This window comes from Roseateles sp. P5_E8 (assembly GCF_054177665.1).
In genome coordinates, this window is record NZ_JBGCUM010000036.1 from 1 (window position 1) to 55389 (window position 55389).

Annotated in this window: 51 protein-coding genes; 26 read left to right on the top strand and 25 right to left on the bottom strand. The window is 68.3% G+C overall.

Going from position 1 to position 55389, the window contains the following annotated elements; translation table 11 throughout:
- Positions 1-134: 134 nt before the first annotated feature.
- The gene (locus tag ACXRVZ_RS18865; protein WP_457427548.1) at positions 135-1985 is read right to left on the bottom strand and encodes an O-linked N-acetylglucosamine transferase, SPINDLY family protein; all 1851 of its coding nucleotides are present in this window, start codon (positions 1983-1985) and stop codon (positions 135-137) included.
- A gap of 125 nt (positions 1986-2110) precedes the next feature.
- Complete coding sequence (locus ACXRVZ_RS18870; RefSeq protein ID WP_457427550.1) at positions 2111-2620, bottom strand: DUF1993 domain-containing protein; 510 nt, start codon at positions 2618-2620, stop codon at positions 2111-2113.
- A gap of 80 nt (positions 2621-2700) precedes the next feature.
- Between ACXRVZ_RS18870 and ACXRVZ_RS18875 the strand changes: the two genes are divergently transcribed.
- Genes ACXRVZ_RS18875 through ACXRVZ_RS18885 form a run of 3 tightly spaced genes read left to right on the top strand, consistent with a single transcriptional unit; the run spans position 2701 to position 4792 of the window.
- Positions 2701-3708 carry a D-2-hydroxyacid dehydrogenase family protein gene (locus tag ACXRVZ_RS18875; protein ID WP_457427551.1) on the top strand — a complete coding sequence of 336 codons (1008 nt, stop codon included), beginning with the start codon at positions 2701-2703 and terminating at the stop codon, positions 3706-3708.
- The gene (locus ACXRVZ_RS18880) at positions 3705-4253 is read left to right on the top strand and encodes a chromate transporter (protein ID WP_457427553.1); all 549 of its coding nucleotides are present in this window, start codon (positions 3705-3707) and stop codon (positions 4251-4253) included. Before ACXRVZ_RS18875 ends, ACXRVZ_RS18880 begins: the two co-directional genes overlap by 4 nt.
- Positions 4250-4792 carry a chromate transporter gene (locus ACXRVZ_RS18885; protein WP_457427555.1) on the top strand — a complete coding sequence of 181 codons (543 nt, stop codon included), beginning with the start codon at positions 4250-4252 and terminating at the stop codon, positions 4790-4792. The genes ACXRVZ_RS18880 and ACXRVZ_RS18885 overlap by 4 nt, the downstream gene beginning before the upstream one ends.
- Here the strand turns inward: ACXRVZ_RS18885 and ACXRVZ_RS18890 are convergent.
- Together ACXRVZ_RS18890 and ACXRVZ_RS18895 are read right to left on the bottom strand one after the other, a co-directional pair.
- Complete coding sequence (locus ACXRVZ_RS18890; protein ID WP_457427557.1) at positions 4789-5253, bottom strand: hypothetical protein; 465 nt, start codon at positions 5251-5253, stop codon at positions 4789-4791. The genes ACXRVZ_RS18885 and ACXRVZ_RS18890 overlap by 4 nt on opposite strands.
- A gap of 102 nt (positions 5254-5355) precedes the next feature.
- The gene (locus ACXRVZ_RS18895; RefSeq protein ID WP_457427559.1) at positions 5356-6333 is read right to left on the bottom strand and encodes a GlxA family transcriptional regulator; all 978 of its coding nucleotides are present in this window, start codon (positions 6331-6333) and stop codon (positions 5356-5358) included.
- An 85-nt stretch (positions 6334-6418) separates the two neighbouring features.
- Here ACXRVZ_RS18895 and ACXRVZ_RS18900 point away from each other — a divergent pair, with 85 nt between their 5' ends.
- Positions 6419-7600 carry an acetylornithine transaminase gene (locus ACXRVZ_RS18900; RefSeq protein WP_457427561.1) on the top strand — a complete coding sequence of 394 codons (1182 nt, stop codon included), beginning with the start codon at positions 6419-6421 and terminating at the stop codon, positions 7598-7600.
- Between the two features lie 5 nt (positions 7601-7605).
- Here ACXRVZ_RS18900 and upp read toward each other — a convergent pair whose 3' ends face one another.
- Genes upp through ACXRVZ_RS18925 form a run of 5 tightly spaced genes read right to left on the bottom strand, consistent with a single transcriptional unit; the run spans position 7606 to position 11168 of the window.
- A complete protein-coding gene (gene upp / locus ACXRVZ_RS18905; protein ID WP_458232684.1) occupies positions 7606-8238 on the bottom strand; it encodes a uracil phosphoribosyltransferase in 633 nt (210 codons plus the stop codon).
- A 34-nt stretch (positions 8239-8272) separates the two neighbouring features.
- Positions 8273-9010 carry a 23S rRNA (guanosine(2251)-2'-O)-methyltransferase RlmB gene (gene rlmB, locus ACXRVZ_RS18910; protein WP_458232685.1) on the bottom strand — a complete coding sequence of 246 codons (738 nt, stop codon included), beginning with the start codon at positions 9008-9010 and terminating at the stop codon, positions 8273-8275.
- Positions 9007-9810, bottom strand: coding sequence for a polysaccharide deacetylase family protein (locus tag ACXRVZ_RS18915; RefSeq protein WP_457427567.1), 804 nt, complete (start codon positions 9808-9810; stop codon positions 9007-9009). The genes rlmB and ACXRVZ_RS18915 overlap by 4 nt, the downstream gene beginning before the upstream one ends.
- A 12-nt stretch (positions 9811-9822) precedes the next feature.
- Positions 9823-10539 carry a DUF1624 domain-containing protein gene (locus ACXRVZ_RS18920; RefSeq protein ID WP_457427569.1) on the bottom strand — a complete coding sequence of 239 codons (717 nt, stop codon included), beginning with the start codon at positions 10537-10539 and terminating at the stop codon, positions 9823-9825.
- Between the two features lie 5 nt (positions 10540-10544).
- A complete protein-coding gene (locus ACXRVZ_RS18925; protein WP_458232686.1) occupies positions 10545-11168 on the bottom strand; it encodes a DUF4124 domain-containing protein in 624 nt (207 codons plus the stop codon).
- Between the two features lie 60 nt (positions 11169-11228).
- Between ACXRVZ_RS18925 and ACXRVZ_RS18930 the strand changes: the two genes are divergently transcribed.
- The 3 genes from ACXRVZ_RS18930 (at position 11229) to ACXRVZ_RS18940 (ending at position 13830) form a co-directional block, all read left to right on the top strand.
- Positions 11229-12308: a S1C family serine protease gene (locus ACXRVZ_RS18930; RefSeq protein ID WP_458232687.1), complete on the top strand. Its 1080-nt coding sequence runs from the start codon at positions 11229-11231 to the stop codon at positions 12306-12308.
- Between the two features lie 96 nt (positions 12309-12404).
- Positions 12405-13022 carry a hypothetical protein gene (locus ACXRVZ_RS18935; protein ID WP_457428060.1) on the top strand — a complete coding sequence of 206 codons (618 nt, stop codon included), beginning with the start codon at positions 12405-12407 and terminating at the stop codon, positions 13020-13022.
- Positions 13023-13116: 94 nt separating this feature from the next.
- Positions 13117-13830 carry a YebC/PmpR family DNA-binding transcriptional regulator gene (locus tag ACXRVZ_RS18940; protein ID WP_457428062.1) on the top strand — a complete coding sequence of 238 codons (714 nt, stop codon included), beginning with the start codon at positions 13117-13119 and terminating at the stop codon, positions 13828-13830.
- Between the two features lies 1 nt (position 13831).
- Here the strand turns inward: ACXRVZ_RS18940 and ACXRVZ_RS18945 are convergent, their stop codons facing one another.
- Positions 13832-14419: a hypothetical protein gene (locus ACXRVZ_RS18945; RefSeq protein WP_457428064.1), complete on the bottom strand. Its 588-nt coding sequence runs from the start codon at positions 14417-14419 to the stop codon at positions 13832-13834.
- A gap of 173 nt (positions 14420-14592) precedes the next feature.
- Between ACXRVZ_RS18945 and ACXRVZ_RS18950 the strand changes: the two genes are divergently transcribed.
- Complete coding sequence (locus ACXRVZ_RS18950; RefSeq protein ID WP_457428066.1) at positions 14593-14982, top strand: hypothetical protein; 390 nt, start codon at positions 14593-14595, stop codon at positions 14980-14982.
- Between the two features lie 25 nt (positions 14983-15007).
- Here the strand turns inward: ACXRVZ_RS18950 and gcvA are convergent, their stop codons facing one another.
- Complete coding sequence (gene gcvA / locus ACXRVZ_RS18955; protein WP_458232688.1) at positions 15008-15937, bottom strand: transcriptional regulator GcvA; 930 nt, start codon at positions 15935-15937, stop codon at positions 15008-15010.
- Positions 15938-16044: 107 nt separating this feature from the next.
- On the opposite strand from gcvA, the gene ACXRVZ_RS18960 reads away from it, so the two are divergent.
- The 5 genes from ACXRVZ_RS18960 (at position 16045) to ACXRVZ_RS18980 (ending at position 20207) form a co-directional block, all read left to right on the top strand.
- The gene (locus ACXRVZ_RS18960) at positions 16045-16293 is read left to right on the top strand and encodes a DUF2917 domain-containing protein (RefSeq protein ID WP_457428070.1); all 249 of its coding nucleotides are present in this window, start codon (positions 16045-16047) and stop codon (positions 16291-16293) included.
- Positions 16290-16853: an N-acetyltransferase family protein gene (locus ACXRVZ_RS18965; RefSeq protein WP_457428072.1), complete on the top strand. Its 564-nt coding sequence runs from the start codon at positions 16290-16292 to the stop codon at positions 16851-16853. The genes ACXRVZ_RS18960 and ACXRVZ_RS18965 overlap by 4 nt, the downstream gene beginning before the upstream one ends.
- Before the next feature lie 107 nt (positions 16854-16960).
- Positions 16961-18319 carry a type II toxin-antitoxin system HipA family toxin YjjJ gene (gene yjjJ / locus ACXRVZ_RS18970; RefSeq protein WP_457428074.1) on the top strand — a complete coding sequence of 453 codons (1359 nt, stop codon included), beginning with the start codon at positions 16961-16963 and terminating at the stop codon, positions 18317-18319.
- The gene (locus tag ACXRVZ_RS18975) at positions 18316-19185 is read left to right on the top strand and encodes an alpha/beta hydrolase (RefSeq protein ID WP_457428076.1); all 870 of its coding nucleotides are present in this window, start codon (positions 18316-18318) and stop codon (positions 19183-19185) included. Before yjjJ ends, ACXRVZ_RS18975 begins: the two co-directional genes overlap by 4 nt.
- A gap of 41 nt (positions 19186-19226) precedes the next feature.
- Positions 19227-20207: an LLM class flavin-dependent oxidoreductase gene (locus ACXRVZ_RS18980; protein WP_458232696.1), complete on the top strand. Its 981-nt coding sequence runs from the start codon at positions 19227-19229 to the stop codon at positions 20205-20207.
- Between the two features lie 25 nt (positions 20208-20232).
- On the opposite strand, the gene ACXRVZ_RS18985 is transcribed toward ACXRVZ_RS18980, so the two are convergent.
- Together ACXRVZ_RS18985 and ACXRVZ_RS18990 are read right to left on the bottom strand one after the other, a co-directional pair.
- On the bottom strand, positions 20233-22923 hold the full coding sequence (locus tag ACXRVZ_RS18985) for a protein kinase domain-containing protein (protein ID WP_457426400.1): 2691 nt from the start codon (positions 22921-22923) through the stop codon (positions 20233-20235).
- A 93-nt stretch (positions 22924-23016) separates the two neighbouring features.
- On the bottom strand, positions 23017-24618 hold the full coding sequence (locus tag ACXRVZ_RS18990; protein WP_458232689.1) for a hypothetical protein: 1602 nt from the start codon (positions 24616-24618) through the stop codon (positions 23017-23019).
- A gap of 128 nt (positions 24619-24746) precedes the next feature.
- Here ACXRVZ_RS18990 and ACXRVZ_RS18995 point away from each other — a divergent pair, with 128 nt between their 5' ends.
- On the top strand, positions 24747-25343 hold the full coding sequence (locus tag ACXRVZ_RS18995) for an ECF-type sigma factor (RefSeq protein ID WP_457426396.1): 597 nt from the start codon (positions 24747-24749) through the stop codon (positions 25341-25343).
- A 15-nt stretch (positions 25344-25358) separates the two neighbouring features.
- Here ACXRVZ_RS18995 and ACXRVZ_RS19000 read toward each other — a convergent pair whose 3' ends face one another.
- The 8 genes from ACXRVZ_RS19000 to cyoA form a co-directional block, all read right to left on the bottom strand.
- A complete protein-coding gene (locus ACXRVZ_RS19000; RefSeq protein WP_458232690.1) occupies positions 25359-26381 on the bottom strand; it encodes a hypothetical protein in 1023 nt (340 codons plus the stop codon).
- Positions 26382-26503: 122 nt separating this feature from the next.
- On the bottom strand, positions 26504-27058 hold the full coding sequence (locus ACXRVZ_RS19005) for a response regulator transcription factor (protein ID WP_457426392.1): 555 nt from the start codon (positions 27056-27058) through the stop codon (positions 26504-26506).
- A complete protein-coding gene (locus ACXRVZ_RS19010; protein WP_457426390.1) occupies positions 27051-28379 on the bottom strand; it encodes an ATP-binding protein in 1329 nt (442 codons plus the stop codon). Before ACXRVZ_RS19010 ends, ACXRVZ_RS19005 begins: the two co-directional genes overlap by 8 nt.
- Positions 28380-28595: 216 nt before the next feature.
- Positions 28596-29321 (bottom strand): SURF1 family protein, encoded by a 726-nt coding sequence (locus tag ACXRVZ_RS19015; RefSeq protein ID WP_457426388.1) that lies wholly within the window; start codon positions 29319-29321, stop codon positions 28596-28598.
- Positions 29318-29683 (bottom strand): cytochrome o ubiquinol oxidase subunit IV, encoded by a 366-nt coding sequence (cyoD, locus tag ACXRVZ_RS19020; protein WP_457426386.1) that lies wholly within the window; start codon positions 29681-29683, stop codon positions 29318-29320. Before cyoD ends, ACXRVZ_RS19015 begins: the two co-directional genes overlap by 4 nt.
- On the bottom strand, positions 29683-30306 hold the full coding sequence (cyoC, locus tag ACXRVZ_RS19025; protein WP_457426384.1) for a cytochrome o ubiquinol oxidase subunit III: 624 nt from the start codon (positions 30304-30306) through the stop codon (positions 29683-29685). The genes cyoD and cyoC overlap by 1 nt, the downstream gene beginning before the upstream one ends.
- Before the next feature lie 16 nt (positions 30307-30322).
- Positions 30323-32347 carry a cytochrome o ubiquinol oxidase subunit I gene (gene cyoB, locus ACXRVZ_RS19030; RefSeq protein WP_457426382.1) on the bottom strand — a complete coding sequence of 675 codons (2025 nt, stop codon included), beginning with the start codon at positions 32345-32347 and terminating at the stop codon, positions 30323-30325.
- A 9-nt stretch (positions 32348-32356) separates the two neighbouring features.
- Positions 32357-33442 (bottom strand): ubiquinol oxidase subunit II, encoded by a 1086-nt coding sequence (cyoA, locus tag ACXRVZ_RS19035; protein WP_457426380.1) that lies wholly within the window; start codon positions 33440-33442, stop codon positions 32357-32359.
- 121 nt (positions 33443-33563) lie between these two features.
- On the opposite strand from cyoA, the gene ACXRVZ_RS19040 reads away from it, so the two are divergent.
- The 4 genes from ACXRVZ_RS19040 to ACXRVZ_RS19055 all read left to right on the top strand — a co-directional run bounded on the left by ACXRVZ_RS19040 (position 33564) and on the right by ACXRVZ_RS19055 (position 36452).
- Positions 33564-34886, top strand: a complete 1323-nt coding sequence (locus ACXRVZ_RS19040) for an MFS transporter (RefSeq protein WP_458232691.1) — start codon at positions 33564-33566, stop codon at positions 34884-34886.
- Between the two features lie 114 nt (positions 34887-35000).
- Complete coding sequence (locus ACXRVZ_RS19045) at positions 35001-35672, top strand: glutathione S-transferase family protein (RefSeq protein ID WP_457426376.1); 672 nt, start codon at positions 35001-35003, stop codon at positions 35670-35672.
- Positions 35644-35994, top strand: a complete 351-nt coding sequence (locus ACXRVZ_RS19050) for an ArsR/SmtB family transcription factor (RefSeq protein WP_458232692.1) — start codon at positions 35644-35646, stop codon at positions 35992-35994. Before ACXRVZ_RS19045 ends, ACXRVZ_RS19050 begins: the two co-directional genes overlap by 29 nt.
- Entirely contained in the window at positions 35991-36452 is a 462-nt protein-coding gene (locus ACXRVZ_RS19055; RefSeq protein ID WP_457426372.1) for an SRPBCC family protein, read from the top strand. The genes ACXRVZ_RS19050 and ACXRVZ_RS19055 overlap by 4 nt, the downstream gene beginning before the upstream one ends.
- A 160-nt stretch (positions 36453-36612) precedes the next feature.
- Here the strand turns inward: ACXRVZ_RS19055 and ACXRVZ_RS19060 are convergent, their stop codons facing one another.
- Together ACXRVZ_RS19060 and purL are read right to left on the bottom strand one after the other, a co-directional pair.
- A complete protein-coding gene (locus tag ACXRVZ_RS19060) occupies positions 36613-36822 on the bottom strand; it encodes a hypothetical protein (RefSeq protein WP_457426370.1) in 210 nt (69 codons plus the stop codon).
- Between the two features lie 7 nt (positions 36823-36829).
- Positions 36830-40783 carry a phosphoribosylformylglycinamidine synthase gene (gene purL, locus ACXRVZ_RS19065; protein WP_458232693.1) on the bottom strand — a complete coding sequence of 1318 codons (3954 nt, stop codon included), beginning with the start codon at positions 40781-40783 and terminating at the stop codon, positions 36830-36832.
- A 347-nt stretch (positions 40784-41130) separates the two neighbouring features.
- On the opposite strand from purL, the gene ACXRVZ_RS19070 reads away from it, so the two are divergent.
- Positions 41131-43056 (top strand): DUF5666 domain-containing protein, encoded by a 1926-nt coding sequence (locus tag ACXRVZ_RS19070; protein ID WP_457426367.1) that lies wholly within the window; start codon positions 41131-41133, stop codon positions 43054-43056.
- A gap of 255 nt (positions 43057-43311) precedes the next feature.
- Here the strand turns inward: ACXRVZ_RS19070 and ACXRVZ_RS19075 are convergent, their stop codons facing one another.
- Positions 43312-43785 carry a DUF3237 domain-containing protein gene (locus tag ACXRVZ_RS19075; RefSeq protein WP_458232694.1) on the bottom strand — a complete coding sequence of 158 codons (474 nt, stop codon included), beginning with the start codon at positions 43783-43785 and terminating at the stop codon, positions 43312-43314.
- Between the two features lie 163 nt (positions 43786-43948).
- Here ACXRVZ_RS19075 and ACXRVZ_RS19080 point away from each other — a divergent pair, with 163 nt between their 5' ends.
- The 6 genes from ACXRVZ_RS19080 (at position 43949) to ACXRVZ_RS19105 (ending at position 51112) form a co-directional block, all read left to right on the top strand.
- Positions 43949-44737, top strand: a complete 789-nt coding sequence (locus tag ACXRVZ_RS19080; RefSeq protein ID WP_457426363.1) for a helix-turn-helix transcriptional regulator — start codon at positions 43949-43951, stop codon at positions 44735-44737.
- A gap of 95 nt (positions 44738-44832) precedes the next feature.
- Positions 44833-45819 (top strand): Bug family tripartite tricarboxylate transporter substrate binding protein, encoded by a 987-nt coding sequence (locus ACXRVZ_RS19085; RefSeq protein WP_457426361.1) that lies wholly within the window; start codon positions 44833-44835, stop codon positions 45817-45819.
- 168 nt (positions 45820-45987) lie between these two features.
- The gene (locus tag ACXRVZ_RS19090; protein ID WP_457426359.1) at positions 45988-46773 is read left to right on the top strand and encodes a sialate O-acetylesterase; all 786 of its coding nucleotides are present in this window, start codon (positions 45988-45990) and stop codon (positions 46771-46773) included.
- Positions 46774-46893: 120 nt separating this feature from the next.
- Positions 46894-47415, top strand: coding sequence for a gluconokinase (locus ACXRVZ_RS19095; protein WP_457426357.1), 522 nt, complete (start codon positions 46894-46896; stop codon positions 47413-47415).
- 4 nt (positions 47416-47419) lie between these two features.
- Entirely contained in the window at positions 47420-48775 is a 1356-nt protein-coding gene (locus ACXRVZ_RS19100) for an MFS transporter (protein WP_457426355.1), read from the top strand.
- Between the two features lie 6 nt (positions 48776-48781).
- Entirely contained in the window at positions 48782-51112 is a 2331-nt protein-coding gene (locus tag ACXRVZ_RS19105; RefSeq protein WP_458232695.1) for a GH36-type glycosyl hydrolase domain-containing protein, read from the top strand.
- Here the strand turns inward: ACXRVZ_RS19105 and gntR are convergent.
- Positions 51104-52150: an HTH-type transcriptional regulator GntR gene (gntR, locus tag ACXRVZ_RS19110; RefSeq protein ID WP_457426351.1), complete on the bottom strand. Its 1047-nt coding sequence runs from the start codon at positions 52148-52150 to the stop codon at positions 51104-51106. The two genes, ACXRVZ_RS19105 and gntR, sit on opposite strands and share 9 nt — an antisense overlap.
- Before the next feature lie 249 nt (positions 52151-52399).
- Between gntR and ACXRVZ_RS19115 the strand changes: the two genes are divergently transcribed.
- The gene (locus ACXRVZ_RS19115; RefSeq protein ID WP_457426349.1) at positions 52400-55354 is read left to right on the top strand and encodes a TonB-dependent receptor plug domain-containing protein; all 2955 of its coding nucleotides are present in this window, start codon (positions 52400-52402) and stop codon (positions 55352-55354) included.
- Positions 55355-55389 lie beyond the last annotated feature (35 nt).

Below are 55389 nucleotides of genomic sequence, written 5' to 3' on the forward strand. Positions count from 1 at the left end.
GCCGTCAGCAGGCTCCCGGCCATGCGCGAGATATAGGTCTTGCCCGAGCGGGTCAGGATGGGTGTGCCCATCCACAGGCAGTCGCTGGCCGTCGAAGAAGGGATCGTGCTGGCGCGTCATCAGGACTTGCTAAATCAGGGCTTGCTGCGGGCGTCGAGCGCCAGGCGCTCGAACTCGCGCTCTATATCGCGCACCGTGGCCGGGATGTCAAACAGCGGCGAGCTGTGGCCGTGCTCGGCGAGGTAACGCTTGTAAGAAGCGGCGCGCGCCGGCTGGTTGCCGATCTGAACGGCGCGCTGCTCGTACTCCTCGATCGTCGTCGTGATCAGGTCCGGCAGGCCCACGGCCGTCAGCAGGCTCCCGGCCATGCGCGAGATATAGGTCTTGCCCGAGCGGGTCAGGATGGGTGTGCCCATCCACAGGCAGTCGCTGGCCGTCGTGCCGGCGTTGTAGGGGAAGGTGTCCAGGAACAGGTCGGCCACCGTGAAGCGGGCCAGATAGTCGGTCGGCTGGGCACGCGGCGCAAAGACGAGGCGCTCCGGGGCCACGCCCTCCTCAGCCGCCACGCGGTTGAGGTTGGCCTTGGCGAACGGGTTGTCCGCCAGCAGCCACAGCACGCTGCCTGGCACCTGGCGCAGCACGCGCATCCAGCAGCGCCAGACCTGCTCGCTCATCTTGTGGTTGTTGTTGAAGGCGCAGAAGACGAAGGCGTCCTGCGGCAACCCTGCCTCGGCGCGGGTCGGCGGCATGCTGGCCACGCGCTTGCGGTCGCTGACCTGGTAGCTGTTGGGCAGGTAGATCGGTTTCTCGGTGTGATACGGCAGCGACTCCGGCGGCATCACGAAGCGGTCGGCCAGGATCCAGTCCACGCCCGGCAGTGCCGACGTGGCGGGCAGGCCCAGATAGCTCACCTGGATGGGCGCGCCGCGGTGGGCCAGGATGCCCGGGCGGGCGCCGCTGGTCAGGCCCTGCAGGTCCACGAGCACGTCAATGCCCGCTTCGGCGATCAGCTCGGCGGCGCGGCGGTCGTTGACGCCGTGCAGCGGCGTGTAGCTGTCCATCGCCGCCTTCAGGCGCGCGCGCAGCGGCGTGCCGTCCTCACGGCTCCAGCTGAAGGCGTGGACTTCAAATCTGGCTCTGTCGTGCAGCTCGTAAAGCTCGGCCGACAGCAGGCCGACCGCATGCATGTGCAGGTCGCCGGACAGGTAGCCGACCTTGATCTTGCCCTCGCGCTTCCTGCCCTTGTGCAGCGGCGCATCGGTGACCTTCGCGACCTTCTCGTAGACGAAACGCTGGGCCGTCAGCAGTTGCAGGGCCGGATCGTCGCTTTCGTCCAGCATGCCCAGCAGCGAGGTGCTCATCAGCAACTGGTTGTGCGTGACATCGCCCACGGTCTTGTAGACCGGCCAGGCGCATTGCTTCTGGCGGATATGCACGTAATGCTGGGCCACGTCGCTCTGGCGCGGGTCAAGCTCCAGCGAGCGCACCATCAACGCCTCGGACTCGTCATAGCGCTTGAGCTGCTCCAGCAACCGGGCGGCGTTGTTGAAACCGTGCAGGCGCAGGCTCAGCGGCTCGGCGCCCAGGCTTTCGGGCGCTTCGTTCTCATACACGGTGCGCCATTCGGCCAGCGCCTCTTCCTCGCGGCCCTGGTGCTCCAGTTGATGGCCCAAGTTGAGGCGCGCCTGCGCGAAATGCGGCGCCACGCTCAAGGCCATGCGGTAAACGCTCTCGGCTTCGACATGACGGCGCTGGTCGCCCAGGATGGCGCCCCAGTTGAAACAGGCCACGTAGCGCAGCGGCGAGGGAGTGGCGGCGACCCAGCTTTGGTAGAGCACGCAGGCCGCGTCGGCGGCGCCCGCCTGCTGCAGGCGCGACGCGGCGTCCATGACCTGCGGCAGCGGCCATTGCCCGCTGCGCGCCAGCTCCAGCCATTGCTCAACGAGCGCAAGGCCTTGAGGCTGGGCGGTAGGAGGTGTCGACATGTCCATGCGGCGGGCGGCGAGAGCGGATCGTCTGCCGATTTTCAAGCCGCAGCGGCCCGGAAGGCGCGGGGAATAGGCTGCGGAATGCGCAGCATTTCCCGCCCGGGCCACCTCAAACTGGGGAATCAACCGCCCAGATAGTCCCCTTTGCCCAGCGGCACGCCGGCATGGCGCAGCAACGCATAGGTCGTGGTGGCGTGGAAGTAGAAGTTGGGCAGTGCGAAATGTCTCAGATAGTTCAGGCCGTCGAACCGGCGCGGGTCGCCGGTGCGGCGGGGGATGACGATCTCGCGGTCCTCGCTGCCTTCAAAAGCCTCGGCCGGCACAGACAGCACGTAGTCGAGGGTCTTCTTGATGCGCACTGTCAGTTCGTCCAGCGTGGCCTCGCTGTCCTCGAACTTGGGCGCCTCCTGGGCTGCGAGCCGCGCCACGCAGCCCTTGGCGGCGTCACTGGCGATCTGGATTTGGTTCTTGAACGGCAGCATGTCGGGCGACAGCCGCAGCGTCAGGTAGACATCGGTCGAGAACTTCTTCGCCTCGGCGTGGGCCTTGGCCGCCTCCAGCCAGTTCAGCATGTTGCCCAGCATCTTGGCAAGGGCGGGCACGCTCGCGGCGTGCATGGAAATCGTCGTCATCGGGTTGTCTCCTTGAGGGAAACCGATGGTAGCCATGCCGCCCAAAGCCCTGCGATGCACGCGGCACAATGAACCAAGCTATGAATGTCATCATCCTCGACGACTACCAGGACGCCGTGCGCAAACTGCGCTGCGCGGCCAAGTTGGAACCGCTGAACGCCAAGGTGTTCACCAACACGGTCAAGGGCATAGGCCAGCTGTCCGTGCGGCTGCGCGACGCCGAGGTGCTGGTGCTCGTGCGCGAGCGCACCGCCTTTCCGCGGCAACTGCTCGAAAAGCTCCCCAAGCTCAAGCTCATTTCGCAGACCGGCCGCGTCGGCAGCCACATCGATGTGGAGGCCTGCACGCGGCTGGGCATCGCCGTCGCCGAGGGCGTGGGCAACCCGGTGGCGCCGGCCGAGCTGACCTGGGCGCTCATCATGGCCTCCATGCGCCGGCTGCCGCAGTACATCGGCAACCTCAAGCACGGTGCCTGGCAGCAGGCTGGGCTGAAGGCGGCGTCCATGCCGGCCAACTTCGGCGTCGGCATGGTGCTGCGCGGCAAGACGCTGGGCATCTGGGGCTACGGCAAGATCGGCCAGCTCGTGGCCGGCTACGGCCGCGCCTTCGGCATGCAGGTGATGGTCTGGGGCAGCGAGGCCTCACGCCTGAAGGCCGAGGCCGACGGCTACCAGGCGGCACCCAGCCGCGAGGCCTTCTTCTCCGAGTCCGACGTGCTGTCCGTGCATCTGCGCCTGTGCGACGCCACGCGCGGCATCGTCACGCCCGAGGACCTGGCGCGCATGAAGCCGACTGCGCTGTTCGTGAACACCTCGCGGGCCGAGCTGGTGGTGGAAGGCGCGCTGGTGTCGGCCCTCAACCGTGGCCGGCCCGGCATGGCGGCCATCGACGTGTTCGAGAGCGAGCCCATCCTGCAAGGCCACCCGCTGCTGCGGCTGGAGAACGCCGTCTGCACGCCGCACATCGGCTATGTGGAGCAGGACAGCTACGAGCTCTACTTCGACGCGGCCTTCGACAACGTGCTGAACTTCATCAAGGCCCAGCCGACCCACCTCGTCAACCCCGAGGCGCTCAAGGTTCACCGGTGAACCGCCCCGAATCCTTGGGTGAGCTCTTCGTCGCCTTCACGCGGCTGGCGCTGCAGGGTTTCGGGGGTGTGCTGGCGGTGGCGCAGCGGGAGCTGGTCGAGCGGCTGAACTGGCTGAGCAAGGAAGAGTTCGTCGAGATGCTGGCCATCGCCCAGGTGCTGCCGGGGCCCAACGTGGTCAACCTGTCGCTGATGGTCGGCGACCGCTTCTTCGGCACCCGGGGCGCTATTGCTGCGCTGGCGGGCATGCTGGCAGTGCCGGCCGTCATCGTGCTGGGCCTCGCCGCCGCCTACGGGGAGTTGTCACAGCACCCCGTGGCCGTCAATGCGCTGCGCGGCATGGGCGCCGTGTCGGCCGGGCTGGTGCTGGCCACCGGCATCAAGCTGCTACCGGCACTCAAGCAGAACCCCATGGGCCGGGCGACGGCGCTGGGCCTGGCGCTGGCCGCCTTCGTGCTTATCGGCCTGCTGCGCTGGCCCCTGGTCACCGTGCTGGCCGTGGTGGGCGGCGGTGGCATGGCCCTGGCCTGGCGGAAGCTCCGATGAGCCTGCCCTTCGATTTCGGCAGCCTGTTCCTGCACTTCCTGGTGCTGTCGCCGATGTCCATCGGCGGCGCGATCACGACGGTGCCGGAGATGCACCGCTACCTCGTCGTCAACACCGGCTGGCTGAGCGAGACCGAGTTCACCACGTCCATCGCGCTGGCCCAGGCCGCGCCGGGGCCCAACATCCTGTTCGTCGCCGTGCTGGGCTGGAACGTCGCCGGCCTGGCCGGCGCCGCCACGGCCATGGCCGGCATCATGCTGCCGTCGACGTTGCTGACGCTGACCGCCACGCGCTGGGCTCGGGCCAACCGCGAGCACATCGCCGTGCGTGCCTTCGCGGTCGGCATGATGCCGCTGACGCTGGGGCTCATCATCGCCACCGGCTGGCTGCTGGCCCTGCCCTTCCTGCGCGCCGACGACCACCGCTGGGGCACGCTGGCGCTGATCGCCGTCACCGTGCTGCTGACGCTGAAGACGAGGCTGGGCCTCGTCTGGATGGTGCTGGGTGGCGGCGTGCTGGGTGCGCTCGGCTTCGTTTAGACGCCGATGCCGGCCTGCACGGTCGCCGAGCGCTTGCTGACGGGCGCCGTACCCAGCGTGACCTGGGCATAGACCTCGTCGGAACGCGGCATGTAGATGGGCGTGTTGATGTCGGCCCAACCGACGATCTCCTTGCCGCTGTCCTCGTCGAGCTTGGCCGTGTCGATGGCCCGCTTCTCGGAATAGCTGACGGCGCCGGCGGCCAGCACGGTGACGGCCTTGTAGGAGCGCAGCAGGATGCCGCCGCTGACCCACATGAAGGTGCTGATGAGGTCGTCGGCGGTGGTGTCGCCTGAAGGCAGGTTGTCGCCGGACAGGTCCTCGCCGTAGAGCTTGATCTCCAGGCGATAGGTGCGGCCGACGTCGCTGGCATCGAAGTTCATCGTGCCGGCGACGGTCACATCGCGCTTGTCGCCGGTGGTGCTACCGAGGGTGACGGTGGGGGTGGAAAGTGTGGCCATGACGGGCTCCTTGAATCAGTAGTGGCTCGCCAGGGATCGGCTTGCCTGCCTGTACTGACGCAAGGGCGTGCCCGCAGGGATCAGCGCATCGTTGGTGAAAGTTCACCCTGCGCCGACGCCGCCCGGCCGAAATGCCGCGGGCGGGCGGCCCAGCAGCCGCAGGAAGGCTCGCCGCATGCGCTCGGTACTGCCGAAGCCGCAGTCCAGCGACACCCGCAGCACCGACGCTGACCCGCCCTCCAACGCCGCGCGCGCCGCTTCCACGCGCAGCCGCTCCACCGCCTGCGCGGGCGTGGCGCCCGTCTCGGCGTGAAAGCAGCGCGCAAAGTGGCGCGGGCTCATGCAGGCCCGGGCGGCCAGGTCCTCCACGCGATGGTCGCGCCGCAGGTCACGCCGTACTTCGTCCAGCAGCGCGCCGAAACGGCCGTCCGGGCGCTGCAGGTCCAGCAGCGGCGAGAACTGCGACTGCCCGCCGGGCCGCCGCCGCTCCACGACGAGATGGCGCGCGGCCTCGCGCGCAACGTCTTCGCCGTGGTCGTGGGCCAGCAATGCCAGGCAGAGGTCGATGCCGGCCGTCATGCCGGCACTCGTCCAGAGTTCCGGCAGGCCAAGCTGGCGAACTGCGGGCTCGCGGACGTAGATGCGGTCGGGCCGCAGGCGCACGGCGGGAAAGTCGGTGGCGAACTGCCGGCTGCGCGACCAATGCGTCGTGGCCGTGCGCTCATCCAGCAGGCCGGCGGCGGCCAGCACCAAGCTGCCGCTGCAGATGCTGGCCACGCGCGCGCCCGAGCGGCTGGCCCGGCGCAGCCAGGCCACCAGGCGGGCGTCGCTGCACGCGGCGTCCACGCCATCGCCGCCGATCACCATGACCAGGTCCAGATCTCCCAGCCGGCGTGGCAGCCCCTGCACCGGCCACGCCACGCCGGCGGAGCTGCGCACCGCAGGTCCTGCGCTGGCCACCAGGCGCCAGTCGTAGCTGCCGGGCAGCGCCAGCCTGGCCAGTTCGAACACGGCCATCGGGCCGGCCAGGTCCAGCTGCTGGAAGCCGGGAAAAAGCACGAAGGCGATGCGGCAGGTCATGTTGGCAGAAAAGGTGGGAACTGCGTCATGGCGGCCATTGTCAGGCCGCCCCAAACTGCCGGCCATCGACAACGAAGGACGCGCCATGAGCGACCCCGGCCACGACCTCATCACCATCACCCGCAGGACCGACACGGTCTTTGTCGAAGGCGATGGCGCCTGGATGACGGACGAGAACGGCAAGCGCCACCTGGACCTGGTACAGGGCTGGGCAGTGAACTGTTTGGGCCACAGCCCCGCACTCATCACGCAGGCCCTGCTGGCGCAGTCCCAGCGGCTGCTGAACCCAAGCCCGGCTTACTACAACCGGCCGCTGCTGGACCTGGCCAAGCGGCTCGTGGACCTGAGCTGCTTCGACCGCGTCTTCCTCGCCAGTTCGGGCGCCGAGGCCAACGAGGGCGCGGTGAAGCTGGCGCGGCGCTGGGGCAGCCGCATGCGTGGCGGCGCGCACGAGATCATCGGCTTCGAGCAGGCCTTCCACGGCCGCACGCTGGCGATGATGAGCGCCTCGGGCAAGCCGGGCTGGGGCGAAATCTATCCACCCATGCCCGCCGGCTTCGTGAAAGCGCGGCTCAACGACATCGCCTCGGTGGAGCGCGCGATGACGCCGCACACGGCGGCCGTGATGATCGAGTTCGTGCAGGGCGAGGCGGGCGTCGTCCTGGCCGACCCGGGCTTCGTGCGCGAGCTGCGCGCGCTGACGGCCGAACGCGGCGTGCTGCTGATCGCCGACGAGGTGCAGACCGGCATCGGCCGCTGCGGCCAGGCTTTCGGCTACGAGCACTTCGGCATCGAGCCCGACGTGATGACGCTGGCCAAGGGCCTGGGCGGCGGCGTGCCGCTGGCGGCGCTGTTGTGCAAGGAGGCCTTCAACTGCTTCCTGCCCGGCGACCAGGGCGGCACCTTCTGCGGCAACCCGCTGATGGCGGCGGTGGGGCTGGCCGTGGTGAACGAGGTCTGCCGGCCCGACTTCCTCGCAGTCGTACGCGCCCGCGCAGAACAGCTCTCTATCGGCCTGCAGGCCATCGCGCGCGACCACGGCCTGGTGGGCGAGCGTGGCGTCGGGCTCCTGCGGGCGCTGGTGCTGCCATCAGACAGCGCGAGCGAGGTGGTGGCGGCCGCACAGGCACTGGCGCCGGTGGGCCTGCTGCTCAATGCGCCGCGCCCTCACCTGATCCGCCTGATGCCGGCGCTGAACATCAGCGCAGCCGAGGTGGACGAGGGGCTGGCGCTGCTGCGCCGGGCGCTGCGCGAGGTGCTGGGCTGAAGAACTTAGCCCTGCGTGGTCCCGAAGATCTTGTCGCCCGCGTCGCCCAGGCCCGGGATGATGTAGCCGACCTCGTTCAGATGGCTGTCGATGGCCGCCGTCCAGCAGCGCACATCGGGGTGGGCCGCTTCAAGCGCCTTCACACCCTCCGGCGCCGCCACCAGCACCAGCGCGCGCACGTCCTTGCAGCCGCGCGCCTTCAGCAGGTCGACCGTCGCGATCATGCTGCCGGCCGTGGCCAGCATCGGGTCGATGATCAGTGCCGTGCGCGAGTCCAGGTTGCCGACGAACTTGTCGAAGTAATTCACCGGCTTGAGGGTCTCGTGGTCGCGGGCCAGGCCGACGACCGACACCTTGGCGTTGGGCAGGATGTCCAGCACGCCGTCCAGCATGCCCAGGCCCGCACGCAGGATGGGCACGACCGTGACCTTGCGACCCGCGATCTGGTCGATCTCGGCGGGGCCGCTCCAGCAGTTGATCGTCGTCTTCTCCAGCGGGAAGTCGGCCGTCGCCTCGTAGCAGAGCAGCCGCGCCACTTCGCCGGTCAGCTCGCGGAACTTCTTGGTCGAGATGTCCGCCTCGCGCATCAGGCCGATCTTGTGTTTGACCAGCGGGTGCTTGACTTCGATGACGGCCATGACGGGAACTCCCAGTTTTTCTAAACAGTCAGAATTATCYGCGCTGGCGCAGCGCCTCATACAGGCAGACACCCGAGGCCACCGACACATTCAGGCTTTCGACCGCGCCGGCCATCGGGATGCGCACGAGTTCGTCGCAGGTCTTGGCCGTCAGTTGCCGCATGCCCTCGCCTTCGGCGCCCATCACGAAGGCGATGGGGCGCTTGAAGTCGACGTCGTAGATGGAACGCTCGGCCTGGTCCGAAAGGCCAACGACCCAGATGTCGCGCTCCTTCAGCTCATTCAAGGTCCGTGCCAGGTTGGTGACCATCAGATAGGGCACGGTCTCGGCCGCGCCGCTGGCGACCTTGGCCACCGTGGCGTTCAGGCCCACGGCGCGGTCCTTGGGGGCAACGACGGCATGCACGCCCGCGCCATCGGCCACACGCAGGCAGGCACCGAGGTTGTGCGGGTCGGTCACGCCGTCCAGCACCAGCACCAGCGGCGGGCCTTCCACGGCGTCGAGCACGTCGTCCAGCGAATGCGGCTGGGCCAGCGCCTGCACGCGGGCGACGACGCCCTGGTGGCGCGTGCTGCCAGCGATCTGGCCCAGGCGCTCGTCGTTGCTCTCCACGAGCTTGGCGCCGGCCTCCTTGGCGCGCTCGACGAAAGTACGCATGCGCTGGTCGCGCCGCGATGGGTCGAAATGGACCTCGGCGACCGAAGCGGGGTGGGTCTTGAGGCGGACGGTGACGGCGTGGAAGCCGAACAGGACGGACTTGGGGGAACTCATGGCCGCATTGTCGCGGGCTGCTGACGCCGCGCGTTCTCCATGACGTTGACGAAGCTGTCGGTCCAGAGCCGCGCCTTGTTCTTCGCCAGATGGTCCAGCAGCGCGTCGTGCGCCTCACGCGTCACGCTCAGGTGTTCGGCACCCACGCCGTGGAACAGCAGATGCACCATCGCGTGCTGAGCGGCCGCCTTCTCGACCAGGGCAATCAACTGCTCGGCGGTCCAGCCCTCGACGAAGTACACCGGCACGGCATAGGGGTCGAACGCGTCAAGGTCGGTCACCATCGCCGGGTTGGCGGCGCGGTAGGCGACGAACTGTGGCTGCAGCGCCTTGACGAAGTCCTGGCCGCCGGCCTTCAGGTCCAGGCAGGGCGGTGTGAAGGTCCGCTTGGTCTTGCCGTCCAGCGATTGCAGCCAGGTGTTGGCCGCGAGGATGTGCTCCTGCACCTGGGCCGGCGTCTGCTTGTCCAGGTCGCGGTGCGGCAGCACCCATTCCCGGCCCGGCCCCTTGGCCGAGCAGCCATGGAAGAGGCTGTGGTTGCCCAGTTCGTGGCCCGCGGCTGCGGCCGCCTTCCATTCGTTCTGGCGAGCGGGGAAGGTAGGCCCGTTGATGGGGATGTAGAAGCTGGCCCGCAGGCCGCGCTTGTTGAGCGCCGGCACGACGTGGTCGAGCTGGCTGTCCAGCGCGTCGTCATAGCCCAGCGTGACGGCCGCCTGTGCGCCGCCCGGCCAGTTGAAAGGCGCCGCTGTAGCGGCCACCGCGGCGAACAGGCCAAGCGCGGCCAGCATCATCTTTTTCATCTTTGTGTCTCCTCAACGAAGGGATTGAACGGCCATCAGCGCGGCTATGAGCACCGGCTGATGGACCATGTAGAAGCTCAGCGACCAGCGCCCCAGCACGGCCAGCGGCCTGGGCGCCGTGCCCTGCCAGAGCTGAGGCCGCATGCGCGTGGCGACAAAGCCCAGCAGCATGGCGCCCAGCCAGGGCAGCACGGGCACGTAGTCCTCGGTGATGGGCTTGTGCGTGACGAGGCCGAGCCAGTCCGTCCAGCGCGTGTCAAACGCCGGGTGCTGCACGAACTGTGGCAGCGCGATGGCGGCCACGGCCAGCGCCAGCAACGCCGCGTTGGGCAGGCGCGCCAGGCCCAGGCGCAGCAGCAACAGCATGGCGGCAATGCCGTGCAGCACGCCAAAGCTGATCCAGCTGTTCGGGAACATGAACCACGAGCCCGCCGTCACCAGCAGCGCGCAACCCGCCACCTGGACCCAGCGCTTCCAGAACCGCTCCCGGCTCTGACCGTTCACCATCGCCAGCGCCTGTCCGCCACCCGCGCAAAACAAAAACAGGCTGACGATGCAGGTGCGCTGCCACGTCCAGACCGGGTCGCGATAGAAATCCTGGCTGATCCAGCGGAAGTAGCTCAGGTCGAAGCCGAAATGGAAGGCTGCCATCCAGACGATGGCCAGGCCGCGCAACGCGTCGAGACGGTCGGAGCGCTTGGGTTTGGAATCGGCAACAGCCGGCAGCATGAAGGTCAGCGGGGTGAGGAAGCGGCGGGATTCTGACCGCTCTGCGACTGCTGCTGGCGCCGCGCCAGCCGCTCCTCGGCAATGCGGCGGCGGGCGATGCGCTCGCCCTCGTCCGGGTCAGCCGCGCTGTGCATGGCTTCGGCGCGCTGCCGGGCATCCTGGCGCACGCGGTCGCTCAGCTGGGTCTGCGCGGCCTGGGCCTCGCGGCTGATGTCCCAGTCGGCATCGGTGTAGCGGCCCTGACCGTTGCGGCACTGGCGGGCGCGACGCACCTCGTCCTGCATGAACTGCCGCTCGGCGTCGCCCAGCGTCGTCGAGTTGCCGCGCGTCTGCATGCCGCGGATCTCGCCGTCGCCCGGGCAGGCATTGCCCGGGGGCACCAACGGCACCAGCGGCACGGGAGCCGGCGGGCGGCCCATGGCGGCATCGACGACCTCGGGCTTCATGGCATCCACCACATTGGGCTGAAGGTTGCGCCCTGGCACCGGCTGGCCGGACTGTGGGCAGGGCTTGTCGCTGAAGACCACCTTGCCGCCCGCGTCGCACTTCCAGACCTGCTGCGCCCAGGCACTTGACACCGACAGGCACAGCGCCAGGCACAGCGTCAGGCCCACGCCCCTTCGCGTCATCGCCAGCCCCTTGTCTCCGACCAAAATGTGCCCCATCGCAACCGCTCCTTCGCCCGCTTCATGTCCAAGCGTCTGCTCGCTCTGGCCCTCATCGTATGGCTARCCACCGGCCCCGCCGTAGCCCAGAACAAGGCTGCCCAGCCGCGTGCCGTCAGCGCCCGTGGCGCGTTGGACGCCGAGGAGATGAACAACATCGGCGTGTTCAAGCGCGTGTCGCCGTCGGTCGTGCACATCACGACGCTGAGCGTGCAGCGCGACTTCTTCTCGCTGCGCACCAGCGAGCAGCCCAGCGGCACGGGCACCGGCTTCGTCTGGGACGACGCCGGCCACATCGTCACCAACTTCCACGTCATTCAGGGCGGCGACCGCGCCACGGTGACGCTGGCCGACCAGAGCAGCTACCCGGCCAGGCTGGTGGGCGCCTTCCCCGACCGCGACATCGCCGTTCTGCGCATCGAGGCGCCGCGCGACAAGCTGCCGGCCATTGCGGTGGGCGCCAGCCGCGACCTGCAGGTGGGCCAGAAGGTCTACGCCATCGGCAACCCCTTCGGGCTGGACCAGACGCTGACCACCGGCATCGTCTCGGCGCTGAACCGCGAGATCGAGTCGGTCACGCGGCGGACGATCAAGGGCGCCATCCAGACGGACGCGGCCATCAACCCGGGCAACTCGGGCGGGCCACTGCTGGATTCCGTCGGACGGCTGATCGGCGTCAACACGGCAATCTTCAGCCCGAGCGGGGCGAGTGCCGGGATCGGGTTTGCCATTCCGGTGGACGAGGTGAACCGCATCGTGCCGAGGTTGATCCGAGACGGGCGCTTCATCCGCCCGGCGCTGGGGGTCACGTCGGGGCCGCCGAACCTTGCCCAGGCACTGGGGGCGCCCAAGGGCGTGCTGCTCGTCAACGTGGCGGACGGCAGCCCGGCGGCGGCGGCAGGGCTCAAGCCGTTCGGGCGGGACCGCAGCGGGCGCATCGTACAGGGCGACGTAATCACCGCCGTCGATGGCCAGGCGGTGGCGGACCTGGACGACATGCTGTCACTGCTGGAGACGCGGCAGATCGGGGAGAAGGTGACCTTGACGGTGTGGCGGGCGGGGCAGACGAGGAAGGTGGCGGCGACGCTGGGGAGTTCGGACTAACCGCAAGGGCTCTTCTTGCATGCCTACACGTCGTTCCTGCACGTTTGCGGAACTCAACCTCAGCGACAATCACTTCTCCAAACACATCAAAGTAATATGGAAAATTTGCTTGCCGCCTTGGGCGCCAATGCTCTTATTCTTGGCGCACTTACCTATTTGGTGAAATCTTTCATAGGTTCTCGCTTGGAAAGAGACTTGATTGAATTCAAGAGTGCCATTGAGAGAAAAGCATCCACGGAGATTGATAGGTTTCGTTCTCAGCTCGAAAAAGATCGACTCCGAATGCAAATTTCATACGGCGGCATTTTCGAGAGGCAAGCAGATGCAATACTTGCTCTTTATGGCGCGGTGGTTGCCTTGGAGCGAGGAGCAAGCGAAGCGATACATCTGAGCGGCACCCCACAAGAACGCCGCAACAAATTTGAAATACCTCTATGGGAATTGCGTAGAACGATCATTGACAAGAAGATCCTTTTGCCACCAGATGTGGACACAGCAATAGAGGCATTTCTCGCGAGACTGCCGCGAGCTGTGCGTACTTATATCTCCGCTGAAGCGCGAGACATGTCGAGACTCGCACCGTCAGAAATGGATAAACTGTTTGAACAGCAGGATAGGGCCATGGAAATTATCGAAAATGAAGTACCGGCACTTCGTGGCAAGCTTGTTGCCGAAATGCAAAAGGTAATTGGCGTGGTCGCCAATGAGTTCTAATTACAAAGAACTCAGCGAAACCCTCTCTATAAAGTAATACACCGGATGCGGCGCACGCCGCCTCGGATCACTTGACATACACACAGGACACCCCATGGGCGCGCAATGGAAAGCCAAACACAAAGACATCGCCGCCAATGCCAAGGGCCGGCTGTTCGGCAAGCTGTCCAAGGACATCATGATTGCCGCCCGCCACGGCGCTGACCCCAAGGACAACGCGCGGCTGCGGCTGGTGGTGGAGCAGGCGCGCAAGGTGTCCATGCCCAAGGAGACGCTGGACCGCGCCATCAAGAAGGGCGCCGGGCTGACCGGCGAAGTCGTCCACTTCGAGCAGGCCATCTACGAGGGCTTTGCGCCGCACCGCGTGCCGGTGATGGTGGAGGTGCTGACCGACAACGTGAACCGCGCGGCGTCGGACATGCGCGTGCTGTTCCGCAAGGGCCAGCTCGGCACGTCGGGCTCGGTGAGCTGGGACTACGACCACCTCGGCATGATCGAAGCCGAGCCCGCCACGCCCGGCGCCGATGCGGACACCGCTGCCATCGAGGCCGGCGCGCAGGACCTGCTGCCGGCGGACGAGGACGGCATCACCGTGTTCCTCACCGAACCGACCGACCTCGACCTCGTCAGCCGTGCCCTGCCGGCGCAGGGCTTCACGGTGCTGAGCGCCAGGCTGGGCTATCGGCCCAAGAACCCGGTCGACCCGGCGAGCCTGAACGCCGAGCAGTTGGAAGAGGTTGAGAGCTTCCTGGCCGCGCTGGACGACAACGACGACGTGCAGCACGTGTACGCCGGGTTGGCGGGCTGATTCACCCAGCGGCGCCTTTTCGCCGTACCAGCCGCACCAGCCGCAGGCTGGCGAGACCGGCCAGGCCGGCCAGCATCAGCGCCCAGCTGCCGTTCTCCGGCACCGCGTTCACCGCCAGCCCGCGGGCCGACGTCAGCGTGTAGCCGTCCGGCAGCGAGTACTCCACGCGCGCGGTGAAGCTGAGGGACGTGTTCAAGGTGGACAGCGCGAACTCGAAGCCGCGCTCGAAAGGCGTGCCGACCACTGCGGTGAACGAGGCCGAGTCGACTCGATGAAGGCTGGGTTGCGTGACACCGCCACCGAACGTGGCGGTGCGGCCGAAAGCGAGCACATCGCGCGCCGAGTCGTTGCTGATCCGGTCTGCGATCGAGTTGGCCGAGGCGCTGGGCGCCGGTGAGCGATTGCCGCTGATGAAGATGTAGTTCGTGAGCACCAGACCGGGAGCGCTCCGCACCGACGTGCCGTCGATGGTGACCGTGACGCCGACATTCACCGTGGCGGTGGGGCCCGTGATCAGGAACTGGTCGAACTGGACGGCATCGAAGGAGACCGTAGGCGCCGTGCGGGCCGTCGTCGCTGACAGGCTCATGTCCACCCCGTTGACCCATAGCCCGCCCGGCGGACGGCCGCAAGGCCGCGAGCAAGCCGCTGGAACTGCTGCGTTATCTGGCCTGCCGAGGCACCGAGGTCGCATCGACGGAGGTGGTGGCCCGCGAGCTGTGGCCCGGCGATGGGCGGGAAGGTCGGCAAAAGGCCTTTGAAGTGACCGTCGCGCGGCTGCGCCGCTTGCTGGCCCACGACGCGGCCTTGCTGGTGCAAGACCATGGCATACGCCTGAACCCGGACTGCGTCTGGGTCGATGTGCAGGCCTTGAACGACCACCTGACGGCGCACGAGCATGCCCCTGCCGGCAGTGCGGCCGCCATGCTGGCCTTGGCCGCCGCACTCAACCTCTACCGCAGCGCCTGCCTGACGCTCAGCGAGCAGCCCTGGGCGCTGGCCGCCGCCGAGCGCTGGCGGACCCGCCTGGCGGCGGCGCTGCTGCGTGAGGCGCGCGACGCGAGCCTCGACCCTGCCCGAGCCCGGGAATTGCTGCTGCGGGCCCAGTCGGCCGACCCCGGCATCGCCCGCCACCTGAACGGAGCAGGCTGAGGCTGGGCGCAAACCGCCCTGGCGATCAGGTCGGTGCGGGTTCGCCGGCGCATTCAGCCAGCAACCACTGCTCGAACGCCTTCACCGCCGGCCGTGACTTGGCCGCCGGGTCGACGATGAGCCGATACGCCCGCGCCGACGCGATGCCGGCATCGAAGGGCGTGACGAGCTGGCCGCTCGCCAGCAGCGCGTCCACCAGCGGCCGCCGGCCCAGCGCCACGCCCTGCCCCGCTATCGCTGCAGCAATGGCCTCGGAGTAGCTCGAAAAACTCAAGCGCGCCGCCGGCCGCAGATCGCTCAGGCCCCAGGCGCTGAGCCACGGCTCCCACTCGGCCGGCATGCCGGCGCTGTCGCCGTCCATGGCCAGGTGCAGCAGCGTGTGGCGGGCCAGGTCGGGCGGCTCGCGCAGCGGCAGGCCCAGCTCGCCCACCAGGCGCGGGCTGCAGACGGGCAGCATGGACTCGGCAAACAGTTGCTTGCCCTGCGCCGCGACTATGGGGCTGTAGCGGATGGCGAGGTCGAAGCCCTCGCTGGCCAGATTGCGGTTGCCCAGGCCGGCGTCCAGGCGCACGTCGATGCCCGGGTGGGCGCGGGTGAAGGCGGTCAGGCGCGGGATCAGCCACAGCGAGGCGAAGCCGGGCGTGGTCGTGAGCGCGAGCAGCTGACGCTGGTGGGGCTCGCGCACGGTGCGCACGGCCACGCGCAGCGTGTTCAGCGCGATGGCGCAGGCGGCGTACAGGCGCCGGCCGTYCTCGGTGAGCGCCAGCGCGCGGTGGCGGCGCTCGAACAGGGCCACGCCCAACTCGTCCTCCAGCCCGCGCATCTGGCGGCTCATGGCCGACTGGGTGACGAAGCGCTCCTCGGCCGCCAGCGTGAAGCTCAGGTGGCGTGCGGCGGCCTCGAATGAGGCCAGCAGCTGCAACGGCGGGAGACGGTCGATGGGCTTGTTTGACATGATCTGAAGGAATGCGAAGCCTTCCGAATCATCGTTTGTCGGCGGATGCGCTGGCAATCAGTATTCAGGCCATGCGCATGCCTGCAAGGCATGCAAAGGAGCCTCAAATGCTGATCGACGTCCCCCACACCCGGCTGCTGCTGCAACGCGGCCAGACCTCGCGCCTGCCCCAGGCGCGCGCCGCCCACCTGTGCAGCGCCGAAGGCACGCTGTGGATCACGCTGGACCACGACGCGCGCGACATCGTGCTGGAGCCGGGCCAGTGCTTCGTCGTGCCGAGCGACAAGGGAGTGACCATCAGCGCGCTGAGCGCCAAGGCCGTGCTGGACCTGCGCCCCGCCGAGGCGCGGCCGTGACTGCCGCGCCGGTACTTGCGCCTCTGGCCGCCGACGAGGCGCACCGCTGGGCCTTGCCGGGCGACCGCGCAGCCTGGCTGCGGCCGCTGCGCCCCGGCGACGTCTGTGCTGAGCAGCGCTTCTTCAATGGCTTGTCGCTGGACTCGCGGCACCAGCGCTTTCACTTCGGCCTGCGCGAGTTGAGCCCCGCGCTGCTGAAGCTGCTGACCGAGGTGGACCAGTGCCTGCACCGCGCCTGGGTCGTCGTCGAGGCCGAGGCGCCTGGGCGGCCCGTCATCGCCGATGCGCGCTACGTCTGCGACCCCGAGCGGCCGGCCATTGCCGAGTTCGCCCTCGCCGTGGCTGACGACTGGCAGGGCCGTGGCCTGGGCCGGCGGCTGATGGCTCACCTCATGGCCGACGCTGGCCGCCACGGCGTGCAGCGCCTGTTTGGCGACGTGCTGGCCGGCAACCGCCGCATGCTGTCCCTGATGCGCGAGTTTGGCGCCCGCCTTGAGGCACATCCGGACGGCGCCCAGCTGGTGCGCGGCGTGCTGAGCTTGGGCAACGCCGAGAATTGATCTTACATTCAAGACATTTATAGCTCACAAGCACAAGCAAGTCCTTGTCATTCAGTTGATTTTCAACACAAACCCGAGACACAATTCAGGACACAACACCTGAATCCATGTCCGCCGACCTGCCCAGCCTCGAACGCCTGCTCCGCCCGCGCGGCCCGCTGGGTCTGGCGGAGATTGCCGCGAACCTGGGCTGCGCCACCAAGACCGCCCAGCGACTGATCGCCACGGCCGGTGACGCCGTGGTGGCCGCCGGCCAGACACGGCGTCGGCGCACCGCCTGGCGGCGCGACTTTCGCGGCCAGAGGGTCGAAACGCCGGTCTACCGCATCGACGCCGACGGCCGGCCGCAGCGCATCGGCCTGCTGCGACCCATCTGGCCTTTTGGTTGCCACCTCGAAACCGAAGCCGCCGCCTGGCCCACGCCCGAGGAAGCGCGCGACGGCTGGTACCAAGGCCTGCCCTACCCGCTCTACGACCTGCGGCCGCAAGGCTTTCTCGGCCGAGCCTTTGCGCGCCGGCACGCGCCCGGGCTGAGCCTGCCGCCGGACCCGCGCGACTGGGACGATGACGCGCTGTTGCTGGGTTTGAGCGCCTTTGGCGACGACCTGCCGGGCGAACTGCTGGTGGGCGACACCGCCCTGCGCCGCTTTCTCGACACGCGGCTGCACCTCGCCCAGCCCATCGGCACCGCCGAGCTGCAGGCCGCCTGCGCCACCCTCGCGGCCCAGGCAATGGACGGCTCCCTGCCCGGCTCGTCGGCCGGCGGCGAGTTCCCGAAGTTCACCGTGGCGCGCGAGCTGCCCGGCATGGCCACGCCGCACTGCGTCGTCAAGTTCAGCGGTGCCGACGACTCGGCCACCGTGCAGCGCTGGCGCGACCTCCTCGTCTGCGAGCACCTGGCGGCCCAGGCGCTGGGAGCGCAGGCGGCGCGCACGCGGCTGCTGTTGCACGCGGGCCGGCACTTCCTGGAGAGCGAGCGTTTTGACCGTGTCGGCCCGCACGGCCGGCGTGGCGTCGTCAGCCTGGAGAGCGCCGACGCCGGTCTCGTCGGCAAGGCCGGCAGCGACTGGACCCGCGTGGCCCGCGCGCTGGCGGCGCAAGGCCTGCTGAGCGCGGAGGACGCCGAGCGCGTGGCCGAGCGCCAGCTCTTCGGCCAGCTCATCGGCAACAGCGACATGCACGGCGGCAACCTCGGCTTCTTCCACGACGCGACGGGCCTGCGCCTAGCACCGAGCTACGACCAACTGCCGATGCGCTACGCCCCGCAGGCCAGCGGCGAAGTGCTGTCGCCGGTGCTTGCACCCAGCCTGCCGATGCCGGCGGAGCGCGAACGCTGGCAGCGCGTGGCGCCGATGGCCCTGGCCTTCTGGCGCGCGGCTGCGACCGATGAGCGCATCAGCCCCGCCTTCCACGCCCTGTGCGCGGACAACGCCGTGGCGCTCGAACGCGCGATGGCCCTGGCATGAAACGACTGCTCATCACCTTGTTGATCCTGGCCCTCGTGCTGGCCGGCCTGAGCCTGGCTGCGGGCGAGTACCTGACGCGCGCCGTCCGTACGGCCATCGGCGCGCCGCCCGAGGGTCTGAACGCCGAGACCGTCACCATCCCGTTCGGCGCAGGCCAGCGCCTCGCCGGCTGGTTCCTGCCCGGCCGCGCAAACGAAGGCGCGGTGTTGATGCTGCACGGCGTGCGCGGCAACCGCCTGCAGATGCTGGCGCGTGCCCGCTGGCTGCAGCGCGAGGGCGTCGCCAGCCTCATCGTTGACCTGCCGTCGCACGGCCAGAGCAGCGGCGAACGCATCAGCTTCGGGCGGCACGAGGCCAAGGGTGCGGAGGCCGCGCTGGCCTGGCTGCGCCAGCGGCTGCCTGGCGAGAAGGTCGGCGCCATCGGCGTGTCGCTGGGCGGTGCGTCCCTGCTGTTCGCGCAACGCCAGCCCGAGCTGGATGCGCTGGTGCTGGAGTCGGTCTACCCGACCATCGTCGACGCCGTGCAGGACCGTCTCGCCATGCGCCTGGGGCCCTTGGCCAGCCAGGCGCTGGCGCCGCTGCTGCTGGTGCAGATCCCGCTGCGGCTGGGCTTTGGCACGGACCGGCTGCGCCCTGTCGACGCCATCGCCGGCGTGCGTGCGCCGCTGATCGTGGCCTCGGGCACCGAGGACCTGCACACACGCTGGCCCGAAACCGAGGCGCTGTTCGCCGCCGCCCGTGAGCCCAAGGCGCTGTGGCCGGTGCAGGGTGCCGCCCATGTCGACCTGAACGACTTCGACGCGGCGGCCTACGAGGCGCGCCTGCTGCCCTGGCTCCAATCACATCTGCGCAAAGCCCCTCCCTGACAGGGCCAAGCCCGCGCCGGCAAGATGCCGCCATGAGTTCCCTGCCCCCGCTCTCCATCCTCGACCTGGCGCCCGTCGTCGAAGGCGCCACGACCCGCGAAGCGCTGCTGAACAGCCTGGACCTCGTCAAGCTTGCCGACGAGCTGGGCTACACGCGCTACTGGGTCGCCGAGCACCACAACATGGAGGGCGTGGCCAGCTCGGCCACGGCCGTGCTGATCGGCCAGTTGGCCGCCGCGTCCAGGCGCATCCGTGTTGGCGCGGGCGGCATCATGCTGCCCAACCATGCGCCGCTGACCATCGCCGAGCAGTTCGGCACGCTGGCCGAACTCTTCCCCGGGCGCATCGACCTGGGCCTGGGCCGCGCGCCGGGCACCGACCGCCCGACGATGCGTGCGCTGCGCCGCAGCCTGGAGTCGACCGGCGAGGACACCTTCCCCAACGACGTGCTGGAGCTGCAAAGCTACCTCGCGCCTGCCCGGGATGACGCCGTCGTGCGCGCCGTGCCGGGCCAGGGCACCGAGGTGCCGATCTGGCTGCTCGGCTCCAGCCTCTACAGCGCGCAGCTTTCGGCCTATCTCGGCCTGCCGTTCGCGTTCGCGTCGCACTTTGCGCCCGAGATGTTGATGCAGGCGCTGCAGGTCTACCGCGCGACCTATAAACCCAGCGTGCGCCACGCCAAGCCGCATGCGATGGTCGGGCTGAACGTCATCGTCGCGCCCACCGACGAAGAAGCGCAGTTCCTGTTCACGTCGGCGCAGCAGCGCTTTCTCGGCATGGTGCGCGGCCGGCGCGGCAAGCTGCTGCCGCCGGTAGCGAGCATGGCCGGGCTGTGGTCTCCCACTGAGGCGATGCAGGTGGAGCGCATGCTCAGCGAAGCCGTCGTCGGCTCGCCGGAGACGGTGCGCGCGGGCCTGGCGGAGACGCGGGAGCGCACGCAGGCCGACGAGTTCATCGTCGCCTGCGCGGTGCATGACCACGCGCTGCGGCGAAGGTCCTACGAGCTGCTGGCGGGGCTCTGAGCCACTGCAGCGCTTCGCCGCGCGGCTAGGTCTCCAGCCGGCCCTTCAATGCAGCATGGTCGGCTGCCAGCGGCGTCACGCTGGCCGCAGCCGCGAGCGCGCCCAATGCCTGCCGGCGCAGTACCTCGCCATCGGCCGGCTTCAGCGCCACCAGCCAGGCGGCCGCCTCGGCCCAGGCCAGACGCGCCGGGCGGCCCAGGTTGGAGTCGTCGAACAGCGGCTGCAGCCGGGCCAGGGCCTCGCGCAGTTGCGCTTGCGCGCCGGGCTTGTGAAGCTCGGCCAGCAGGGCACCGTGCACGGCTTGCAGGGCGCTCAAGCGCAGGTCGGCAGCGGGATTGGGCGCGGTGCCGGCCGACGCCTTCCACGCGGCGAGGCCCTGCTCGACCACCGCCACCGCCTGGACAGGCTGGCCATTGCGCCAGAGCGCGAGCCCATGCTGGGCGGCCAACGTCCGCGGCATCTGGGCCCATTTGCTCTTGGGGCCCTCCTGCCGGGCCAGGCGTTCGTTCTCGGTCCAGGCCAGGGTCGAGGCCTCGAGCGCTGCGGCCCATTCGCCGCGGCGCAGTTGCACAAGCGACAGGGTATTGGCCTCTTGCAGCAGGCCATCGTGCCAGGCGATGTTGGCGGGCTCGGCCTCGACATTGGCGCGGCGCAACGGCATGGCGGCCTGCAGTTGGGCCAGGGCTTCGTCGAGCCGGTCCAGGCGCAGCAGCGTCTTTGCGCGGGATGCCAGCGCGACGCCGAGCTGGTGGCGGAGGTAGACCTCGGTTTTCATCTCGCCGGGTGCGGCGCGGGCGTCGCTCTCGGCATGCATGGCGGTGTCGGCCAGCAACTCGCGGTAGACCGGCTCGGCCTTCGCGTAAAGCGCAAGACCTTCATCAAGCTGGCCTGCCGCACTCAGCGTCTGGCCGAGGCTCATGGTGGTGTTGGCCAGCTCCACGCCCAGGGCGGCGCGGCCCAGCACGTCGTCCCTGGCAAACGGGCGGGCTTCTTCAAGGCGCTGGATGGCGAGCCGGATGTTGGCCACCGCGCGTTCGCTTTGGCCAGCGTTGCGCAGCCGGACCGACTGCACCTGCAGCACCCTGGAATGCCATTGCGCAAAGCGCCAGTCGTGGTGCTGGCTGGCCCATAGGCGTTCGCCCAGCTCGATAGCGCGCTGCGCCATCGCGTCGGTCTGGGCGCCGAGTTCGGCCGTGCCGGTGGTGTCATTGCCCAGCAGATCGGCGCGGCGGGCGAGGATGGAGGCGCTGAGCGCCTGCAGATCGCCATCGGGCTGTTCGCCCTGCACCAGGGGGTCGAGCGCGGCGAGGGTCTGCGCCAGCAGCGCATCCTGGGCCTTGCGGCCGCCGGGCAGGTAGGTGATCGCATCGCCGAAGCGGAACACCAGGTCGGCCGTGATGCCCTTGACCGCCGTCAGCCGCAACTCGGCCGCCGCGCGCGCCTGGCGGGCCACGTGCGCTTGCCAGGACGCCGCCGCCAGGCCCCCGGCCAAGGCCAGCACGACGCCGAGACCCAGGCTCACCGGCAGGCGGTTGCGTTGCACGAACTTGGCGAGCACATAGCCACGGCTGGGCGCGCGGGCGCTGACGGGGTAGCCCGCGAGCGTGGCGCGCAGGTCGGCCGCGAACTGGTCGACGCTGGCATAGCGGCGGCCCACGTCCTTCTCCAGCGCCTTGAGCAGGATGTTGTCCAGGTCGCCCTTGAGGCGCTGCCGGGTGACCAGCCAGGCCTGGGCATGGGGCGCCGCAGCGTCGGGGCTGCTCAGTTGCGAGGGGCGGGTAGGCGCTTCGTCCAGCACCGCGCGGGCGGCCTCGGCGGGGCTGCGCGCGCTGCGGCCGTAGGGGCGCTGGCCGGTCAGCAACTGGTAGAGCAGCACGCCCAGGGAGTAGACATCGGTGGCCGTGCCCACCGGCTCGGCGCGCACCTGCTCGGGGCTGGCGTAGTTCGGCGTGAAGGGGCGCGCGGCGCCGAGCGTGCTGTCGTTGCCTTTCGCCTCGGTGGGGTCCAGCGCCTTGGCAATGCCGAAGTCCAGCAGCTTGACCTGGCCGTCTTGCGTGACCAGCACGTTGCCGGGCTTGAGGTCGCGGTGCACGAGCAGGTTGCGGTGGGCGTGCGAGACGGCATCGGCCAGCTGCAGAAACAGCGCCAGGCGCGCCTCGACCGACCGGGAGCGTGCGGCCTCGTCGATGGGCTGACCGTCGACGAACTCCATGACGAAGTAAGGCAGGCCGTCGCCGCTGAGGCCGGCGTCGAAGAGCTGGGCGATGTGCGGGTGATTCAGCCGCGCCAGCGCCTGGCGCTCCTGGGCGAAGCGCTGCAGCACGGCGTCGCTGTCCATGCCGCGCTTGATGACCTTGATGGCCGCGCGACCCTCGAAGCTGCCGTCGGCGCGACGCGCCTCGTAGACCTCGCCCATGCCGCCCGTGCCGATGCTGCGCACCACCGCCCAGGCGCCGAAGCGCTCGCCGTCGCGCGACAGGCTGCTGGCGACGCTCTCGGCGATGGGCCGCGACAGCAGCGGCTCACCGTCGGTGAGATCCGCCTCGTCGGGGTGGTGGGCCAGCAGCGACTGCAGCTCGGCCTTCATGGCGGCGCTCAGCGTGAGCGCATCGAGATAGGCGGCTCGTTCGGCAGCGGGCAGGGCCACGGCCTCGTCGAAGCAGCGCCGAACGGTCGCCCAGTCTGTGGCGGAGGGGGTGGGAGTCGGCGTGTTCATCGGCGAGGCTGGGCGGCGAGGCGGTTGCAAAGTTCTTGGGAAAGGGGCGCCGCGCGAATGTAGGTCGCGCGGCGCTCCGTCAGGCCCGCGGTATCACTGCTTGACGAGGCTGCCGCACTGCGCAAGCAACTTCACCGGGCGGGGCTCGCGATGGCTGGCATCGGCGCTGTAGGAGGCGGGGATGCCCAGCGCTGCGTTGGCCGGCTGATAGGCCAGCGACACCCAGATCTGTTCACCTGCGCTGAAGTAGTCCTGCGCCTGCACCGCCACCGTGTCGCCAAAGGTGACGATGACGTCGTCCTCATCGCCGCCCAGCCGCGTGGTGACGTCCACATTGCCGCTCACGAGATGGAAGACGCCGCTGCTCGACACGTCGAGCGTGCAGCTGCTGCTCGTGTAGTGGCCGACCAGTGCCGAGGACATGTCGGCTGCCGTGGCGCCGTTCAGGGCCGCGACGTTGGTGGTGCCGGCGCTGGTCGTCGGCTTGGGGTTGCTCAGCCAGCATTCCACACGGTCCGTGGCGGTGGTGAAGCCGGTGCCGCCCTGCCTTGCCACGCCCTGCGCCATCACGCCCTTGACGAGGGTGAGCTGGGCGTAGCGGTCGTTGGGCACGTCGCTGGCCTGCATGCGGGTGAGGCTGACCACATTGAGGATGATGTCGCCCACGTCGCCATCGACGGCGGCCTTCAGGGTCTTGTCGCCGGCCGACACGGTCAGCATGCCGTCTGCGGCCACGCTGATCGAGCAGGAGGTGGTCTCCTGCGTCGGCTGGCCGGTCGTGAAGATGCGGCCGAGCTGGCCCTGCCAGGTGCCGATGGCCGGCGCGACGTCGGCAGCGGTTGCCTTGCCTTTGGGTGTGAGCACGATGGCGTTGGGAGCGGGTGGCGTGGGATCGGTGCCGGTCAGCGCGGGGGGCAGTTTGTAGATGCCGCCCGTCGCGGCGGTGAAGTCGGCGATCAGGTCGATGTAGGTCTTCTTGCTGGCCAGTGCTGCGGCCATGAGGCTGTCCAGCAAGGCGTCCGTCGGGTCACCGGCCTTGGCATCGAAGACGACGGTGAAGGGGTCGAAGGTGCCCGTGGGCAGCACATAGCTGCCAGCCTTCAGCGTGGCGATCAGCTGGGTGAGCGCGCCGGCGGTGTCGAGCCGGGTGCCGGCCGGTGCGGCGGCGAGGCCGGCGAACCAGGTGGCGGGTGGGACACCAGCAGCGCGCGCGATGGTGAGGTCGGTCAGCGTGGTGATGTTCACCCGCCCGGCGGCCGTGGCGATGCTGTGCAGCGTCAGCGGGTTGGCCGCGCCGCCCACCGTGCCACCGGCCACCTGCAGCGCGCAGGGCAGCGTGTTGGCCGGCACGTCGACCGTCCAGACGCCGGTGGCGCTGGTGGGCAGCGAGACCGTGGCCGGCCCGCTGGTGCAGGTGGCGGTGACGGTGCTGCCCACGAGCGGCGCGCCGCGCGCGGCCACGCCCGTGAGCGATGCCATCACCGGCGGCGGCGGTGGCGCCGGGACCGGCGCGGGAGCGGGGGCAGCAGCAATGGGCGGCGGCGCCGGCGTTGGGGTCGGCGTGGCGGCCGTGCCACCACCGCCACAGCCGGCGAGGGTGGTCGCGACCAGGGCGGCTGCAAGAGTCGGGAGCGCGAGAAGGCCGCGCATGGCGCCGGCGGTCGAACGGGCGGGCGGGCAGGGAGACGGTGTCATGGCGAAGGTCCTGTTCGGTGATGCACGCCGCTCGCCAATTCGAGAGGCATGGCGAGGTACGCCGCGCGGCACGCCCGGAAGGCTCATGGCCCGGCAAAAAAACCGGGCACTGCAAAATGGGCGCCACCATGCATGCCAACGCGCCGCCTACCTCACCTGCTGTTGCCGATGTGACGGAATGGCTGCGCCGCCTGGATGAGAACGCGGCAGGGGCGTCCAACCAGCTGTTCGAGCTGCTCTACGACGAGCTGCACCGCATTGCGCGCGCCCACATGGGCCGCGAGGCGAATGCGCACACGCTGAGCCCGACGGTGCTGACGCACGAGGCCTGGTTCCGCATGGCCGAGCAGGCCCGCACGCAGTGGGCCAACCGTGCGCACTTCCTGTCGGTGGCGTCGACCATGATGCGGCGCATCCTGGTGAACCACGCCATGGCCAAGCGCACCGAGAAGCGCGAGGCGCAGCTGGTGTCGCTGTCCATCACAGGCGCACCGGACATCGGCGTGCAGGCCGCGCCCGACGTGGTCGCCGTGCATGAGGCCATCCTCGCGCTGGAGGCCGTCGATGCACGGGCCGCCAAGGTGGTGGAGCTCAAGTTCTTCGGCGGGCTCGAGAACGACGAGATCGCCCAGGCGCTCGACCTGTCGCTGGCCACCGTCAAGCGCGACTGGGCGCTGGCGCGGGCCTGGCTGCGCCGCGAACTGGGTGCCGCGCCGCTGGCCTGACGCCGCGAAGGCAGTTCAGCGGGCGCCCTTCAGCCGCTCCACCAGCGCATCCCGCGCGCCGCCGATCAGCGGCAGGTAGGCGCGCTCGAACGTTGGCTCGTCGAGGGTGACGGCTGCCGTCGTGTTGCTCGTGCCGCGTGCACGGCCGCCAATGAGCAGTGCCAATCCGGTCGACAGCGCGTTGCTCGTGGCGTCGGACTTTTTGGACTCGTCGCTGGTCGTGTCCACCAGCGCGAAGCCGTCGGCCGCCCCTGGAACCGCGCGGTCGACATRGAAGGCGCCATTCACGCCGCTGCGCGACGTGGTGCGGAAGATGCGCTGGCCTTCCTGAGACACGATCTGCAGCTGCGTCTCATTGGGGTAGAGCACCGGGCCAGCCTCGATGGAGGAGGAGGCCCGCCGTGCGATGTTGGCCAGGAAGCCCTTGCTGCCGGAGGCCGAGCCGAAGCTGGCGAAGAAGTGGAAACGCACGAAATGCAGGTCCATCGCCTTGGCCACCGCGCTGGCCTTGGCACCGTTGGCACCATCGAGGGCGGTGATGCGGTCGCTCATGCTGCCGCGGATCCCGGCCGTCTGGAAAAAGGCCGGCATGCCGGTCGGGGCGAAGATCTTGGAGATGGCGGCCGTGTCATCGACGACGTAGGGCGCCGGCTTGCCCATGCGGGCTTCGACGGCCGCGTACTCGGGGTTGGCACGCACCGTCTCCATGGGAACCACCTCGAAGCCGGCAGCGGTCAGCGCCTCGACGGACTCGCGGTAGATGCGGTCGGTCAGCGCCTGCATGGCCGCGTCGGGCACGCCACGCAGTTCGGCCTGTACCGAGGTGCTGTTGCCACCGCCGTTGCCGCTGGCCTTCAGCAGGGTGACGAATTCGATGCCGAATTGGTCGATGGCGATGCGGCGTGCGCCTTTGATGGCCCCACCGTTGTCGCTGCCGACCGAGACCGATGGCCCGGTCGTTTGCGCTGCGGCTGGCAGCGCGCCAACGAAGACGCAGAGCGTGGCGAGGGTGATGACAAGAGCGTGCAGGCGGCGCATGGCGGTCTTTCGTGGCGGGTCTGGAACCTTCGGTGTTTCGAAGGGGGCAACCCGGTACGCAAGACAACGGCGCAAAAAGGCTCAAAACGATGGAAGCGCTCAAGGAGCGGCTCCCCAGCCGATCACTTGATCCGCTGCTTCTCCAGCTTGCGCGCCAGCGTGCGCCGGTGCATGCCCAGGCGCCGCGCGGTCTCGCTGATGTTGAAGTCGGTCTCGGCCAGCACCTCGTGGATGCGTTCCCACTCCAGCGTCTTGATGGAGGCCGTCTGGCGCTCGGTCACCTCCACGTCGGCATCGCCCTGCTTGCGCGCGAAGGCGGCCTCGATGTCATCGGTGTTGGCCGGCTTGGCGAGGTAGTGGCAGGCGCCCAGCTTGATAGCCTCGACCGCCGTGGCAATGCTGGCGTAGCCGGTCAGCACGACGATCAGCACCTCCGGGTCCCAGGCGTGCAGATGCTGCACGCAGGTCAGGCCGGAGGCGCCACCGGCGAGCTTGAGGTCGACGACGGCATGGCCCAGTTCCTCGTCTTCGGGCAGGCCGTCGAGCAGCGCCTTCATGTCGTCCAGCCCCGTGGCGCGCAGCACGCGCCAGCCACGGCGCTCGAAGGAGCGGATCAGCGTGCGGGCAAAGCTGTCGTCGTCTTCGACGATGAGCAGCAGGCGGTCTTCTTCAGGCATCAGTGCGCGATTGTCTGGGTAGGAGTGAAGCCAGCGGCAGCGTGAGGGTGACGGCGGCGCCGCCCTCCTCCCGGTTACGCGCCTCCAGCCGGCCGCCCAGCGTGCGCGCAACGTTGACCGACAGGAACAGCCCCATGCCGCGCCCGGGCTGGCCCTTGCTGCTCTGGTAGGGCTCACCGAAATGCTTGAGACGCTGGGCGTCGAAGCCGGGGCCTTCGTCGAGCACGCTCAGGGACAGCGTGTCCCCGCCCGGGCAGGTGGCGACGAGGGTCAGCGGCGTGCCCGGCGCGGCCTCGGCGGCGTTGTCCAGCAGGTTGGCGACGACCTGCTGCAGCGCGCTGTCCGAAATGATGTCGATGTCCGGCAGGTCCTCGCTCTGCAGCGCCAGTTCGGCGTTGAGATGGGCCGAGCGCCACTGGCTGGCCAGCCCGTCAATGAAGGCCTGCAGCGGCGTCAGCTGCGGCGCCTCACCGCGCATCTCGCCGGCCGACATCAGGATGCCGGTGACGATGGCCTTGCAGCGCAGGACCTGGCGCTGCATCTCCTCGATCTCCTCGCGCAGCTCGGGTTCGCCGGCAAAGGGCGCCATGTGCGCCCAGTCGCCCAGGATGACGCTGAGCGTGGCCAGCGGCGTGCCCAGCTCGTGCGCGGCGCCGCTGGCCAGCAGGCCCATGCGCACGATGTGCACCTCCTCGGCGGCGCGCTGCTGCAGCTCGGCCAGTTCGGCGTCTCGCTGGCGCAGGTTGCGGTTGATGCGCACGATGAAGACGCTGAGCAGGCCGACGTTGAGCAGGAAGCACAGCAGCAGGCCACCCAGGTAGTTGGGCGACAGCGTCGTGGGCGAGGTGGCGTCCAGCAGCAGCGGGCGGTGCCACTGCGTCAGCGCGACGAAGCCGGTCAGCGTGCTCAGCACGATGGCGCCGAGGTAGGCCGGCCGCAGCAGCACCGAGGCCACGGCGACCTGCAGCAGATAGAGGTAGATGAAGGGGTTGTCGCTGCCGCCGGCCAAATAGAGCTGGCCGGTCAGCACGCCCACGTCGACGAGCAACGCGACGCAGAGCTCGATCTGCGACACCGGCTGCGCGAGCCGGTTGCGCCAGATGCTGAAGAGATTGAACGCGACCAGGATGCCCAGCAGGCTGAGCATCTCGGCCCAGGGCAGCGCAATGCCCAGACCGGCATGCACGACGAGCACGGTGGCGAGCTGGCCGCCGACGGCCAGCCAACGCAGCTCGATGAGCTGGCGCAGGTTGGCGCGGCCGGCGCGGCGTTCGGGCGCTACGGCAACGGGTTCAGCGGTGGAGGACAGGAGCGGGGTCAACCTAGATTCGGTAGTTGGGCGCGGCCGAGGGGCTGGCGAGGCGGGCCGCTGGCAAGGCGCGACGACGAAGTGGGCTGATGCCCACGAGAAGGAGCAACGCAGTCAGCGGACCGAAGCGCCAGACCAGCGGGCGTGCAGCGTTGCTCAACGAAGTGGCGAACGTTGTGCAGTAGTCAAGAGGTTGAAGCATCGAGGCTGTCGCCGAGTAGGAAGCGGTCAACTGCCGGATCTAGGTTGTGGCGAGGCGCGGCGGCGCTCCTCGCGCACCAGATAGCCGGCCGCGGCGGCGGCCATGGCCGCGAGCGCCAGCCAGGTGGCGGCGTAGACGGCGTGATTGTTGGCGAAACGGATGACCGTCAGTCCGGGGCGGGGATAGCGCTGTGGCTGGGTGGGGTCGGCGGACTCGTCGACGAAGAAAGGCGCGACGCGGTCAGCCACGCCGAGTTGAGCGGCGATGCCGGCGACGTCGCGCGAGTACCAGCGGCCTTCAGCAGGCACGTTGGCGCGCAGCGGGCCGCCGCCGGTCTCGGTGAGGCGCAGCAGGCCAGTCAGCTCGACGGGGCCGGCAGGCGCCGCATTCTGCTGCGGCGCGCGCTGCTCGGGCGGCACGAAGCCGCGGTTGACGAGTACGACGCTGCCATCGTCAAGGCGCAAYGGCGCCAGCACCCAGTGGCCGCCGCCAAGCTCGGTCACGGCCTGCACCAACACCTCGCCCGCCTCGAAGTGGCCGCGCAGGCGCAGGCGGCGGTATTCGTCGGCTTTGGAGACCACGGCAGAAGCCGGTGGCGGTGCGACGGGTTCGGCTTGGACCTGCCGCTCGGCGCGGGCCACCAGGTCCTGCTTCCAGCCCAGGCGCTGGAACTGCCAGGCGGCCAGCGCGAGGAAGCCCACGCTGGCCAGCGCCATGGCGACGATCAGTGCCAGGCGCGCCGCGCGGTTCACGGCATGTTGCGCATCGCAGCCGGGTCGGGCGTCGGCATCATGTTGGCGTTCATGTGATACATGACCCAGACCGAGCCGGCCAGCATGATGACGACCAGGGCGCCGGTGAACAGCAAGGCCAGCAACGACCAGCCCTGCTCGACCTTGGCGTTCATGTGCAGGAAATAGATCATGTGCACCACCATCTGGACGGCGGCGAAGCCGAGGATGACGAAGCCGGCCATCTTGGGGCTGGGCAGCACCTTGGCCATGACGAGCCAGAAGGGAATCGCCGTCAGCAGCACCGACAGGATGAAGCCGACGGCGTAGCCCTTGAAGCTGACGTGGAAGTCGCCGTCGTGATCGTGAGCATGGTCGGCCATCACAGCACTCCCATCAGGTAGACGAAGGTGAAGACGCCGATCCAGACGACGTCCAGGAAGTGCCAGAACATCGACAGGCACATCAGGCGGCGGCGGTTGGCGGGCGTCAGGCCGAGCTTGTTCACCTGGAACATCAGCGTGACCAGCCAGATGCAGCCGAAGGTGACGTGCAGGCCGTGCGTGCCGACCAGCGTGAAGAAGCTGGACAGGAAGGCGCTGCGCTGCGGGCCGGCTCCCTCGTGGATGAGGTGGTGGAACTCGTAGAGCTCGATGCCCAGGAAGCCCAGGCCGAACAGGCCCGTGATCGCCAGCCAGGCCAGCACCTGGCTCTTGCGCTTGGCCTGCATCGCGATCATCGCGAAGCCGTAGGTGATGGACGAGAACAGCAGCAGCGCGGTGTTGACGGCCACCAGCGGCAGGTCGAACAGGTCGGCACCGGACGGGCCGGCCGCGTAGCTGCGACCCAGCACGGCGTAGACGGCGAACAGCACCGCGAAGATGAGGCAGTCGCTCATCAGGTAGAGCCAGAAGCCCAGCATGGTGCTGTTGGGTGGATGGTGCTCGCCGCTGTGGTCGTAGTAGACCGGCGCGCCGTTCACGTGCGTAGCAACGGATGCAGTCATGTCGTTGTTCCCCCGGTCAGGCCAGCGCGGCGAGGGCACGGGTGCGCTCGTCTTCGGTGCGGGTCACGGCGTCGGCCGGGATGTGGAAGTCGCGGTCGTAGTTGAAGGTGTGGACGATGGCCGCGATGACAGTGGCCGCAAACGCTGCTGCCGCGATCCAGTACATGTGCCAGATCAGCGCAAAGCCCATGGCCGTGGCCAGCATGGCGATGATGAAACCGGCGCCCGTGTTCTTCGGCATGTGGATGGACACGAAGCCCTTGACCGGGCGCTCAGCGCCGCGGGCCTTCATGTCGTACCAGGCGTCCATCTCATGGGCGACGGGCGTGAAGGCGAAGTTGTAGTCAGGCGGCGGCGACGACGTGGACCACTCCAGCGTGCGGCCGCCCCAGATGTCGCCCGTGGTGTCGCGCAACTCCTTGCGGCGCCAGATGCTGACGCCGATCTGGACCAGGAAGGCGGCGATGCCGAGCGCCACGATGCCCGCGCCGATGGCGGCGATGACGAACCAGATCTGCAGCGACGGGTCGTCGAAGTGGCTGACGCGGCGCGTGATGCCCATCAGGCCCAGCACGTAGAGCGGCGTGAACGCGACCCAGAAGCCGATGAACCAGCACCAGAACGAGACCTTGCCCCAGAAGGCGTCCAGCCGGAAGCCGAAGGCCTTGGGGAACCAGTAGTTGATGCCGGCGAAGGCGCCGAACACCACGCCGCCGATGATGACGTTGTGGAAGTGGGCAATCAGGAACAGGCTGTTGTGCAGCACGAAGTCCGCCGCCGGCACGGCCAGCAGCACGCCGGTCATGCCGCCGATGCTGAAKGTGACCATGAAGCCCACGGTCCACAGCATCGGTACTTCAAACTTGATGCGGCCACGGTACATCGTGAACAGCCAGTTGAAGATCTTGGCGCCCGTCGGGATCGAGATGATCATCGTCGTGATGCCGAAGAACGAGTTCACGCTCGCGCCCGAACCCATCGTGAAGAAGTGGTGCAGCCAGACGAGGTAGGACAGGATGGTGATGACGACCGTCGCATAGACCATGGACGCATAGCCGAACAACTTCTTCTGGCTGAACGTGGACACGACTTCCGAGAAGATGCCGAACACCGGCAGCACCAGGATGTAGACCTCGGGGTGGCCCCAGATCCAGATCAGGTTCACGTAGAGCATGGCGTTGCCGCCGAGGTCGTTGGTGAAGAAGTTGGTGCCCAGGTAGCGGTCGGCCGTCAGCAGCGCGAGCGTGGCGGCCAGCACGGGGAAGGTCGCGACGATGAGCACGTTGGTGCACAGCGAGGTCCAGGTGAAGACGGGCATCTTCATCATGGTCATGCCAGGCGCGCGCATCTTGATGATGGTGGCGATCAGGTTGATGCCCGAGAGCGTCGTGCCCACCCCCGCGATCTGTAGTGACCACAGGTAGTAGTCCACTCCCACATCCGGGCTCGCCAGGATGCCCGACAGCGGCGGGTAGGCCAGCCAGCCGGTCTTGGCGAACTCGCCGATGAACAGCGAGATCATGACCAGCACGGCGCCGCCGGCCGTCATCCAGAAACTGAAGTTGTTCAGGAAGGGAAAGGCCACGTCGCGCGCGCCGATCTGCAGCGGCACGACGTAGTTCATGAAGCCGGTCACGAAGGGCATCGCGACGAAGAAGATCATGATGACGCCGTGCGCCGTGAAGACCTGGTCGTAATGGTGCGGCGGCAGGAAGCCGGCGCTCTCGCCAAAGGCCATGGCCTGGTGGGCACGCATCATCAGCGCGTCCGCGAAGCCGCGCAGCAGCATCACGATGCCCAGGATCATGTACATGATCCCGATCTTCTTGTGGTCGATGCTGGTGATCCACTCGGTCCACAGATGGCCCCAGAGCTTGAACCTGGTGATCAGTGCGAACACCATCGCGCCGCCCAACGCGACGGCGAGGAAGGTGGCGATGAGGATGGGCTCGTGCAGGGGCAGCGAGTCCCAGCCCAGCCGGCCGAGGACGGGGTGAAGCTGGTCAGCAGCCTGGTGCTGGGCGACAACGGAATTGGACATCGGTCGGACTCAGTTCTTCGGCGCGTTGGTGGCGTTGCCAGCGCCGGCTTCGATCTCGATGGGCAGGCCCAGCGGATTGGTCGGCGTGCACAGTGCGGCGACGACATAGCGCTCGCGCTTGTTGCCCTCGGCATCGCGCCAGCTGCTGCGCATGGTGCTCGCCACGCCGCCCTTGCCGGCGCCACCGGCGGCGTCGATGGCCATCATCTGGCTGGAGCACATCTTCTTGCCGTCGACGCAGCGGTCGACGATGGCGCTCCACAGGCCGGGCTCCACGCTGGCGAAGCGCTGGATGGGCTCCTTGGCGCTGGGCTGCTCCAGCTTCATGTAGTCGGCGCGCGTGAGCGTGTTGCCACCGGCCTTGTTGCTCGCGACCCAGCGCGCGAAGTCTTCATTGCTGAGGCCGTGGAACTTGAAGCGCATGTCCGAGAAGCCGGCGCCGCTGTAATGGGCCGACAGGCCGTCGTAGATGCCGGCCTTGTTGATGACCGCGTGCAGTTGCGTCTCCATGCCCGGCATCGTGTAGATCATGCCGGCCAGCGCAGGCACGTAGAAGGTGTTCATCACCGTCGTCGACGTGAAGCGGAAGTGGATAGGCCTGTCCACCGGCGCGGCCAGCTCGTTGATGGTGGCGATGCCCTGCTCGGGGTAGATGAACAGCCACTTCCAGTCCATGGAGACGGCATAGACCTCCATCGGCTTCACGTCGGCAGCCAGCGGTTTGCCTTCGGCGATGCGGTCCAGCGGGCGGAAGGGGTCCAGCTTGTGGGTGCTGATCCAGGTGATCGCGCCCAGCGCGATGATGATCAGCAGCGGTGCGCCCCAGATGACCAGTTCCAGGCGGGTGGAGTGGTCCCAGTCCGGTTCATAGGTGGCCTCGGTGTTGGACTGGCGGTAGCGGTACGCAAAGAACAGCGTCAACGCGATCACCGGCACGATGATCAGCAGCATGAGCAGCGTCGACGTGACAATCAGCTGCGCCTGCTGCTGCGCGATGTCGCCGTGAGGCTTCATCACGATCCAATCGCAGCCAGACAAAGCGAAGCTGGCTGACAAGACCAGGGCGCTGTTGAGGAGAGACTTGTTGGGGTACATCCTGAGGCTGCGCGCAAGGGTTAACGATCTTGCACGCTGCGACGGAATGTAAGTTGATTGAGGCAAATCAACGAGTGGACATTTTGTCCTAGGCAAAGACGGAGACAGGCCCTAAATGGCAATGAGCAGTACCTTACCTACACCCCAGTCCGGCCCGCTGGCCAAGCGCACCGATGAAGACCTGGCACCCGGCGACATCGCGGTCGGCGTCATCATCGGCCGGGCGTCCGAGTATTTCGATTTCTTCGTCTTCGGCATCGCCTCGGTGCTGGTCTTCCCGCAGGTGTTCTTCCCCTTCGCGGACCGCCTGACCGGCACGCTCTACGCCTTCCTGGTCTTCGCGCTGGCCTTCGTCGTCCGCCCGGTCGGCACGCTGATCGGCATGGAGATCCAGCGCCGCTTCGGCCGCTCGGCCAAGCTGACCACCGCCCTCTTCCTGCTCGGCTGCTCCACCGTCGCCATGGGCCTGCTGCCGGGCTTTGCGGAAGCTGGCAGCACGGCCATCGTGCTGCTGGCGCTGTGCCGCGTCGGCCAGGGCCTGGCGCTGGGCGGCTCCTGGGACGGCCTGCCCTCGCTGCTGGCCTTGAACGCCCCGCCGGACCGCCGCGGCTGGTACGCCATGCTGGGCCAGCTCGGTGCGCCGCTGGGCTTCTTCATCGCCTCGGGCGTGTTCCTCTACGTGTTCAGCAGCCTCGACAGCAAGGACTTCCTGTCCTGGGGCTGGCGCTTCCCCTTCTTCACGGCCTTCGCGATCAACGTCGTCGCGCTGTTCGCCCGCCTGCGCCTGGTCGTCACGCACGAGTACGAGAAGCGCATGGAGGAGCATGAGCTGGACCCGGCGCCGCTGCGCGAACTGCTGCCGGCCCAGGGCCACCACATCGTCATCGGCGCCTTCGTGGCCCTGGCCAGCTACGCCCTCTTCCACCTGGTGACGGTGTTCCCGCTGTCCTGGGTCGCGCTGTCCGATGAAGAAGGCATTGAGGGCTTCATGAAGATGGAGTTGCTGGGCGCCGCCTTCGCCGCTGCCGCCATGCCCATGTCCGGCCTGATCGCCGACAAGGTAGGCCGGCGCAACTTCCTGGGCACGCTGGCCATCGCCATCGGCGTGTTCGCGCTGTTCGCGCCGCTGATGCTGGGCGGCGGCAAGCCGGGCCAGGCGGCCTTCATCCTCATCGGCTTCGTGCTGCTGGGCCTGTCCTATGGCCAGTCGGCGGGCTCGGTGACGTCCAACTTCCTGCCGCACTTCCGCTACACCGGTGCGGCACTCACGGCCGACATGGCCTGGCTGCTGGGTGCGGCCTTCGCGCCCGTCACCGCGCTGTACCTGTCGTCGCGCTTCGGGCTGATGTCGCTCAGCGTCTACCTGCTGTCCGGCGTCGTCTGCACGCTGCTGGCGCTGCGGGTGAACAAGCGGCTGCGGGCAGCGGCGGTGGTGCACGACTGAAGCCGCACGGCTCCCAGCAAGGCGGGCTGCGGCCCGCCTTTGTTTTGCCCCAACAGTTTCCACAATGGATAAGCTTCAGTACACTTAGCCAGATCGGAAACTGACGAGGCAAGCATGGCCCTGACGCTGCACTACCACCCGCTGTCCTCCTACTGCTGGAAGGTCTTGATCGCGCTGTACGAGAACGGCTCGCCCTTCGAGGCCTGCATGGTCAACCTCGGCGACCCGGCCGCACGCGCCGCCTATGCCGCGCTGTGGCCCACGGCCAAGATCCCGCTGCTGGTCGACGGCGAACGCGTGGTGCCCGAGACGTCGATACAGATCGAGTACCTGGACCGCCACCACCCCGGCGCGCTGCGGCTGCTGCCCGAGGATGCAGAGGCACAGTTGGAAGTACGCCTCTGGGACCGCGTCTTCGACCTGCATGTGATGACCCCCATGCAGCGCTTCATCGCCCAGCAGCTGCGCCCCGAGGCCGAGCGCGATGCAGCCACGCTGGCGCAGACCGTCAACGACCTTGGCATGGCCTATGACCTCATCGAAAGCCGCCTGGGCAGCCGGACCTGGGCGGCCGGCGAAGCCTTCAGCATGGCCGATTGCGCGGCGGCGCCGGCGCTGTTTTACGCGGCAATAGTGCGACCCTTCTCGCCTGAGCACACCCGACTCAGCGCCTACTTCGAGCGCCTGCTCGCCCGCCCGTCGGTGTGGCGCTGCATCGTCGAGGCCCGCCCGGTCTTCCAGTACTACCCGCTGCGCCATGCCCTCCCCGCTCGCTTCCTCGGCTGAGGGGCTGAACCAGCTCTTTGCCGCGCTGGCCGACGGCAACCRCCGCGCCATGGTCGACCAGCTCGCGCGCGGGCCGGCGTCGGTATCGGACCTCGCCAGGCCGCTCGCCATTGCCCTGCCCTCGGCGCTCAAGCACCTGGCCGTGCTGGAGGCCGGCGGGTTGGTTGAATCGGACAAGGCGGGCCGCGTGCGCACCTACCGCATCGCGCCGGACGCTTTCAGCGGGCTGGAAGCCTGGGTGGCCGAGCGCAAGGCGATATGGCATCGGCAGTTCGATGCGCTCGATGCTCTTCTCGCAGAACAGGACGAATCCAAGCCATGACGACGACTTCCGCCGCCCACACCAGCTTTGTGCTGGACCGCCGCTTCAAGGCCTCGGCCGCCCGTGTGTTCTCGGCCTGGGCCGACCCGGCCACCAAGCTGCGCTGGAACGACTGCCACGCCGAGATGAACGCCACCGAGTTCAGCATGGACTTCCGCCCCGGCGGGCAGGAGATCTACCGCAGCCAGTTGCCGGACGGCACGAAGCTCGCCGTCGACAAGGTCTTCCTCGACATCGTGACCAACGCGCGCATCGTCTTCGCCTACTCGATGGCCGCAAACGGCCGCGCGCTGTCGGCCTCGCTCGTCACAGTGGAGTTCGCGGACACGCCGAGTGGCTCGACGCTCAAGCTGACCGAGCAGCTTGCCTATCTCGACGGCCACCAAGACCTGGAACAACGCCGCCGAGGCACCGAAGAAGGCCTGGACCGGCTGCTGCTGGAGGTAGACGCTGCTTGACTAAGCGTGTTCGCCGAGCTTCCTCTTCGCCTCCTCCGACACCGCCTCATAGCCCGGGTACTGCGGCGCCATGGCGGCAACCAGTTGCCACTGCTCGATGGCTTTCCTCTTCAGACCCAGTTGAAGCAGCGAATCTGCCAGAAATAGCCTCGCATCGCCTTCACAGTAATGCGGCTTCAGGTCGACTCCGCTGCAAGTGTTTGGCGGACTCCTGCCAGTGCCCAAGACGCTGAAGGCAAACGCCATAGGCTATGAAGAAGCGCGGGTCTACCGATTGCTTAACCAGATCTTTATAGATCGCCGAAGCTTCGCGATGCTTGCCTTGCGCTTCAAGTTCCTGCGCCTTCACATAGCTAGCTTGAGCGTCCATACGACGTCTAGCCCAACGCCTTGCGCGCGTTCTGGAACATCCGCAGCCACGGGCTGTGCAGCGCGCGGTCGCCGCTCGTCCAGCTCAGCTGCACGTTGCGGAACACGCGCTCCGGGTGCGGCATCAGCGCCGTGAAGCGGCCGTCCGGCGTCGTCACCGACGTCAGGCCGCCCGGGCTGCCGTTCGGGTTGAACGGGTAGGCCTCGGTCGGCTGGCCGTGGTGGTCGACAAAGCGCATGGCCTGGATGACCTTGGCTGCGTCGCCCTGGCGCGCGAAGTTGGCAAAACCCTCGCCGTGCGCGACGGCGATGGGCAGGCGGCTGCCGGCCATGCCCTGGAAGAACACGCTGGGTGACTCCAGCACTTCCACCAGCGACAGCCGCGCCTCGAACTGCTCGCTCTGGTTGCGCGTGAAGCGCGGCCAGGCGTCGGCGCCGGGGATGATGGGCGCGAGCGCGGCCAGCATCTGGCAGCCGTTGCAGACGCCCAGGGCCAGCGTGTCCTGACGTGCGAAGAAGGTGCGGAACTGCTCGGCCAGCACGGGGTTGAACATGATGGAACGCGCCCAGCCTTCGCCCGCACCCAGCGTGTCGCCGTAGCTGAAGCCGCCGCAGGCGACAAAGGCTGCGAAGCCGTCCAGCTTGACCGCACCCGATTGCAGGTCGCTCATGTGCACATCGAAGCTGTCGAAGCCGCCTTGCGCCATCGCGTAGGACATCTCGACATGCGAGTTGACGCCTTGCTCGCGCAGGATGGCGACCTTGGGGCGGGCGCCGGTACTGATGAAGGGCGCCTCTGGCGTGAACGTCAGGTGGACATGCAGGCCCGGGTCGTCGGCCTTGCCAGCAACCGCGTGCTCGGCATCGGCGCCAGCGGGGTTGTCGCGCAGTTGCGCGATGCGCCAGCTCACCTCATCCCAGGTCTGCTGCAACGTCGTCAGGTCAGCGCTGAACACCTTCTTCGCATCGCGCCAGACCTCCATCTGCCGCGCCGCATTCGGCTTGGCGACGACATGCGAATGCCTGGACAGGCCATGCGCGCGCAGCACCTGCATGACGGCATCGCGGTCGGCGGCGCGTACCTGGATCAGCGCGCCCAGCTCCTCGCTGAACAGTGCCCGCAGCGTCAGCTCCTCGCGGCGGGCGCCAACCTGGCCGGCCCAGTTCTTGGAGTCGCCCATGTCCGCGCGGCTGTCGCTGATGCCGTCGCCTTCGGTGACCAGCATGTCCACGTTCAGGCTCAGGCCGGTCTGGCCGGCAAAGGCCATTTCGCAGGCAGCAGCCCACAGGCCGCCGTCGGAACGGTCGTGGTAGGCCAGCAGCTTGCCGGCGGCACGTAACTCGTTGATCGCATTGACCAGCGAGACCAGCTGTTGGGGTTCGTCCAGGTCCGGTACGTCGCTGCCGAACTGGTTCAGCGTCTGCGCCAGGATGGAACCCGCCAAGCGGTTCTTGCCCTGCCCGAGGTCGATGAGGATGGCGCACGAGTCCTCGCGCTGCCACTCGGGCGTCAGCGTGCCGCGCACGTCGGCGATGCTGGCGAAGGCCGTGACGATCAGCGACACCGGCGCGGTGACCTGCTGGCCATCCCACTTGGTGCGCATCGACAGGGAATCCTTGCCGACCGGGATCGAGATGCCCAGCGCCGGGCACAGCTCCATGCCGACGGCCTTGACGGTGTCGAACAGCGCGGCGTCTTCGCCGGGCTCGCCGCAGGCGGCCATCCAGTTGGCGCTGAGCTTCACGCGCGGCAGCTCGAAGGGCGCCGCCAGCAGATTTGTGATGGCCTCGGCCACCGCCATGCGGCCCGACGCCGGCGCGTTCACCGCAGCCAGCGGCGTCCGCTCGCCCATGCTCATCGCCTCGCCGGCAAAGCCGTTGAAGTCGGCCAGCGTGACGGCGCAATCCGCCACCGGCACCTGCCAGGGGCCGACCATCTGGTCACGGTGATTCAGGCCGCCCACCGTGCGGTCGCCGATGGTGACGAGGAAGCGCTTGCTCGCCACGGTCGGGTGGCGCAGCACGCTCAACGCTGCCTCTTCCAGCTTCACGCCGGTCAGGTCCAGCGTGCCGCCATCCAGCGCCACCCGGGTCACGTTGCGAGAAGTCTTGGGCGGCTTGCCAAGCAGCACGTCCATGGGCATGTCGATGGGGAAGTCCTCACCATCGGCAAGCTTGAGTTCGCGGACCTCCGTCGTCACGCCGACGACGGCGAAGGGGCAGCGCTCGCGCTCGCACAACGCCGTGAACTGAGCCAGGCTTTCCGGCGCGATGGCCAGCACGTAGCGCTCCTGGCTCTCGTTGCACCAGATTTCCTTAGGCGCCAGGCCCGACTCTTCCAGCGGCACCTTGCGCAGATCAAACCGCGCGCCACGGCCGGCGTCGTTCACCAGCTCAGGGAAGGCATTCGAGATGCCGCCCGCGCCCACGTCGTGGATGGCCAGCACCGGGTTCTCGGCGCCCAGGCCCCAGCAGTGGTTGATGACCTCCTGCGCGCGCCGCTCGATCTCGGGGTTACCGCGCTGCACGGAGTCGAAGTCCAGGTCGGCCGTGTTCGTGCCCGCCGCCATCGAAGAGGCCGCGCTGCCGCCCATGCCGATGCGCATGCCAGGGCCGCCGAGCTGGATCAGCAGCGAGCCGGCCGGGAACTCGATCTTCTTCGTCAGGTCCGAGCGGATGGTGCCCAGACCGCCGGCAATCATGATGGGCTTGTGATAGCCGCGGCGCAGGCCGGCGACGGTCTGCTCGAAGACGCGGAAATAGCCCGCGAGATTCGGCCGGCCGAACTCGTTGTTGAAGGCCGCGCCGCCCAGCGGGCCTTCGATCATGATTTGCAGCGCGGAGGCGATGTGGGCTGGCTTGCCGACCGGGTTCTGCTCCCAGGGCTCGCTGAGGCCCGGCAGGTGCAGGTTGGACACCGAGAAGCCCGTCAGCCCCGCCTTGGGCTTGGAGCCGCGGCCGGTGGCACCTTCGTCACGGATCTCGCCGCCCGCGCCGGTCGAGGCGCCCGGGAAGGGCGAGATGGCCGTCGGGTGGTTGTGCGTCTCCACCTTCATCAGCACCTCGGCCTGCTCCTGGCGGGCCACGTAGGCGGCACCGGCCTTGGGCGCCGGCATCCAGCGCTCGATGGCGTGGCCTTGCATGACGGCCGCGTTGTCCGAGTAGGCGATGACCGTGTGCTGCGGGTTCAGCTTCTCGGTGTTGCGGATCATGCCGAACAGGCTCAGCGGCTGCTGCTTGCCATCGACCGTGAACGACGCGTTGAAGATCTTGTGCCGGCAGTGTTCGCTGTTGGCCTGCGCGAACATCATCAGCTCGACGTCGCTGGGGTTGCGGCCCAGCTTCGTGAAGCTGGTTTCCAGGTAGTCGATCTCGTCGCCTGAGAGCGCCAGGCCGAACTCGACGTTGGCCTTCTCCAGCGCGGCGCGGCCGGCTCCCAGCACGTCGACATGGGCCAGCGGCTCGGCGGTGCGCTCGTCAAAAAGATGAGCCGTGTCCTCGCGGCTGAAGCAAGCCGACTCGGTCATGCGGTCGTGCAGCAGCGCGGCGCAGGCGTTCAGCTCATCCGCGCTCAGCGGCTTGGCGCCACCGAGCAGGCCGCTCCTGGTCGCCACGCGGTACTCGACGACCCGCTCGACGCGCTTCAGCGTGAAGCCGCAGTTGCGGGCGATGTCGGTGGCCTTGGACGCCCAGGGGCTGACGGTGCCGAAGCGCGGCGTGACGACGACCAGCGATCCTTCCGCACCTTCAACGGCCGGCTCGCCATAGGTCAGCAGCGCGGCGAAGCGCTCGCGGGTCTCGCCGTCCAGCGGCGCGTCCGTCCAGACCCAATGCACCGCGCGGGCGCTGATGCCGGTGATGCGGCCACTGACCTCTTGCAGCCTGGCCAGCAAGGCCTGGGCGCGGAAATCGGAAAGAGCGTTGCCGCCCTCGAAATGGGTCAGATGCGGGGTCAGGGCCATGGAATCCGGGGAGGCTGGGCGCGGCGCGGGCGCGCGGTTCTCGGAAATGCTCGGCCCCAGGGCAAGGGCGGCGTGCGCAAGCACGGGATTCTACTGAGCCCCGCCTGGCGGACGAACGGCAACGCCTCGGGGATGAGCGGAAAACACTCCCTCCGCCGCTCATTCCTGCCGTTGCGCCACTGGTCGGGCACCCCCTGCGCTTCGTGACATTGCGCACAGCCCGCGAGCCTCGCCTGCAACAACTCGACACAGCTGGACAGGCAGCCAACAGCTGCGGTCGCCAGACTGATTTCCGTGGTGCCGCGAGGGGCACCCGCATCACGCAAAACAACTCAGAGGCCGTTCACATGAGACAACTCAAGCAACATCTGCAATGGGCGTTCTGCGCCACCACCTGCGCACTCAGCACCGCCGTGCTCGTCGCCTGCGGCGGTGGCGGCGGTGGCGCAGCGGCTACCCAGGCCCCCGCCGCGCCTGCGCCGTCGGTGCCCAGCGCCAGCACCGCCTCGGTCGACGGCACCATCACCGGCTTCGGCAGCGTCATCATCGACGGCCAGCGCTTCGACGACAGCCTCGCCAAGGTCGCCTTCGCCAACAAGCCCGAGGCGCAGACCGCAGGCACGCTGGGCGACCTGCGCACCGGCATGCGCGTGCAGGGCGAGCTGAAGGACGGCGTGCTGCAGAACCTCGTCGTCAACTTCGCCCTCGTCGGCACCGTGGGCGCCGTGGACGCGGCGGCCGGCACACTGAACGTCTTCGGCCAGACCATCAAGACCACCACGACCGGCCAGTTGCCGACCGTGCTGGAAGGCTTCAACGCCTTGAGCCAGCTCGCGGTGGGCGACCTGGTCAAGGTCAGCGGCACGGTAGCCGGCGACGGCAGCATCTGGGCCACGCGCATCGAGCGCAAGGCCAAGGACGGCACGGAAGTCTTTCGTCTCAGCGGCGCCGTCCAGGCGCTGGACACGACGGCCAAGACCTTCACCCTCGTCGGCAACAGCAGCGTCACGGTGAGCTATACCGATGCCAAGCTCCTGCCCACCGGCGCCGTCATCGAGAACGGCAAGCTGGTCAGCGTCGTTGCCACCAGCGCACCGGCGGCCAGCGGCGGCAAGAACGTGTTGACGGCCAGCGTCATCGAGGTCAAGGCGCGCAAGCTGCCCGACTCGTCCGACACCACCGTGGGCGGCCCCATCAACGACTTCAAGAGCCTCGCCAGCCTGCGCATCGGTGACGTCGTCGTCGACGCCGGCACGGCGACGCTGAAGGAAGGCACGCAGGCGGCCGATGTTGTCAACGGCGCGCAGGCGCAGGCCCACGGCAGCATCAAGGACGGCGTCATGAAGGCCGACTGGCTGCGCGTGTTCAAGAACGACACCGCCATCAAAGCCTTGCTCGTCGGCCAGATCACCGACTACGTATCGCTCGCCAACTTCACGCTGCGCGGCACGGTGGTGGACGCCAGCGCGGCCAAGTTCATCAAGGGCAGCGCGGCCGACGTGGCTGCCGGCGCCTGGGTGCAGGTCACCGGCCAGCTGACGAGCGCCGGCGTGAAGGCCAGCGAGATCACCGTGCAGCCACCGCCGGCCGACAAGCCGCAGCGCCTGGCCGGCGCCATCTCGGCCGTGGATGCGACGGGCAAGAGCTTCACGCTGCTGGGCACCACGGTGAAGTGGGGCGACGCCACCAAGGTCAGCCCGGAAGGCAAGCTGCTGGCCAACCTGGCAGCCGGCGTGACCGTCAACGTCGAGGGCACTTACTCGGAAAGCACCGGCCAGTTCACCGCCACCAGCGTCACCGTCGTCAACACCACGGGCGTGGCCAAGACCATCGGCTTCTCGGGCATCGCCTTCAACGTGACCGACGCCGGCCTGCAGATCGGCAGCTACACCGTGTTGATCACGCCCAACACGCTGCTGCAGCCCGCAGGCACCAAGCTGGCCGACCTCATCAACGGCTCGCGCCTGAGCGTGAAGGTCAGCGTCAGCGGCGCTGACGGCGCCATCAAGCTGACCGCCCTCAGCATCGAGCTGCAAAAGCCCGAGAAGGACGACAGCGGCACCGAGTACGTCTACCTGGCCGGCCTGGTGGGCGACTTCGTCAGCAGCGCCAACTTCAAGGTCGGCGGCCAGAAGGTCGATGCCTCCGGCAGTGGCGTCAAGTTCATCGACGGCGACGCGGCCAAGCTGGCCAACGGTGCCAAGGTCGAGATCAAGGGCAGCGTGAAGGACGGCGTGCTGGTGGCCAAGCAGGTGCACTTCATGCCGGGTTGATGCCTTTCGGGCCACCCGCGGACGTAAGAATCTTGTGGGCCAAGCGCCGGGCCGCTCCCAAGCCGGCCCGCGCTGGCGATGTGCCTGCGGCTCGATGCCGCAAGCATCGCCGTCCCCTCGGGGCTGAGGCCGGACATGGCAAGTCCTGTGGACTTGTCGTGCCTGCCGTAGAGCAGCCGCTCTGTCGGCTGCGCGGTCTGCAAGACCGACCAGACTCGCTCGCGTCCAGCGATGCGAGGCTGGGCGAGGGGCAGCTCACCCAACGCGGTACACGTCCAGCACCACGCGGTCGGCCTGGCGCTCCCCGCAGGCCAGCGCCAGCACCTTGTTCAGGTGCAGCCAAGCCGGCGCGCCGGTCTGGAAGCGCATGACGGTGCGGAAGTAGTAGGCCTCCCGCGGCAAGGCCTCGCCGCGGGCGAGCGCAGCCATCACCTCGGGGCTGGCGTGGCGCATGCCATCGCTCTGCACCTCGATCAGCGCGCCGTCCGTGGACCGGATCACGTAGTGCGCCGCAATGTCGAGCACGCCATCGGCGCGGTGGACCTGCCAGTCGACGCCGCCTTCGACGACCTCGCCGCTCAGCTCCGCACCACTGACCGTGCCGCCGGTCAGCGGCACATAGCGTCGTTCACCGTATTTGGCCTGGCCGAGCGTCACGACCGCGCCCACATGGCAGATCACGCGGGTCATGGGCAGCAGCGAGGGCGGTGCGGGCAGGGTGTCGGTCATGGGGTCAAGGGGCATGGGTCGCTGTCGGCGTCGGGTCAGTCGCTATGGACAGCGTAGCGCTGCGACCTAGCATCGGCTGCAAGCGTGCCCGCTGCGGCGCCTGAACGCCGTCATCCCAGAAGATGACTCCACCCCATCCTCCGCACCTTGCGCCCTTCCGTCGATGAAGCTCTGGTCCCTGCCCTCGCCTGCCAATGCCACGCGCGCCACGATGGTCTCGGCGCTGGCCTCGGTGGTCGGCGACATCGGCGAGCTCGGCTTCGCAACGTCCGCTTTGTGCGGCCTCAACGCCGGGCAGCTGCATGCGGCCTCTTGGGCGGTCTACGAGCTGCGGCCTGACGCCACGCCGGTCCTGCACCTGTCGGCCAGCGTGGGCGTGGCGGACACCACGCGCCAGTGCTTCGCGGCCTACCTGGATGGCCTGTACCGTGGCGACCGCAGTTTCGACGGCGTCGCCCCGGGGCATGCCGCTGTGCTGCGCATGCATGCCGACGAAGCGCCGACGCGCGACCACCGCGAGGCCATCTACCGCCGGCACGGCGTGCTGGAGCGGCTGTCGGTGGTGCAGCGGGCGCCCGACCGCTCACTGCTCGCCGTCAACCTCTACCACCACCAGCACCAGGGGCCTTTCGGCGACGGCGAGGTCGCGGGCTTCGCCGAGGCGGCGCCCGTGCTGCTCGCGGCCGTGCAGCGGCACCTCCGCCTGACCGCAGCCGCCGGCCCCGCCGTTACGGCCGACGCACGCCAGGTGCTGAGCCTGCGTTGCCCCGCCCTGACCGAACGCGAGCTCGACGTCTGCGAGCGGCTGCTGCGCGGCTGGAGCTACGACGGCATCGCCGCCGAACTGGGCCTGAGCCTGGCGACCGTCAAGACCTACCGCGCCCGCGCCTTCGCGCGGCTGGGCATGCATTTCAAGAGCGAGCTGTTCGCGGCGTTCCTGCCCCGGCACTGAACCGCTGGCGGCAACGCGCACTGTCGCCCTCTCGGATGACAGTGCTGCCCATCCCAGGGCCGGACACTGCCGGGCCCATGACCGGAGACATGTCCATGCTGCTGCCCCGCCGCCACGCGCTGCTGACCGTTGCCTGCGCGACCCTGTTCGCTGCCGGCCTGCCCCTGCCTGCCGCAGCACAGGGCTTTCCCGATCGGCCGCTGAAGCTGGTCGTCGGGTTCCCGCCCGGCACCGGGCCCGACGTGGTGGCGCGGCTGCTCGGCCAGAAGCTGGGCGAGCAGCTGAAGCAGAACATCGTGGTCGACAACCGCGCGGGCGCCGGCGGGCAGATCGCCGCGCAGGCCGTGGCCAAGAGCCCGGCCGACGGCTACAGCCTGCTGCTCGGCGAAGTCGGCTCCATCAGCATCGCCCCGGCGGCCTTCAGCAAGCTGCCGTATGACCCAGCCAAGGAACTGGCGGTGCTGTCCGAGGTCGTGCGGTCCGACTTCCTGCTGGTGGTGCCGGCCACGTCGTCCCCTCACTCCGTGGCGGATTTCATCAAGGCGGCGAAGGCCAAGCCCGACCGGCTGAACTTCGCGACCTTCGGCGCCGGCACGCCCGGCCACTTCGGCGCCGAGATGCTCGCCGAGCAGGGCGGCTTCAAGATCGAGCCCGTCCACTTCCGCGCCACCGGCGACGCGGTGACGGCCATCGTCGCGGGTGAGGTGCAGGCGGCTTTCGTGACGACGGCGCTGGGCGCCGCGCAGATCAAGGCCGGCAAGATGCGCGCGCTTGCCACCACCGCCCCGTCACGCTCGCCCTTGCTGCCCGATGTGCCCACGTTCACCGAGGCCGGCCTGCCGAAAGTGGATTTCTCCGCCTGGTTCGCGGTCTTCGCGCCGGCCGGCACGCCAGTCGCCGCACAAGACCTGCTCGCCACCCAGATCGCTGCGGCCGTGAAGTCGCCGGACGTGCGCCAGAAGCTGCAGGAGGCCGGCTTCACCGTCACGGGCACCACGCGCGCCGAGGCGGAGCGCACGGTACGCGCCGAAGCCACGCGCTGGGCGGCGGCCGTCAAGACCACCGGCTTCAAGGGCGACTGAGCGCTGGCGATGCGGCGCCGGCCAGCGGCAGCCTGAAGGACGACATTCCCGTTGCCAGGCAGATGCACGTGCCGGGTTGAGCCGCGTTCGCGCAACTTGCTGAGTGACAGGCACGGCCCGCCTCGCGGTGCCGGGCTTTTTCACGGGCGCTGACAGAATCGCCGACCTATGAAAGCCCTGCTGCGATTCCTGGCCTTGGGCATGCTGGCCATGCTGACGACGAGCGCTCAAGCCGAGGATCTTCCTCACGAGCAGCTTGACCTCTACCTGCTGATGGGCCAGTCCAACATGGCCGGCCGCGACACGCGCGGCCTGGCCGCGCAGATGGACGACCCGCGCCTGCTGGCACTGAGCGCCGACGGCCAATGGGTCGTTGCCCGCGACCCCATCCATGCCAAGACCGGTCGCATCGAGCCCGGCGTCGGCCCGGGCATCGCCTTCGGGCAGGAGATGCTCAAGGCCAGCGAGACCGTGGCCATCGGCCTCATTCCCACGGCCGTGGGCGGCACGCCGCTGCGCCGCTGGGTCAAGGGCGGCGACCTCTACGAGCAAGCCCTGGCCCGCGCCCGCGAGGCGGCGAAGACGGGGGTCATCCGCGGCGTGCTGTGGCACCAGGGCGAGTCGGATTCGGACAGCCCCGCCAACGCCGCCAGCTACGGCGCGCGGCTGACGCAGATGTTCCAGGACCTGCGGCAAGACCTCGGCCAGCCCGACCTGCCCATCGTCGTTGGCGAGATCGGCCAGTTTCTGTCGCCCCAACGCCAGCCCGAAGCCGCCACGGTGCGCGAGGCGCTGCGCCACATGCCCGAGGCCCTGCCCCGCGTGGGCTTTGCCGACTCGGCCGGCCTGGGCCATCAGGGCGACGAATTGCATTTCACCGCCGACGCCGCCCGCGAGCTGGGCCGCCGCTTCGCCCGCGCAATGTGGCGGGTGCAGACACAGAGCGCGCAGTAACCGCCCGGTACCGCAGTCAGCGGGAAAGTACGGACCGTCGCCTCGGATTCACCGATTAGGATAGCGCTATCCAGCCTTGGCGCTGCCTCACACTTCCTCGTTTCGCCCTGCTTGCTCTCCATGACCCAACCTGCCCCCGCCTCTCTCGTCATCATGGGCGTCGCCGGGTGCGGCAAATCCACCCTCGCAGCCGTCGTGGCGGACCGTCTGGGGCTTGCCTGGCTGGAGGGCGACCTGTTCCACAGCGAGTCGAGCCGCCACAAGATGGCCCAGGGCGAACCGCTGACCGATGAGGACCGCGCCAGCTGGCTCGCCAGCCTGAGCGAGCAGTTGCGGCAGCGCCCCGGCCTGATCGTGACCTGCTCCGCCCTCAAGCGCGCCTACCGCGACCAGCTCCGCCAGGCCTCACTCGGCCTGCGCTTCGCCTTCCTGGACATCGACAAGGCCGAGGCCAGCCGGCGGGTGACGACGCGCGGCTCTCACTTCTTTGCCGCCAGCCTCGTCGACAGCCAGTTCGAGACGCTGGAGTCACCCGTGGGCGAGCCGGGCGTGATGCATCTCGACGGGCTCAAGCCGCTGGCTGAACTGACCGCCGAGGTCTGCGACTGGCTGGCCCAACGCCAACCGGCAGCCCAGGGCTGATGCCATGAAGCACCCGCCGCTCACCAAGCGCGAGATCGTCGGCTACGGCCTGGGCGACATGGGGTTCAACTTCTACTGGACCAACGTCTCGACCTTCCTGCTGATCTTCTACACCGACGTGTTCGGCATCACGGCGGGCGCGGCGGCAACCATGCTGTTCGTCGTCAAGATCTTCAACGCCTTCACCGATCCCATGATCGGCGCCTTCGCCGACCGCACGCAGACGCGCTGGGGCAAGTTCCGCCCCTATCTGCTGTTCATGCCCGTGCCGCTGGCCGTCATCGGCGTGCTGACGTATTCGACGCCCGACTTCGGCCCCACCGGCAAGCTGGTCTGGGCCTATGTGACCTACCTGCTGCTGATGACGGTCTACACCAGCGTCAACCTGCCCTACAGCGCCCTGTCCGGCGTGATCTCGGGTGACGCGCGGGAGCGCAATGCGATCAACGCCTCCCGCTTCGTCTGCGGTTTCGCGGGCGGCACCCTCGTCACGGCCGTCTCGCCCCGGCTGGTGGCGTGGTTAGGCGCCGGCGACCCGGCCTTGGGCTGGACGCTGACCATGGTGTTCTGGGGCATCGCCGCCGCGCTGATCTTCGTCTTCACCTTCAGCGCGACGAGCGAGCGCGTGCAGCCGGTGCAGGCCGAGCCGTCCAGCGTGCGCCAGGACATTGCCGACCTGCGCAGCAACCTGCCCTGGATCCTGCTGTTCTTCCTCGCGCTGATCATCATGCTCAGCATCACGCTGCGCATGACCAGCGCGGCCTACTACTTCAAGTACGTGGTCAACCGCCCCGAGCTGCTGGCCACCTTCATGCCGGCCTATCTGCTGGCGGCGGCCGCGGGCACGGCGTGCACGCCGCTGCTCACGCGCTTCATCGACAAGCGCAAGCTGCTGATCGGCCTGATGCTGGCCTCCACCGTGCTGTCGACGGCCTTTCTGTTCGTGCCGAGTGACCAGATCGTGTGGATGTACGTGTTGCAGATCGCGCTGGGCCTGTGCCTGGGCCCGAAGTCGCCGCTGTCGTTCTCGATGCTGGCCGACTCGGCCGACTACAACGAATGGCGCAACGGCCGCCGCGCCACGGGCATGACCTTCGCGGCCAGCTCCTTCGCGCAGAAGCTCGGCACGGCCGTCGCGGTCGGCGTCATCGGCACGCTGTTCTCGGCCCTGGGCTATGTGCCCAACGTCGTGCAGTCGGCCGACTCCCAGGCCGGCATCGTCTGGCTGATGTCCGTGATCCCGGCCGGCTTCACGTTGCTGGCGGCCGTCATCATGGCCTTCTACACGCTGGACAACCCCACCATGGCGCGCATCCAGGCCGATCTGGCCGAGCGCAAGTCCTCTACTTCTTCAGCCTGACCCACCATGCTGCGTCACATCAACGGCGGCGAGCGCTGCGAGCTCACCAGCCCCACTGCCCTGCCCAAGGCCGGCGGCTTCCTCTGGAACCGCCGCATGATGATCCAGGTGACCTGCCGCGGCTATGCCACCGCGCAGTTCATGCAGCCCGAACCGGCCAAGTACGCGCATGCGCCCAACCTGGAGGCCAAGACCTTCATGCAGCCGGAGCAGGCCTATTACGCCCACCACCCCGGCCGCTTCGTCTACGTGAAGGACGAGGACACGGGCGAGCTGTTCTCGGCACCGTATGAGCCGGTGCGTGCGCCGGTCGACAGCTTCAGCTTCGTCGTCGGCAAGCACGACCTGAGCTGGACGGTGGAGCACCTCGGCCTGCGCGTGGAAATGACGTTAGGCCTGCCGACCGACGACGTCGTCGAGCTGTGGGAGTTGCGCGTCACCAACCTCACCGGCCGGCCAAGGCGCATCAGCGTCGTGCCCTACTTCCCCATCGGCAACATGTCGTGGATGAACCAGTCGGCCGAGTACCGCGCCGACCTCGGCGGCATCGTCGCCAGCAGCGTCACGCCTTATCAAAAGGTCGCGGACTACTTCAAGAACCTGCAGCTCAAGGACAAGACCTACTTCCTGTGCGAGCGCGCGCCCGATGCGTGGGAGGCCAGCCAAGCTGCGTTCGAGGGCGAAGGCGGCCTGCACCGGCCCAACGCACTGCAGGCCGATCAGCTCGCTGGCGGCGACGCCCGCTACGAAACGCCCGCCGCCAGCGTGCAGTACCAGCTGACGCTGCAACCCAACGCGGGCGAGACCTGGCGCTTCCTCTTCGGCCCCGCGCTGGACGACGCCGAGATCGCGAAAGTGCGCGAGACCTACCTCAGCGAAGCCGGCTTCACCCGCGCCCGGGCGGCCTACGCCGACTACGTCGCCAGCGGTCGTGGCTGCCTGCGCATCACGACGCCGGACGCCGACTTCGACCGCTTCGTGAACCACTGGCTGCCGCGCCAGGTTTTCTATCACGGTGACGTGAACCGGCTCAGCACCGACCCGCAGACGCGCAACTACCTGCAGGACAACCTCGGCATGGCCTACATCGCGCCGAGCGTCACGCGCGGGGCGCTGCTGCATGCGCTTAGCCAGCAGGAGGCGAACGGCGCCATGCCCGACGGCATCCTGCTCATCGAAGGCGCCGAGCTGAAGTACATCAACCAGGTGCCGCACACCGACCACTGCGTGTGGCTGCCCGTGTGCCTGCAGGCCTACCTGGATGAGACGGGCGACTTCGCGCTGCTGGATGTCGTGGTGAACGCGTTGACGGTGGCCCAGCGGCTGGATGCCGCCATGGCCTGGCTGCAGCAGGACCGCGATGCACGCGGCTTGAGCTTCATCGCCCAGGGCGACTGGTGCGACCCGATGAACATGGTCGGCTACAAGGGCCGAGGCGTCTCGGGCTGGTTGACCGTCGCTGCGGCTTATGCGATGAAGCTGTGGGCCGGCATCAGCGCCGACGCCGGTCGCCCTGACGAGGCCACGCGCTGGCAAGCCGCCGCGCAGGAGTTGAACGACGCCGCCAACCGCCACCTCTGGGACGGCGACTGGTTTGCGCGCGGCATCACCGACGACGACGTCGTCTTCGGCGTCAGCGTCGACACCGAAGGCCGCATCTACCTCAACCCGCAGTCCTGGGCCATGCTCAGCGGCGCGGCCAGCAAGGAACAGCGCCAGAAGATGCTCGCGGCCATCGACGCCCAGCTCGACACGCCGCACGGCGTGGCCATGTTCGCGCCGCCCTATTCCGGCATGCGCGACGACGTCGGCCGCGTGACGCAGAAGCATCCCGGCTCGGCCGAGAACGGCGCCGTCTACAACCACGCGGCCAGCTTCTACATCCACGCCCTCTACGACGCAGGCGAGGGCGACCGCGCCTGGCGCGCGCTGCGCCGCATGATCCCGGGGCCCGACCAGGCTGACCTGCTACAGCGCGGCCAATTGCCGGTGTTCATTCCCAACTACTACCGCGGGGCGCACCAGCAGTACCCGCGCACGGCGGGGCGCTCCAGCCAGCTGTTCAACACCGGCACGGCGGCCTGGGCCTATCGCTGCGTCATCGAGGGGCTGTGCGGGCTGCGCGGGCATGCCGAAGGGCTGTTGGTGCAGCCGCAACTGCCTTCGGACTGGGATCGCCTCAGCGCCGAGCGCGAGTTCCGCGGCGCGCGCTTCAAGCTGCAAGTGCGCCGCACGGGCGTGAACCGCGTGCTCCTTGACGGCCAGCCGTTGCCAGACTGTCTGGTGCGCGGCATTGAGCCCGGCCGCGAGTACCAGCTCGATGTCGAACTAGGCTGAAGCCCGCCGAACGACCTGGAAGCCCAGGTCGATGTTCGGCTGCTCCACCGGCTGGCCGCGCATCAGCTTCATCAGCATCTGCGCCGCCTGCTCGCCCATCTCGCGGCGCAGCGTGGCCACCGTGGTCAGGGGCGGCACCATCTGGTCGCTGCCGGGCAGGTTGTTGAAGCCGGCCACGGCCACGCGCTCGGGCACCTTCACACCCAGGCGCAGCGCGGCCAGCAGGGCGCCCTGGGCCAGGTCGTCGTTGCAGAAGAAGATGGCGTCGGTGTCTGGCGCCTCCTGCAGAACGCGCGCCAGCAACTGGCCACCCAGCGCCATCGATGACCGCTCGGGGCTGAGCACCTGGCGCACCGCGTCTCCCAGGCCGGCGGCCTGCATCGCAGCCAGATAACCTTCGCCGCGCTGCAGCGTGCGCGGGTCGAGCTGGGCCGCGGCGTAGGCCACATGGCGCCGGCCGCTGTCCAGCAGGTGCTGGGTGATGGCCCGGCCCGCGTCGCGTTGCGAGAAACCGACACTGTGGATGCCCGGCTCCGAAGCCAGTTCCATCACGTGCACGCAAGGCAGGCCGCTGCCCTCGATCAGCGCTGCGGCGGCAGGACTGCGTTCCAGTCCCGTCAGGATCAGCCCCGCCGGCCGATGCGCGAGGAAGCTGCGCAGCACAGCCTCTTCCTCGCCAGCGTCGTAATGTGTCACGCCGATCAGCATCTGGAAGCCGGCCCCCGTCAGGCTGCGCTGGAGCGCGTCCAGCATTTCCACGAATACCGTATTACTGAGAGCGGGAATCAGCACCGCCACGTGCGAGCTGCGGCTGGAAGCCAGGGCGCGGGCTGCAGGGTCCGGCACATAGCCCAGTTGGGCAACGGCGGCCTGCACTCGCTCGACCAGTTCCGCCGCTACGGCTCGCTCGCCGCGTAGCGCGCGCGAGACAGTGATGGGGCTGACGCCGGCAGCCTGCGCCACGTCGGCCAGCGTCACGCGGCCCGTGGCCCGAGGGCGTCTGGGGGAGGCGGCGGATGTCGTCTTGCTGCTCGGCATGTCTACATGGTATCCCCCATATCGGAGGGGGAATTCGATGCCTAGGATAGCGCAATCCCGAAACGCAATAGCCCTCGGCGCAGCTGTTCAAACCTTGCGGATCGCGTGTTCGGGCGAGTTTCAACCTAAGCCATCCGGCTTTTTTAAGCTCTCGGGACAGCGCTATCCAATAAACAAAGTTTGTTTAGCGAATACCGACTCAACGACCACAAGGCAGCGGCCCCACCCTGCCACCTCAGGAGACCTTCCATGCGAAATCCCGGTTCCAAGACCCTGATCCATCTAGCGGCCCTCACGGCTTGCGCCGTGCTGGCGCTTCCCGCCCTGGCCCAAAGCGTTGAGACCCCGGCGACAACGCCTGACGCCGCGCCAGAAGCCAATCCCCGCCCCAGCGTGCTCGAAGCGGTGATCATTTCGGGCTCGCGCATCTCGGCGCGCGGCTTCACGCAACCGACGCCGACCACGCGCCTCACCGCCTCGGACCTCGAGAAGGCGGCTCACCCGAACATTTTCCAGAGCCTCGTTGAGTTGCCTGCGCTCCAGGGCAGCACGGGTCGCACCACCTTCACCAACAGCACCAGCAGCGGCTTGCAGGGCCTCAGCTCCCTGAGCCTGCGCGGCCTGGCCCCGATCCGCACCCTAACCCTGCTCGATGGCCAACGCGTGGTGCCGGCCAACGTGACCGGCGTGGCCGACATCAGCCAGTTCCCACAGCTCCTCGTCACACAGGTCGACGTGGTGAACGGCGGTGCCGGCGCCTCTTACGGCTCTGACGCCGTGGGCGGCGTGGTGAACTTCATCACCGACAAGCGCTTCAAGGGCTTCAAGGCCAACGTCGAAGCTGGCCAGACCAACTACGGCGACGACAAGAACGGCGCACTGCAAGCCGCCTGGGGCAGCAGCTTCCTTGACGACCGTGCGCACATTGCCGTGAGCGTGGAACTCGTCCGTGAAAAGGGCGTGCCCTCACCCCGCTTTGGTGGCCAGGGCGCCAACGGCCGCACCTGGTTCAACAACCCGGCCTGGCAACAGCGCCCGACCGGCCAAACCACGGACGGCAAGCCGCAGCTGTTCGACATCCGCAACGCCCAACAGTTCCAATACTCCAAGTACGGCTTGATCACGCAGGGTCCGCTGCAGGGCACCGCCTTCGGCAAGGACGGCGTGCCCTACAAGTTCGAGTACGGCTCCAACGGCGTGCCCACCGGCACCGGTGCAGTGACAGGCTGCATCACCCCCTTCTGCGTGGGTGGCGACCTCTCCGGCACAGTCGGCGGCGGCACCACCATGGGCATGAACCTGCAGCGTGAAGTCTTCTACACCCGTGGTAGCTATGAACTGGACGATGACACCGAGGTCTACTTCACGGTCAACCTGGCCAAGACCAACGCCCGCAACACGCCCAACCCCGGTTCACCCAAGCTGGACAACTTGACCATCCAGTGCGAGAACCCCTACGTGCCGGCCTCCATCAAGCAGGCCTGCGTGGACAAGGGCATCACCAGCTTCAAGTTCGGCACCGCTTACGGCAACCAGCCCAAGGACATCGACGTCAATCCGATCCGCGAACAGAAGCGGTTCGTGGTGGGTGCAAACGGCAAGGCCAACGTGCTGGGCCGGACCTGGTCGTATGACGGCTACGTCGAGCACGGCGAAAACAGCATCGACCTGAAGGTCAGCAACATCATGCTGAACCCGCGCTTCAACGCCGCCATCGACGCCGTGCGCAATTCGTCCGGCCAGATCGTCTGCCGCAACGCCACCGCCGCGGCCGCAGGCTGCGTACCACTGAACATCATCGGCGATGTGCAGCAGGATCCGGCCGCGCTGGCCTATGTGTTCCCGGCCGTCGGTCCGCATCAGTTGTCGGTGCAGCGCCAGACGGTGGTCAGCTTCAACGTCAACGGCCAGCCGTTCTCGAACTGGGCAGGACCGGTGGCCGTCGCCTTCGGGGCGGAAGGTCGCAAGGAAAGTTACTGGGTGACGGGCGACCCCTACGGCAATGGCGTCTACCCCGCAACGCCCAATACGGCCGACTACCCGGCTGACCCGCTTCTCAACACCACCGTGGGCAACAACTGGTTCGCCGGCAATTACCACGCCGCGGCGGGCGCCTACAACGTGAAAGAAGGCTTCGTCGAAGTGAACGCTCCGATGTTCAAGTCCGACAGCCTGGGCGAGGCCAACCTCAACGCGGCCGTGCGTCGCACGATCTACAGCACCGCCGGCGGCATCAACAGCTGGAAGATCGGCTCGACCTGGAAAACCGGTATCGATGGCCTGCGCGTTCGCTACGTCGCCTCGCGTGATGTGCGTGCGCCGAATCTCTCCGAGCTGTTTGCCGCGCCGGTGGTCATCAACCAGGCCGTCAACTTCCAGGGCAACACCTACAACGTGCAGCAGCGCACCATCGGCAACGTCGCACTTCGCCCCGAGCTGGCCAACAACCGCATCCTCGGCCTGGTGTTGTCGCAGCCCAAGTGGGCGCCTGGCTTCAGTGCGTCGATCGACTACTTCGACATCAAGTTGAAGGACGTGATCGCCACCCTCGGAGCGCAGCAGGAAGTGGACCTCTGCGCTGCCGGCAACCAGGAGATCTGCGCCGCGATGGATCTTGTCAGCCCCGTGAAGTACGTGACGCTGCAGGCCTTCAATCTGTCCAAGATGCGCAACAAGGGCTTCGACATGGAAGCTGTCTACCGATTCAACCTGGCCAGCGTCAATCTGCCCGGCAAGCTCATGCTGCGCGCCCTGGCCACCCACACGAAAAGCTTCCTCCAGGAATCCGGCATCGTCGGCACCATCCCGGCCGAGCGCGCAGGTGTCAACCTCGGCGACACGCCGAAGTGGAAGGCCCAGTTCTCGCAATCCTGGGAAGGCGAAAAGGCCAGTTTCACGGTGAGCCAGCGCTGGGTCAGCGATGGCGTCTACAGCAACGAGTTCATCGAGTGCCAGACCAACTGTCCAGTCTCCACCGCCCAGCACCAGACCATTGACAACAACCAGATGAAGGGCGCTTTCTATTGGGATCTCGCCGGCAACTACAAGATCAATAAAAACATCACCGCCTACTTCAAGATCGACAACGTCACCGACGTCGCGCCGCCCAACGCCCCGGGCACCAACACCGGCTATGGCGTGAACCCCTCGCTGTTCGACGTGCTGGGCCGCCAGTACCGTGTGGGGGCACGGATGTCGTTCTGATGCGGGAGGTGTGCGGCGCCGTCGATCGACGGCGC

Coding starts and splice junctions, on each gene's coding strand:
- ACXRVZ_RS18865 (WP_457427548.1), bottom strand. CDS start 1,985: ATGTCGACACCTCCTACCGCCCAGCCTCAAGGCCTTGCGCTCGTTGAG.
- ACXRVZ_RS18870 (WP_457427550.1), bottom strand. CDS start 2,620: ATGACGACGATTTCCATGCACGCCGCGAGCGTGCCCGCCCTTGCCAAG.
- ACXRVZ_RS18875 (WP_457427551.1), top strand. CDS start 2,701: ATGAATGTCATCATCCTCGACGACTACCAGGACGCCGTGCGCAAACTG.
- ACXRVZ_RS18885 (WP_457427555.1), top strand. CDS start 4,250: ATGAGCCTGCCCTTCGATTTCGGCAGCCTGTTCCTGCACTTCCTGGTG.
- ACXRVZ_RS18890 (WP_457427557.1), bottom strand. CDS start 5,253: ATGGCCACACTTTCCACCCCCACCGTCACCCTCGGTAGCACCACCGGC.
- ACXRVZ_RS18895 (WP_457427559.1), bottom strand. CDS start 6,333: ATGACCTGCCGCATCGCCTTCGTGCTTTTTCCCGGCTTCCAGCAGCTG.
- ACXRVZ_RS18900 (WP_457427561.1), top strand. CDS start 6,419: ATGAGCGACCCCGGCCACGACCTCATCACCATCACCCGCAGGACCGAC.
- upp (WP_458232684.1), bottom strand. CDS start 8,238: ATGGCCGTCATCGAAGTCAAGCACCCGCTGGTCAAACACAAGATCGGC.
- ACXRVZ_RS18915 (WP_457427567.1), bottom strand. CDS start 9,810: ATGAAAAAGATGATGCTGGCCGCGCTTGGCCTGTTCGCCGCGGTGGCC.
- ACXRVZ_RS18920 (WP_457427569.1), bottom strand. CDS start 10,539: ATGCTGCCGGCTGTTGCCGATTCCAAACCCAAGCGCTCCGACCGTCTC.
- ACXRVZ_RS18925 (WP_458232686.1), bottom strand. CDS start 11,168: ATGACGCGAAGGGGCGTGGGCCTGACGCTGTGCCTGGCGCTGTGCCTG.
- ACXRVZ_RS18935 (WP_457428060.1), top strand. CDS start 12,405: ATGGAAAATTTGCTTGCCGCCTTGGGCGCCAATGCTCTTATTCTTGGC.
- ACXRVZ_RS18940 (WP_457428062.1), top strand. CDS start 13,117: ATGGGCGCGCAATGGAAAGCCAAACACAAAGACATCGCCGCCAATGCC.
- ACXRVZ_RS18945 (WP_457428064.1), bottom strand. CDS start 14,419: ATGAGCCTGTCAGCGACGACGGCCCGCACGGCGCCTACGGTCTCCTTC.
- ACXRVZ_RS18960 (WP_457428070.1), top strand. CDS start 16,045: ATGCTGATCGACGTCCCCCACACCCGGCTGCTGCTGCAACGCGGCCAG.
- yjjJ (WP_457428074.1), top strand. CDS start 16,961: ATGTCCGCCGACCTGCCCAGCCTCGAACGCCTGCTCCGCCCGCGCGGC.
- ACXRVZ_RS18975 (WP_457428076.1), top strand. CDS start 18,316: ATGAAACGACTGCTCATCACCTTGTTGATCCTGGCCCTCGTGCTGGCC.
- ACXRVZ_RS18985 (WP_457426400.1), bottom strand. CDS start 22,923: ATGAACACGCCGACTCCCACCCCCTCCGCCACAGACTGGGCGACCGTT.
- ACXRVZ_RS18990 (WP_458232689.1), bottom strand. CDS start 24,618: ATGACACCGTCTCCCTGCCCGCCCGCCCGTTCGACCGCCGGCGCCATG.
- ACXRVZ_RS18995 (WP_457426396.1), top strand. CDS start 24,747: ATGCATGCCAACGCGCCGCCTACCTCACCTGCTGTTGCCGATGTGACG.
- ACXRVZ_RS19005 (WP_457426392.1), bottom strand. CDS start 27,058: ATGCCTGAAGAAGACCGCCTGCTGCTCATCGTCGAAGACGACGACAGC.
- cyoD (WP_457426386.1), bottom strand. CDS start 29,683: ATGGCCGACCATGCTCACGATCACGACGGCGACTTCCACGTCAGCTTC.
- cyoC (WP_457426384.1), bottom strand. CDS start 30,306: ATGACTGCATCCGTTGCTACGCACGTGAACGGCGCGCCGGTCTACTAC.
- cyoA (WP_457426380.1), bottom strand. CDS start 33,442: ATGTACCCCAACAAGTCTCTCCTCAACAGCGCCCTGGTCTTGTCAGCC.
- ACXRVZ_RS19040 (WP_458232691.1), top strand. CDS start 33,564: ATGAGCAGTACCTTACCTACACCCCAGTCCGGCCCGCTGGCCAAGCGC.
- ACXRVZ_RS19045 (WP_457426376.1), top strand. CDS start 35,001: ATGGCCCTGACGCTGCACTACCACCCGCTGTCCTCCTACTGCTGGAAG.
- ACXRVZ_RS19055 (WP_457426372.1), top strand. CDS start 35,991: ATGACGACGACTTCCGCCGCCCACACCAGCTTTGTGCTGGACCGCCGC.
- ACXRVZ_RS19060 (WP_457426370.1), bottom strand. CDS start 36,822: ATGGACGCTCAAGCTAGCTATGTGAAGGCGCAGGAACTTGAAGCGCAA.
- purL (WP_458232693.1), bottom strand. CDS start 40,783: ATGGCCCTGACCCCGCATCTGACCCATTTCGAGGGCGGCAACGCTCTT.
- ACXRVZ_RS19070 (WP_457426367.1), top strand. CDS start 41,131: ATGAGACAACTCAAGCAACATCTGCAATGGGCGTTCTGCGCCACCACC.
- ACXRVZ_RS19075 (WP_458232694.1), bottom strand. CDS start 43,785: ATGACCGACACCCTGCCCGCACCGCCCTCGCTGCTGCCCATGACCCGC.
- ACXRVZ_RS19080 (WP_457426363.1), top strand. CDS start 43,949: ATGAAGCTCTGGTCCCTGCCCTCGCCTGCCAATGCCACGCGCGCCACG.
- ACXRVZ_RS19085 (WP_457426361.1), top strand. CDS start 44,833: ATGCTGCTGCCCCGCCGCCACGCGCTGCTGACCGTTGCCTGCGCGACC.
- ACXRVZ_RS19090 (WP_457426359.1), top strand. CDS start 45,988: ATGAAAGCCCTGCTGCGATTCCTGGCCTTGGGCATGCTGGCCATGCTG.
- ACXRVZ_RS19095 (WP_457426357.1), top strand. CDS start 46,894: ATGACCCAACCTGCCCCCGCCTCTCTCGTCATCATGGGCGTCGCCGGG.
- ACXRVZ_RS19100 (WP_457426355.1), top strand. CDS start 47,420: ATGAAGCACCCGCCGCTCACCAAGCGCGAGATCGTCGGCTACGGCCTG.
- ACXRVZ_RS19105 (WP_458232695.1), top strand. CDS start 48,782: ATGCTGCGTCACATCAACGGCGGCGAGCGCTGCGAGCTCACCAGCCCC.
- gntR (WP_457426351.1), bottom strand. CDS start 52,150: ATGCCGAGCAGCAAGACGACATCCGCCGCCTCCCCCAGACGCCCTCGG.
- ACXRVZ_RS19115 (WP_457426349.1), top strand. CDS start 52,400: ATGCGAAATCCCGGTTCCAAGACCCTGATCCATCTAGCGGCCCTCACG.